The organism is Pantoea sp. SGAir0215 (assembly GCF_043543215.1).
Genome location: NZ_CP028031.1, coordinates 3,915,833 through 3,973,503 on the forward strand (window position 1 = coordinate 3,915,833; position 57,671 = coordinate 3,973,503).

Here is a 57,671-nt window from a genome sequence, read left to right on the forward strand (position 1 = left end):
TGATTTCAGAGCCGAATAGTCATTATATATTTCTACGCCTAATTCAAAGCGGCTCATATCTTTTATACCCCTGACAAAATCGGAGTTTACATAGTAAAAAAGTCGAAATGTTTCGGGTTTTCTTATGAGCCTGAACATGCCATAGGCCGAGAGAGCAAGATCCATACTGCTGTAAGCAATTTCACCTGTTTTTTGATCGAAGCCTAAGAACTTGGCTGCTCCAATGTAACCATCTTTCAAGAATCCTTGGGCATCATTTTTTCCTGTAATAACATTCATTACCCCCTCCTGTACGCCATTCACTCCATGTAGTGTGAGCATCGCACCAAATCCAACACCTATTATATTCCCGGTTGCAGCTGAAGCGGCCATGACTCCAAACCCTGCCACCACCTGTAACCCACTCAGCACAACCCCTACACCATTGATTACATATCCCCAGAAATCACCTTGCTGAACGAACTTCACTGAAGCATGCAATGCTGCCTGACCAGTCCGAAGAAGCTGATCTTGTCTCATCAGATTACGATGTTCTTCTTTCAGATTTTGTATACATTGCAGGCATTCTTCATCTGGGGCACCTGAACGGATAGTATCCATTTGTGCATTAACAAAAATCTTCACTTCATCCTGAAACTGAATCCTGTTGTAACCATCAGACAGGTGAATCAAAGAGACGTGATTTGTCGTACTAAGTAGCTGATTTGCCTCAGCATGAGCCATAGTAAGAAAGTAATCCTTGAATCGGTCTGGTTTCCAGTAGTCCATGACTGTGCCTTTATGTCATTATACGTATCATTAAGTTTATTTAATCAGATTACCCTTCTCAGGGAAAGAAAAAGGACCAGCCATGAGCACAGATCTCTTCTTGAAAATTGATGGCATTACCGGTGAATCACAGGACAGTAATCATAAAGGCTGGATTGCTATTGAATCTTTCACATGGGGCGCTAACCAGCCAGGCAACATGTTAGTTGGAGGCGGAGGTGGTGCAGGAAAAGTTCAGTACCGCGATCTCTCGGTTCAGGCCCACATAGACAAAGCAACTCCTGCAATCATGCGCTATGTCTCTAACGGCAAGCATGTAGGCAAGGTTGAGCTTTCGGTGTGTAAGGCCGGTGGCAGCCAAATCGAGTACTGCCGTATTACCCTTGAAGACGTTCTCATCACAAATGTGATTTTTAATGGCACTACAAGTCGTGACCTGATCGGTATCTCCTATCAGTTCCAAGCATCTAAAGTCAAAACACAGTATTGGGAACAATCAGCGAGCGGCGGTAAAGGCGCAGAAACACAGTCAGGCTGGGACATTAAATCTAACAAGGAACTTTAATAGTAGAGAATTTTGGTGAAAAATGAACTTAAGATGAACATTCGATACACTATAAAGTAATAGTTAACTTGTTATTTTAAAGCGAAAAAACGATTGCACTTTTATGCATTTTTGTTAAAGTTAACTTGGTTTATGGGCAGATTTTGGGTCGCGTTTCGCGATCAGTGAAAAGAATGTCCGAAAGGATTGCCTTACAGAATATCATATTACACGGTTATCATGATTTTCTTGTCAGTTTGCGTAAGAGTGCCCATAAACCACTCCAATATGGTAATTAATCATGTCAAGACTTCAATCCTTGAAGGCTGCAACAACAAAACCCGAGCTGGCTAAAATTTTAAATGTAAAAGCCAAATCTTTAACATATATCCTTTATATTCTTAAGCCTGAAAACCAATACACTCAATTTAAAATCCCTAAAAAAAATGGTGGGGAACGAATAATAAATGCCCCAGAGAAGGCATTAAAAAAAATCCAATCATCTTTATCGAAACTACTATTAGATTGTTTAGATGAAATTATTTCAGATAAATTTCCTGACTCCGAGATCGCCAGAGAAAAAGCCAAACATTCTAAAATATTAAAAGTGAAATGTAATTCAGCAAAAATTAAGCAACCATCTTTATCACACGGCTTTGAGAGAAACCGTTCGATTATTACTAATGCAATGATGCATTTAGGAAAGAAAAACGTATTCAATATTGATCTTGAAAATTTTTTTGGAAGTTTTAACTTTGGAAGAGTTCGAGGATTTTTTATCAAGAACCAAAACTTTCAACTGACTCCTGAAATCGCTACCGTAATAGCACAAATTGCTTGTTATAATAATCACCTCCCACAAGGCAGCCCTTGTTCACCAGTAATTTCAAATTTAATCACTCATGCTTTAGACATAAAGCTTGCAAATTTCGCAAAGAAAAACTCATCTTTTTATACTCGTTATGCTGACGACATAACCTTTTCAACAAGAACTAAAGAACTACCTTTATCTATCGCCAGAAAATGTCAAGATAACAGCTACTTAGTAAGCAATGAAATTAGAAAGGAAATAAATCGCTCTGGTTTCTTGATTAATGATAAAAAAACAAGAAATCAAATTAAGGATTTCAGACAAGATGTGACAGGTTTAATAGTTAATGACAAGCCAAACACAAAAAAAGAGTACTGGAGACTCGTAAGATCTCAATGTGATCATCTGTTTAAAAATGGTGAATTCACTGAAATAATTGATGGAGAAAAAACAAAAGGAAATATTAATCGTCTCGAAGGAAAGCTTAACTTCATTGATCAAGTCGATCATTATAACAGATTGCGACAAGGCGAGAGACTCAATCCAAAATACCAATTAAAAAAAGATGCATTAAAAAACGGTGGAGCTAAGCAAAGAAAACACTTGCATAGTTCAAGAGAAAAAACCTTTAGTAAATTTCTCTTTTATCGTTTTTTTTATAGTAATAATTTACCAACTATACTTACCGAGGGACAAACAGATAACATTTACTTGAAAGCAGCAATTTATAAATTAGCTGAAAAGCTACCAAAACTGGCAATAGCTAAGACTGAAAAGAAAACCTATAAACTCTTACTAAATTTCATTAATTATAATGAGAGAACTAAATATCTTTTAGAACTTCATGGAGGTACTGACTACCTCAAGGATTTCATAAAAAATTATAATTCCCACTTCAAAAATTACAGTGCTCCTAAGCCGTCAAATCCAGTCATTATTTTTGTAGATAATGACAGCGGCCCAAAAGACTTGATAAATTATGTCACAAAAATTGAAGGTATAGATATTCATCCCAAAAGTTGCACTGATATCCGGGATTCTGCCTTCGTACACATATTCCATAATTTATATTTGGTTCTTACACCTAAATCTAAAGATGGCTCTCAAACAGATATTGAATTCTTCTTTAAAAAGGAAGATAGGCTCAGACCTTATAAAGAAAAATATTTCAATACTGTATCTGACAGAGATCCTGTAAAAGACTTAAGCAAAGAAGCATTTGCTAAAAATATTATAAATGCTTATAAACATGAAATTAACTTTAACGGTTTCACAAGAATGTTAAGACGCATTGAAAAAGTAATAGAACATTTTCATAAGATTAATCAGTGAAGATAAGTAAACTGGGGTGACTTAAGCATATTTCACCCCAAAATAAAAACTGATTAATAATTTTATATTCTTCCACTTTGTCTTTTTTTGTTTTTTTTGAACTGATATAGTTTCGAAAGAAGTTCTTTTTCATACTTGACTCGTTCCTCACGATACACCCCCTCGGCTTCCTCTTCATTGTCTATTGCATAGTGGATCAAAAAACGGAAAAAAAAAGTGATTTCATGTTCATACCCCAGCGTATTAATGACCCGCTGTGAACTCCCCTTAAGCGCGTTTGAAAGCATTGAGATAATAGTGAAGCGATCAATCAAATGATCATTAGCTTGTGTGAGATAGTATTTAATGTAGTAGCCAACGCAGAAGAGCCAGATATAGCGCACAATCTTGTCTTGCTGAAACCCTGACTTCTTGAGTCGTTCAATAAAAAGTTGTAAAAGAAGAAGCAGTTTCTCTTCTTTCGACAGAACAGTAAAATTATTCATAGTTGCATCCTTGCAAAATTGTCTTCCTGACCTGTTAATAAATATCATAAAATCAAACCTAGTCAATAGGTGTAAGCTATCAGAATATTATTTTCTCAACCTCACCGGTAATTCTTCTTCAAGAAGAGAAATGGATATATTGTGACGATAGGCGTTCTCGAGCATTTTTCTTATTTTGAGTAATAAATTAGTGTTTTCATGGGCTAAAGACTTATTGTCGCTCTCAAGCCTCTTAATTCTTTCTGCTGCAAGAGTAAGACTACCAGGAACCTTGAGATCCTGCTTAGGCAAAGAGATAGACCTTTTTCTTTTCTTATAAGCTATAGCTATCTCAGTATGCTTACACAAAGCTTGGCGGGTTGGTATTTTTCCCAAATGTGGCTTACATGCTGTGCACAATAAATTCCAGGAAAACTCCTTCTTTTTCCAATTATCAATGATTGATACTATCTTTTTAATGTCGTGTTCATGAAACTTTTTTGTCATTTTTTATCACTCCTCTTAATTTTTGTTTAAGGTAACTACTCAATACTGTGATTTTTTTTCTAATTTCTTTTTGTTGGTCAGAGCTTAAAGATTCAATACCTTTCAAAAGGTAAGATACCTTACCCTTAATATCATTTTGTGTATTACTATTAGAAGGATCTTCGACCTTGGCTGACGAACTATGATTTATATTATTTAATAATTCACGTGATAGATCTGCTAACTCATCATGAGAAACATGATTATAATTATCGTTATGGTGAATATTTTTCCTACCTGACCATAAAGCAATTTCCACCTCAGAGAGAGTCGTTCTTTGAGCCATTGTATTAATCAGATGTCTGATTTGGTGGCTATTAAATTTGATCTCTCCTGGAAAAGAATTTAAAAATCTATTTCTATAGAAAATGTTCATTCGCGGGTTATTTCTTGTTAATGTTATATTAAACTCTGCAAAGAAGTAACTGCTTTTTACTTTTTCAACTGTGAATATATCGGTGTTTTTTAAAGAGTTTAGTTGGTATTTATTTACAATCATCAACTTGTTCCTCCATGAAGGCGATGCTTTTTTATTGCCGCCTTTTTCGGATCTATTTTTTCTATACAGATAATTCCAAAAGTGAGAGCAACTAATCACATTATTTTTAATTTCCTGAAGGAATGCTTTATTCTCTAAGTTCATTTTTGATTTTTTTATGTCAAAACCTAAATTATAAAGATCTTGATTAGTAATAATTTCGAACTTACTTTTATTGAGTTTTTTATAAAATGCTTTTTCACCTTTCTCAATAATGGAGCAGACAGCTCGAGCATTAGTACTAACTTCTTTAATGCGGTGGATTGCTTCTTTAGCAACCGGAAACATGCAGTCTGGGAGCCATTTCATATTAAACCCAAATCCTTTTTCTGAGTAGAACCTGAGACAAGGCCTTTCAATTTCCTCTGAATCATTCAATACAACAAGGCAGTCTTCATTAAGTTCCATGATTTCATTGATTCGTGAGGGGGCACACAATAACAAAGCAAAAATAGAGCTTGTATAAATATCACGAAGACCTTGTGGTTTAGATTTGAATAAACTCCCCATAAAACTAATGACTCTTGGGTCAGGAAGTTTATCGTTTAAACCATTTTCCTCTTCTGCAATTGTTTTATTCTGACTATTACTTTCAGTCAGAGGGTAAGTCCAATTCAATATATGATCTTCAATCATTTCATTTCTTACTAGAAAATTACAAACATGTTTAATATTGAAGTAGATCTCATTGACCTTTCCTAGTGAATATTGGTTATAAGCAAGCTCCATTGCCTTATCCAAAACCCTTGAGTTTAAATTGCTTATCTTATAGCCACTGCTTAAATTCGACATGGTTACTTCTAAAATTTTGAAAGCACGAAGAATTGAAATGCACTTATTGATGTTATTTAAACCCACTTTAACTAGATAAGCCTTAATAAAATCTGACATATATTCAGATAATGGTTGCTTCATGTTACGTGAATTCCAGCTATATTTGTAGAATGTCATTCCATTATCCCATTTAAGATCTTCCCATTTAACTCCATTACTCAGCGAAGCCTGACACTTAGATTCCTGAATGAATTTTTTTATTTGCAACTCGTATAAATCACTCATGACTTATTCTCCATAACTTTTGACTAGATTAAATATTTCTGACATTTTTTTTGAAATCATTCGTTCAATTTCGATTAGTTCATGTGTATCAGCAAAGTTTTTTTTAATTTCTCTTATGGTTTCTTCAAGTGCATATATCTCTGCAGAAATTGTTATTGGTTCAACAAACAAATTAGCTATCGGAATCATTACTGAATTCATAATGGCATTAATTTTCGCCCCAGTATTAGCATTATTATGAACATAAGAACGAACCGATTTCGAGGACGTATGATCTAAAGCTTTTGCAATTGCTGCGGCACAAAAGCCTTTCTCAGCAGCCTTTGTACCCAATGTGTATCTGAATCTTCTTGAATTTATGTAGCCAAAGTCTATTGAAGAATTAGTAATTGATTTATTGACAGTCCATTTGATTCTACTTGCAAACTGACGAGATGTTATTACCAGATCTCCATTTTTTAAGCTATCTACAGTGACCATTTTAGTTTTAAAAGGAGCAGTGCTTATAAAAACCGGTAATTCCTGAGTTTGATTGTAGCTCAACTTAATATTTAATGTGCTCTCTACTAGTTCAACCACCGCATTAGACAAAAATCTAAGATGACGATATAAACCTTCAGGAATTTCTAATTTAGTAAAAGTCTGTCGATAGGTGTTTTTTTGCTTGATTTGAGGAACATTTATAAAATATTTTCCATGTAGTGAAACAACATCTTGGATTTGTATTAAGTTGATTTGAAATGGCCTTCTTCCTGAGTATATCAGGAGGGTTAACATGATGTAGTTTGAAACAGTTATTTGTTGTTGCTGAAAAGCTAACGTACTCAGCCTGATTATTTCATTTAACTGCTTATCGCTAAATGGACCTTTATCATAATCGTGAGTATTTACGTTCTTCTTAGCGTCAGGTTTTTTTACTCTTACATTTTGTATTAGCTCTTTCACACTGTTGTCTAATAAATCGGGAAATTGGGAGTTTAACTTAAGAAGAAAATACTTCATGGTTTCTGAATGAGTATAGTTATCATATTCAAAACGATTAAAATAATTTGCAAATTCTCCGTAGCTAAATTCTACAACCCCCCCTTTAACTTCTTTCTGGTAATGCTTTATAGCGAAGAACATTTTTCTAACATAGCTTACGCTATGCTTTTTTAAGCAATACGCAAAAGTAGATTTTATAAGCATCAAGAATTTGTCTATGCCTATAAGCTGGTTGAAGTTAATCTTTATCCCGTAATCTAAGCTCCATATTGAATCAGAAAAACAAACTTTCTTTTTTCCGTTCACAGTTTCAAAATCCGAATATTGATTTTCTGTTTTTTGTATTATTTTGTGCATGTTTTTTCGGTTCCTTTTCAAGAAAGCTAGTAGCGTTCATAAATTGCATTATCTTATATGACTCATTTATGAGATAACGTTGTGTATATACTTCAGACGTTTTACTTCTCCTGCTCCAACCCATTAGATAATTTCTGACTTTTTCATACATTTCGTAGTTAGCTGGGTTAGCTAATTGGTATACATGCTCTGAGTAATTCACGTTCCAGGTATGCCGTAGCGAATGCGCAACAAAATTCTTTAACAAAGCTTCATTCATCCTAATAATATTGAATATTTTTTGGTAGCCAGAAATAGTTAATGGACTCCCCATAACAAAGTTAGAACTATGTGTTACCATCAGATAATTATGTCCTTTGGATAGTTTTTGATTACTCCTCTCCTTATCTATATAAATTTTTATTCTTTCACAAAGTGCCTTAGTCAAAGGTATCTTACGTTCAGCAGTTTTAACTAATGGTTGCCTTAACCTTGTGTCTTCTTTATCGTCGGGCCTTCTGATTATATGAAGTTCCTTTTTATTATATTTAAAGTCATCAGTTTTTAAATTAAGTAGCTCACCACCTCTTATGCCTGTCTCTAATAAAATACTTATTATCACTTCGTTTCTGAATTTTACACAGTCTTTAAAGGGATTGTACTCACTGTCAATTTTGATCAATTCCTTTAGTGCTTTAATCTGATCTTTATTTAATGACTTATTCTCAAGCTCTGAGTATGACTTTCTTACCTTAATGTTTGGCCTTACATATTCAAAGTTACGTGAAATTAGTTCTGCATCTTTATTGTTGCTCCCTATAACATTTAAGAAAAACCATACTAGGTATTTTTCTATGACGCTTAACTTATAGTGAAGAGAGCATTCTGATATGATTCGTTCTTCTTTAATTTTTGTTACTTTTGCTTCTTTATGTTTAGATGAAAAATGAATCATTGTGTCATATGCTAATCTACCCTCTAATAACCTTTCTTTATTAACTTTGCTATCAAGAGTTATACCTTTGTCATTTAGATATTTTGCATATGACATTAGCACTCCTGTAATTGATTCAATTGTTGAGTATGAATAGTTTTTGGTACGAGACAATACAGCCACATATAAATTCTCATATACTAACGGCAGGCCATTACTTGCATTTACTATCATACAAGTACGAACACCATTATCATTCCTTAGCCTTTTTAATTTTAATACACAGTCCATTTACACCCTCTATTTACATTTTATTATTGAGTGGTACTAAATAAATCATATAAAAAAGCTATTTACAAAAATATATTTTCTATAAGTGTAAGAATGTTTTGCCGCTGGGGTTTGCAGCCCGAAAATTTTAATAACCCTCTAGAGGGTTATTAAAATCCTTTAGTTTTACTTTAAAAATTTAACTCTTTAATAAATAAAGTTATTTACTAAGTTTGTAAATAAAACTGTTAACAGCAAGCTGTTAACTTGTAAACATGTTTACAAATCAATCAGGATTTATTAGATAGTTTAAATGTAATAAACTTAAGAATCAGATTTTCCATGTCGTCTCTTTCCTTAAGTAAACAAATCCAAGTTTCATATACTCTCAGTTTCTCCGAGTCATTAAATGTTTCAGCAATACGGAATGAAACATATGAATTCCCTAATAAGTACATATTTAAAAGATTAACTACTGCACGATTAAAATCGTCATCTGATAAATTTTCAATTATTGATAAATCAAACCTTCTTTCAATCTCTTCAAAGTCTAAATTTTCAAAATAACCATTCCCCATAATAAAATCTGAAATATTCATATTGTTACCCTTCTAATTTAGTGAATGAGCGTGATTTACTGATCATTTCCTGAAGAAAATCTTCGATTTCGCTTTCAATAAATGCCACCGCACGAGAGCCAATTTTGATAGGTTGAGGAAACTGCTTTTGATTAATCAACTCATAGATCCAGGAACGACTGAAGCCGGTTCTCTCAATCACAATAGGTAAACGGATTAGTTTCGTATTATGTCGGTTCATGGTGCTCTCCTCGATTGGTTTCAATGAGAGCAACTGTAACGAAGACAAGAAGGCACGAGTTAGTGTGGTCCCTGACAGCAGGACCACTGAAGACTGGGTCAGTTGGAATCCGAGAGTTTCATGACGTCCGAAACTCTCATATTTTTAAGGTGGGGGTTTCGATTTATGAAGAAGTTGAATTGGCGAACGAAATCAATCGTTGCTGCTTTCATAGCCAGTGGTCTATCAGCGTCTTTGATATGGTAGCTAAGACGGATAACTGCCTCATCGTCTTCATCTGTGTACAGCAGTCTGGAAAGCCGATCGTCTGAAACGCGCAAGTCATATACCTTTGTCCATAAAAGAACGTCGAGCATTGCTATGAGACGATAAGAGATAACCTTCTTGATTGTGCCGTAGCCGAAGCGCACTGCCCCCGACTCGTCAGCTTCAATCCCCTTCACGCGTCTCCATTGCGGTAGAGCTGATTTGATAGACTCTGCAATTTCATCATCTGTACCACTGGCAAGGTCGATTTCTAAAAGGATGGTGCTTTCACATATCGCTGACATTACCGTAGATACATATGCTTCATGGTGGGGAAGGTTTACGCAGTACTCGTCACTACCTTGCTCCCAGGAGAACAGATTTACCCGGAGACCAGTTACACTGAGTTGAGCAAGGCGGCTTATGTCTGTAATGAAGATATGTGGTGGGCTTTGAAGAGTTTGATCATCTTGCATGTAGTTAAGCTGTTCGGGCTCGAAGAGGAAAGGCTTCCCATTGAAGATCTGTCTCATATAACCACCGAGGCCGATCTTTTCTTCTTCACTAGGCCATGGCTTAAAAAGAAGGGCTCTTGCCCATAACTCATGATAGAGACAGTTAAGCGTGGTCTCTTCGAACTTTCTATAGTTTGAAATGTTCAGCCAAGCTTTGACTGCTCTTGTATCCTCAGTAGACCAATTTTTCACCACTTCGCTCCTAGCCATATTCTTGAACCATAATCATTACTGAGATTACGACCTCAGGCTATAGCCATATGCATAACTGCTTCATACGACATGTTCAATGCTGTACCCTTAACGACTATCTTATAAAAAGATGTAAAATATTTAATTCAGACTTATAAATAACATTCATTATATTTTTTGGTTCCTTTTTAGAGCCTTTATATAATTTTAAAATAAATAATCTTTATTCTTATTAAATAAATAACAGCTCAATTACAGAGACGCCAGCGCACAAGCCTGCGGGCTTTTTTGTTCCCTCCTGTGCCTTTGAAACCCGCATTCAAAACTTACCGGTTCCAGAAAAGCATGGTCATTTATTGCAGGTATCCGATATTGACTGACTTAATGGCCCATGCGTCATGGTAGACCTCAATGCATTACGGGAAAACCATTATTCATTTAAATAACGCTATTATGCTAAGCCAGCTTATTTCACAAAACAGAATCAAATATTTCACATAATCAGACTTATTATTGATCCAAGTCATTTTTCGCAACCTCTTAACAATTATATAAATTAACAAGAACATCTTTTACCTTTCGTAAATATCATCCCAAACGTAAAAAAAGCTAATATTAAAAAGAAACTTACAGGCAGGGAATTATTCAGAAATCCAATCAGCAAAAGAAGAAACTCTTCGTCTTAAATCTTTATATATCAAAGGCCTGTCTTACATAAAAAGCAACTACCCTTTCCCGCTTCCAGATCATTCCCGCCGATCCTGAATCATTAAAATTCCCACGCAATTACCCTGCGCATTTATTTCACCGCCAACTGATAATGATTATTGATTTGATTCCCATTTATATATCACCTTATGCTGTTTATCAGCCCGTAAATATCTTCAGGACAAACAACCGTTAAAGGATTAACCGTTATGACGTCGTTAACCCCTCTCGCCCGTCGTATCAAAACCAGTCTGTTCATTCCCGTTTTTGGCATAGCTTCACCTGCGTTTGCTGAGCCGGAGATCACTGATCCCAATGAAGAGGTGATGGTGGTGACGGCTTCAGCTGTCGAACAGCGTCTGAAAGATGCTCCGGCATCAATTTCCGTGATTACCGCACAGCAACTGGCACAGGACGTTGGTAAATCGGCCACGGATCTTGCGGATGTGCTGGAACGTGTCGCGGGCGTATCCAAAGCCATCGGAACAGATGTGGGCTCCGGTATTCAACTGCGCGGTATGCCAGCGGCGTATACGCTGTTGCTGGTTGATGGCAAACGCATGAGCTCCAGCAACGGCATCAAAAGCACGCAGCAAAACTATTTCGACGATATCAACTGGATCCCCGTTGATGCCATTGAACGTATCGAAGTGGTGCGGGGACCGATGTCCGCGCTCTATGGCTCGGATGCGATGGGCGGCGTGGTGAATATCATCACGAAGAAAAACAGTGATGTCTGGCACGGTACCTTAACCGCAGGCACGCGCCAGCCGCAGGACGATAAGCGGGGAAGTACCCAGACCTGGACAGGTAGCGTTGGCGGCCCACTGGGGAAAGGATTTGACCTGCGTCTGAATGGTTCGTGGAATAAGCGCCAGGCGGATAAAAGCGACACCGGCGCACTGCGCTGGGGAAGCGGTCAGGAGGGACGCAAGAATGAAAATTACGGTGCCGAACTGGGCTGGGATATTACCCGCCAGCATCGGCTGACGATCTCTACGCAGCAGGGAACCGAAGAAGGTCTTCCCGGCGTCGCCAGTAACGGCAGTGAAATTAATCTGCGCGGGGCCAGTAAGCTTGAGCGTGAAAACTATGCGCTGGATTACCGCGGCATTTTTGCATTTGGCACGGCGAAGCTAAGCGCTTATCAGAATAAATTTAAAAACTGGGTGTCGGACGTACCGGTTATCGCCAACGGCGCGGTGACGGGCAGCGAGGACAGCACGTTGTGGAATAAAGAATCCATTATTGAAGGCGATCTCAACCTGCCCTTCGAACTCGGTTTGCCCCAAAACCTGACCGTGGGCGCGCAATGGAAAAAAGAAGAGCTGCATAACCCGCGCTCGCTGGGCGTGACAGCCGACGCGGCCGATACCTTTGGTAAACATACTGGCGAAGCGAAAAGCACCGGCATCTTCATCGAAAACCAGATTGACCTGCGGGACGATCTGGCCCTGACGCTGGGCCTGCGCCGGGATAATACCGATTACGGCAACCGGACCACGCCGCGCGCCTATCTTGTCTGGCAAGCCACGGATGCTCTGACGTTGAAAGGCGGCTATTCCGAAGGCTTTAAGGCGCCCAGCGTTCGTCAGGCCAGCAAAGGCTTTATCGAAACCTCCCGCGGTGCCGGCTGTAACGGCTATGCCGATTACCAGGGCGGGAGCTGTTATACCCTGGGGAATGACGCGCTGAAGCCTGAATTGTCGCAGAACTGGGAAGTGGGCGCCCTGTACGATTATGCGGGATGGGGCGTGGGCTTAACCTTCTTTGACAGCCGCTTTCAGGACAAAATTGCTTCCGCGCCGGTGGGCTATATCCCGGGCGATGCGTCCGGTAGCTACTGGCTGAAGCGCGTCAATCTGGATACCGCCCGCACGCAGGGCGTGGAAGGCAGCCTGACGGTGCCTCTGATTACGGAAGAGAAAGGCCCCTGGCTGAAAAGCCTGACCCTGAATAACACTTTTACGCGCATGATCAAAGCGGAAGACACACTGGGCGTCATGTTGGTGACCACACCAAAACTCGCCACCTGGTCCTCGCTGGACTGGCAGGTCAATGAGGCGATCAGTCTGTCGATGACCGCCAAATACTACGGAAAAATGCTGGGGCTGAATAACCGCGCGGATCAGGCCGCACGCGGCAATACCGCAACTACACGTATTCGCCAGGCCTATATGATTTATGGCCTGTCCGGGCAGTACCGGGCGACCAGGCATCTGAAATTCAACATGGGCGTCGATAACCTTTTCGATAAAAATCCGGTGTCCGCGCAACCCTCAGCCGGTACCACCAGCGGCAATAACTATTACGTTCCCGGACGAACGCTGTACGCCTCCGTGACGGCTTCGTTCTGATAACACTGAGGGTCCGCTCGCCCTGCTGAACATACCACGTACCCAAGGCGGAAAGCGGATGGTCAGCCCGACAACCGGGCACACTTTTACGGACAATGACAACGTACAAGGAGAAGGTATGCGTTTTTCCCCTCTGGCAGGTTTACTGGCGCTCGCCTGTTTACTGAGCGCGCCGTTGGCGTCGGCCAGCGACGCGCCCACCGTCCAGCTGTCGCATTTTCAGGGCACAACGGCCATTCCTCTGCATCCCCAACGTGTGGTGATCTTAAACCCGGTAACGCTGGACAGTGCCGATGCGTTAGGAATTCATCCGCTGGGCGTGCCCCGGACCGCGATAAGCTATCCGGCCCATCTGGCGCGCTACAACAGTGATGAGTACCTCAATGCGGGCACGTTATTTGAGCCTGACTATGAGGCCCTGAGCCGCGCCAGGCCGGATCTGATTCTGGCCGGCGGCAGAGCCCTGGCGGCCTATAACAAACTCAGCGACCTTGCGCCGACCGTATCGCTGGATATCGATCCCAATGATGTTTTAAACAGCCTGCGTCAGCGAACCACGCAACTGGGTGAAATCATGGGTAAACAGGCGCAGGCGAGCACCGTTCTGGCGAGATTTGATGCGCAGGTTGCTGACCTTCGCCGCCAGGCGGCTCAGGCAGGCACGGCCATGATGCTGATGGTCAACGGCGGCAAACTCAGTGCTTACACACCGCATTCCCGCTTTGGTTTTATTTTTGATGTCCTGCAGTTCAGACCGGCCATCGCCCTGCCGACCGCCAGTAAACACGGAAACGCCATTTCGCCCGAACTCATCATGCAGGCCAATCCGGACTGGCTGTTCGTTCTGGATCGCGACAGCGCCATCGGCAGCAAGGCGGGCGTTTCTGCCCGGCAGGTACTGGATAATCCGCTGGTGCGCCGCACCACGGCATGGAAAAAACAGCAGATAATCTGGCTGGATTCGGCCTCGTTGTACCTCGCTGGCGGGATCCAGAGTTACAGCCTGATGATGGAGCAGATCAGGCAGGCACTCAGCACAGCCGGCGTCCGCCCAGAATGAAGTCTGTGGCCTTTAGCTTTAGCCTGATCCTGCTGGGGGCGCTGATGATGCTCAGTGTGATGACGGGCGTCACGCAGCTGTCACTGATGGACGTGTGGCGCGATGCCGACATGCGGGAGATGATGTGGGTGAGTCGCGTGCCGCGCACGGTCGCGCTGGTGCTGGCTGGCAGCGCCATGAGCGTTGCAGGGCAAATCATGCAAATACTGACGCAAAACCGTTTTGTCGAGCCCTCTGTCGTGGGCACGACACAGTCCGCCGGTCTGGGCTTACTGCTGGTCATGCTGTTTTATCCCGCCGCGCCCGTCATAGTCAAAATGGGCATTGCCGCCCTGTTCGCCCTGGCCGGTACCCTGCTGTTTATGCTGTTAATCGCCCCTGTTCGTCAGAAAAGCGCCCTTATTGTGCCGCTGACCGGCATCATGTTGGGGGCCGTTTTCAGTTCGGTCACCACCTTTCTGGCGATGCAGTTTGACCTGCTGCAGGCGCTGGGCAGTTGGGAATCGGGGGATTTTTCCAGCGTGATGCAGGGGCGCTATGAACTGCTGTGGCTAGTAGGGATGATCGCCCTGCTCGCTGGCCTGCTTGCCGACCGCTTCACGGTCGCCGGTTTAGGGCATGACTTTTCCGTAAACGTCGGGCTGAACTACCGTCGTGTTCAGCTCACGGGCATGGCGATGATTGCGCTCATCAGCGGCGTGGTTATCGTGGTCGTCGGGGTCCTGCCGTTCCTGGGGTTAATCGTGCCGAATATTGTCAGCCTGCTGGCTGGCGATAACCTGCGACGCACCGTGCACTGGGTCGCGCTGACGGGGGCTATGCTGGTAGTAAGCTGCGATATCCTGGGGCGGCTTATCGTGCAGCCGTTCGAGATCCCGGTCAGTACGTTGCTCGGTGTACTGGGCGCGGCGGTGTTTCTGCTGCTGATTATGAAGGGGAAACGCCATGGCCGTTGAGTGTTCGCTGCCGTCTCGCGTGCTGAACAGGATGCGCTCCCCTGCCGGACGGCTGTGTTTGCTGACCATCATCGCGATTGCGCTCTGCACGCTGTTTCTGACCCTTAACCTGCAGGGCAATATCGGCTATCTCCTGAAACACCGCGGGCAGATTTTACTGACTATGGTGCTGGTTGCGTTTGCCTCGGGCATCAGCACGCTGCTTTTCCAGACCATCACGCAAAACCGCATTCTTACGCCGTCGATCATGGGGCTGGAGTCGCTGTTTATTTTACTTCAGACGCTGATGGTCTTTTTTATTCACCTGTCGCCGTTGAGCCAGACCTACCCTGTGGTGCAGTTTCTGGGCGAAACGGCGCTTCTGATGCTGTTTGCCACGCTGCTTTACCGCTGGTTATTTAACCGCAGCGGGCTGGAACTCCAGCGCGTCTTACTGGCAGGCCTGGTGTTCGGCACGCTGTTTCGCAGTCTGTCCGGACTGATGCAGCGCCTGCTATCACCGGGAGAATTTGCCGTTTTACAGAGCCGGATGTTTGCCACCTTTACCCGCGCCGACAGCGACGTCCTGCTGTTCTCAGGCAGCGTCATTGCTGTTGTGACGGTAATCATCTGGCGCATGCGCCATCGCCTTGACGTGCTGGCGCTGGGCAGCGATACCGCCACCGCACTCGGCGTGCCCGTTCAGCGCTACGTGACCGGTCTGTTGCTGCTCATCTCCCTGCTGGTAGCGATCTCAACCGCGCTGGTGGGGCCAATGACGTTTCTGGGCTTGTTGATCGTGAATCTGGCCTGGCCCGCCATGGGCTCATGGCGTCATCGCGAGATGCTGCCTGCCGTGGTACTCATCGGCATGATTACGCTGACCGGCGGACAGCTCATTCTGGAGCGACTGCTGGACAGGGCAGGCACGCTGTCCGTCATCATTGAATGTGTTGGCGGTGGACTCTTTCTTTATCTGGTGCTTAAAAAGGTGGCAACGTGATTGAAGTGGTGAATGTGAATAAGCGCTACGGCACGCTTTCTGTTCTCAACAATATCAATGAAACCCTGCCCGCGTCGGGCATCACTGCCATCATTGGTCCTAACGGTGCCGGAAAATCCTCTCTGCTGTCGATGATGAGCCGACTGCTGACGCCGGACAGCGGTGAAATCAGAATCGATTCGCTGGTGGTGAACGAGGCGCACACTGAACAGCTGGCGAAAGTGCTGTCGGTGCTACGGCAGGAGAATCATTTTACCCATCGGCTGACGGTGTACGATCTGGTCAGTTTTGGCCGCTATCCCTGGTCAAAAGGACGGATAACGGAAGCGGACAGACACCATATTGAGCAGGCGCTGTATTTTCTGGATTTGTTGCCGCTGGCACAGCGTTATCTGGATGAGTTGTCCGGCGGGCAGCGGCAGCGGGCCTTTGTGGCGATGGTGCTGTGCCAGGATACGCAGTACGTTCTGTTAGATGAACCGCTAAATAATCTGGATATGAAACACAGCGTGACCATAATGCAGCAATTGCGACGAGCGGCGGATGAACTGCACAAATCCATCATTCTGGTCATTCATGATATCAATTTCGCCTCCGCCTATTCCGACTACATCATTGCCATGAAAAACGGCGCCGTTTTTATGCGCGGTACGCCAGCCGACATCATGCAGCCGGACGTGCTGACGCGGCTGTTTGAGATTCCGGTGGCGATTGAAACGGTGGCGGATCAGCGGATAGCGATCTATTACCGCTAACCTGACTCACGCTTTCGTGGCGCGGAAGCGGAGCCGTGGACGTCGCCGCACGGTCCACTTTATCGGTGGCCGATTGCAGGCAAACGGAGAAACGCGGATGCGCCCGGCTCAGCAGTAGAATACATGCCGGAGTTCTGCCTGCTTACCGGGCCGGAGGACGGCAGCATATGCCTGCCCTGCTCAGCCGCCGAAACGGTTTTCGACCCGACCGCGCGGCACTGCCCGCTATTTACCCCAGTAAACCTCATCGCAAAACGGCTTTCTGGCCCCTAACTGAGCCGACAATCTGGCGGCACTTTCCCGCATCAGGTCACCCAGCCCTGCCGCTTTGCGGTCCAGGGTTAAGCGTGATGACGGACCGGTCAGTGCCAGGGCGGCCGTTAATTTATCCCCTTCGCCAAACACCGGGATGGCAAAGGCGGCAGTGTGCGGATCGCGCGCGCCCGACGTATAGAGCGGTAAGTCCGGTGTCTCAGCAAACAGGGGTTCGCCCATTCCCCAGTAACGCAGCACCTGGCTAATCGCCGAGTTATCCAGAGGATAAAGCGAGCCCGGCAGTCGCGTATGGCGCAGGCCATCCGACGATTCCGCACGGAAGACGCAAAGACGCTGACCGTTATCAATCACATACCAGCTGGCGCTTTCATGGGTGGCCGAAGCCAGCGCCTGTAGCTCGGGCTGGACCACGCTGGCCAGATGAAACGACTGTTCGTAGAGCTTGCCCAGATACAGCAGTCTTGGTCCCAGGGTATAAATCCCGTTATCCCGTCTGACTACATAACTCATGCGTTCCAGCGAATTCATCAGGCGATAAACGGTGGTTTTGTGGTAGCCCGAGAGCTGCGACAGCGCCGTCAGGGACAGGCTTTCTTCGCCTGGCTTAAAACAATCCAGCAATGCCAGCGCCTTCTCTACCGCATTAACCCCTTCGTTTCCCATTTCGCTTCTCCTGATTTTTGCTGGCACTGAGTGTACCTGAAACTGTGAGTCACATCTTATTTACATCACAAACAAGCTCGCAACACTGGCGCGAGCGTCAGTGTCACCGATATAGTAATTTCATTATGTACAACACAGTTTTACTCTGTAAAACATCAAACCTGTGAGGTGACCCATGTCCGCGAACGAAAAACCGATGATCAACCGCGACGTTACGCGAGTCAGTCATGATTATGTCAGACGTGCCGCTGAATTTCAGGCCGCGATTATTGCGGATGTCGCGGGCAGACGCGGCACGCTCCATGGCCGCGTTAAGCCACTGGGTGCGCATATGAAAGTGGCCGGACCGGCGGTAACGGTGGAAGTGCGTTCAGGTGATAACCTGGCGATCCATGCTGCGCTGGCGGTGGCCAAACCCGGTGATGTCATCGTGGTAGACGGTAAAGGCGATATCAGTTGTGCGCTGCTAGGCGAAATCATGGCGACCCAGGCAGAAGCGTCCGGCATTGCCGGCATTATCATCGATGGCGCGGTCAGGGATGCGGATGCGCTGAGCAACCACACCTATCCGATTTTCGCCGCTGGCCTGAATCCATGTGGCCCGACCAAGCTGATTCCCGGTCGTGTGAATTACCCGGTTTCTGTGGCCGGTGCGACGATCAACGCGGGCGATCTGGTGGTCGGTGATATCGATGGTGTGGTGGTCGTCCCACGTGACGAGGTCGAATTGGTGCTGGAACTCGCGGCGAAAAAGCTGGATATGGAAACCCGCCGTATTGCGGCAATCAAAGCCGGGGACAAAAGACCGACCTGGCTGAACGGTGCCCTGCGTGCAGCAGGCATGTTAGCGGAAGGGGAGGAACTCTGATGCGCAAACAGGATACTGTCATTATTACCGGCGCTGACATCGCCCCCGCCGCGCTTGCGATGCTGAACGATTATGAAGTGGTGTTTGCGGGCACCAGGCCAACCGAAGACGATCTGGTCGCGCTGTGCCAGCAGTATAATCCCGTCGGAATCGTGGTGCGCTATGGAAAAATTAACGCCCGCATCATGGATGCCGCGCCTGCGCTGCGCGTGATCTCCAAACATGGCAGCGGCATTGACGTTATTGATCAAGCCGCGGCGGCCGAACGAAACATCAGCGTTCAGTCTGCGCCGGGTGCCAACGCGGCGGCGGTGGCTGAACATACATGGGCAATGATTCTGGCCTGCACCAAATCCCTGATTCCGCTGAATCGCCGGATGCGTGACGGTCACTGGGACAAATCCAGCCACAAGTCCCTTGAACTGGAAGGCCGGACGCTCGGGCTCGTGGGCCTCGGCGCGATTGGCGGCCGGGTGGCCGATATTGGCCGCGTGTTTGGTATGCAGGTTATTGCTTACGATCCCTGGGCGAAAACGCTGCCCGCGGGCTGTGAGCAGGTGGACGACTTAGCCACGCTGTATGCGCGCGCGGATATAGTGTCGCTGCACTGTCCGCTGACCGCGCAAAACAGCCAGATGATTAATGACCAGGCGCTGGCACAGTTCAAACCCGGCGCCGTGCTGGTGAATACCGCACGCGGTGGACTGATTGATGACGATGCTCTGGTGCGTGCGCTCAGGAGCGGCAGGCTCAGTTGGGCGGCGCTGGACAGCTTTACTGTGGAGCCGCTGACCGCGCCCAACCTCTGGCAGACGGTAGAAAACGTCATTATTACCCCGCACATCGGCGGCGTGAGCGATAACTCTTACGTGAAAATGGGGACGGCTTCCGTGACCAATCTGCTGAAGATCTTAGCGCAGAAGGAAGCGACGGTATGATGTGCCTGACTACACCGGAGATCAGGCAGACCACGGTATTTACCCGGCTGCCCGATCGTTTCCGCCAACCTGACAGCCACAATGCCTGGGCGGCCGCTAATCGCGGCGGCCAGCTGACCGATTCGTTTCTGGAAGGGCCGGTCTGGCATCCCTCGGGTTGCCTGTACCTGACCGATATTCCGTATGGCCGCATATTCCGTGTCGATATGGCGGGCAACTGGGAGCTCGTCGTGCAGTACGACGGCGAACCCAACGGCATGAAACTGACCGATCCCGATACGCTTCTGATCACGGATTACCGTCACGGCCTGATGAAGCTGTGCCTCAAGGAGAACACGATCGCGCCGTGGCTCTCGCGCCGTAACAGCGAAAGTTTTCGCGGCGTGAACGATCTTACCCCTGACAGCCGGGGCAATCTTTATTTCACCGATCAGGGGCAAACGGGGCTGCACGATCCGTCCGGACGCGTTTACCGGCTCAGCCAGGACGGGCAACTGTCCGTTCTGCTGGATAACTGCCCGAGCCCAAACGGCCTGGTGCTGTCACCCGACGAGAAGGTGCTGTATGTCGCCATGACGCGCGGCAATGCGATCTGGCGCGTACCGCTTCAGCGTGACGGATCGGTCAGCAAAGTCGGCCAGTTCTTTACCTCGCACGGGCCAAGCGGTCCTGATGGTATCGCCGTCAACGCGCAGGGCGAACTGCTGATTGCTAACCCGGGGCTGGGCCGCGTCTGGCTGTTAAACGATCTGGCAGAGCCGATTGAGATTCTGACCAGCCCGGTCGGACGATCCACCACCAACCTCTGTTTTGGCGGCGATCAGCGCCGGCAGTTATTTATCACCGAATCTGTCAGCGGCAGCATTCTTACCTGCTCAATGCAAACGCCAGGCCACCCGCTGCCCTTTCTTTCCACTGCTTTTCTCTGAGAATAACTCTGCGTTGACGCAACGCAGCGGAGACAACCATGAATCTGCACTCAACGCCTTCCCGCTCAATGACGGAGCAGGATGACGTGCCCGTGTCCCATGACGGCATGACTCAAACGGATTTTGAACAAAGTGAAGTCGCGGCAGGCAAAGCCTTTCGCCGTATCCTGCCTTTTATTTTTATCTGCTACGTGGTCAGTTATCTGGATCGCACGAATGTCAGCTTTGCCGCGCTGGGCATGAACGCGGATTTAGGGATTACAGCAGAGCAGTTTGGCTTTGGCGCGGGCATGTTCTTTATCGGGTATTTCCTTTTCGAAGTGCCCAGTAATCTGATCATGCAAAAAGTAGGTGCCCGCATCTGGATCGCCCGCATTATGATTTCGTGGGGGTTGATCTCCATGGCCACCGCCTTCGTCACCGGTCCCGTCAGCTTTGCCTTTGCCCGTTTCTGCCTGGGCGTGGCGGAAGCGGGCTTCACCCCGGGCATTTACCTGTTTTTTACCTACTGGTTCCCCGGCAGCTGGCGCGCCAAAATCACGGCCGCCTTTCTGGTCGGCATTCCCGTGGCGAATATTATCGGTGCGCCGTTATCCGGCATGTTGATGCAAATTACCGGACACGACACTATCCGCAACTGGCAGTGGCTGTTGCTGCTGGAAGGCTTTCCGGCGGTAATACTTGGTGTCATGTGCCTGTTCTTTTTACATGACCGTCCGACCAAAGCGGGCTGGCTAAGCGAGGCGGAAAAAGCGTTGCTGAGCAGGCGGCTGGCGAATGAACAGAAAAAGATCGAACAGGCACACGGTTCCAGCCTGCGGGATGCAATGCGTAATCCCCTGCTCTACCTTCTGGCTTTTATTAACTTTTGCGGCATTGTCGGCTCAATTGGCGTAGGTTTGTGGATGCCGCAGATTATCAAACAGCTTGGCGTCAGCCACACCGCGACGGGTTTTCTGACCGCGTTGCCCTATATCTGTGGCGCCTTCAGCATGCTGTTTTGGGCACAGCGCGCGAATGCTTCCCGCCACCGTATTCGCTGGATCAGCGCGGCGCTGGTGATCGCCGCCGTGGCGTTAGGCTGCAGCGCCCTCATTGATGAACCCGTCCTCAAAATGCTTGCGCTGTGTTTCACTGTGAGCGGCATCCTGGCATTTCAGGCATCATTCTGGGCGTTGCCTTCCGGTTTTTTGACAGGGAGCGCGGCGGCGGGCGGACTGGCGATGATTGTCTCGATTGGTAATCTGGGCGGATTCGTGGGTCCTTCGCTTATTGGCTATGTGCGCCAGACCAGCGGTGGCTTTATGTGGGCGCTGCTGGCGGTTTCGGCGGTGCTGCTGCTGGGAGCTTTCTGCGTAGCGTCCGTCAAGGACCCTTACCGTCACACCTGACCGGACAAAACGACCACGCCGCCGACATTCAGGGTGGCGTGATGTCGCCTCGGATTATGGCCTCAGTTAACTAATCCCGACGCACGATCTGAATGGACACAAAGCCACGCCAATATCAGAGGCGGCGTGGTTTTATCCCCCACGGCTTCATTTCTCCATTATCCTCCTTCCTGCCGCCGTTCCTGCGCATGCAGACTGTTTTTCCACGCCGTTGTCTTTCCCACCGCAACAACGTTCGCGTTCGTCTGCTGATCGCGGCCCGGTATTTCCGATAACCGATACCGGTTTCCGGGAAGTATCCCATCACGATGGCAGGCGAGCACATGGAGCAGAGCAGGCTGAAACGGTATACAGGCGTCCTTGCCGCATCAGAGCGCTCGGCCTGCCCGATAAGGATGGCAGAACCGAACACGGCACCGCTCCTTCCCGGCATTCCTGCGGTTCGCCTCACCTTCACTTTTCTCCGGTATAAAAAAAAGCGCCCGGAGGCGCTTCAGTGATTTCAGCGATGCGACTTATTTGCTGACGGTCGACAGGCTATGATCCGCTTCGATTCTGGTCGCGCTTTTGCGGCCCATGATCAGCACTGCGATACCGCCCGCCCCGCAGAGCACGGCCAGCGGAACCATGGCCAGCGCATGACTGCCCGTCTGCTCGTTGATGATCCCGTACACGTTAACCATCAGGCCGCCGCCAATCAGGTTCGCCATGGCACCGATAGCCGCCAGGCCCGCCGCTGCGGTGCTGGACGACAGCCAGCCGGAAGCCAGTGCCCAGAACGGCCCTTTCATGGAGTACGCACCAATCAGCACCAGCGACAAAATGACCACGCTGCCCGCCAGCGACTGCGTCAGGAAAGCCGACAGTAGCCCACCCGCAATAAGGAACAGCGTCAGCGCGGTGTGCCAGCGACGTTCGCCCGTACGGTCGGAACTGCGGCCCCAGACGATCATCAACACGGACGCCAGGCCGTAAGGAATGGCGTTCACCAGACCGGTCGTGAAGTTGTCGAGTCCGAACGACTTGAGTAATTGTGGCGACCAGACGCTGAGCGTGGAACCTGCCGCCGAGGCACCGGCATAGATTAAGGCCATCACCCAGATGTGCTTGTGTCGCAGTAACTGCCACAGCGAGATATGACCGATCACCTTACGTTTCGCATTCTCGTCCGCCAGCGTTGTGCTAAGCCAGTTGCGCTGTGCTTCCGTCAGCCAGGTCGCGTTTTCCGGGCGGTTGCTTAACAGGAAAAAGGCGGCTATTCCTAAAAGGATGGCCGGGAAGCCTTCTAAAATAAACAGCCAGTGCCAGCCACGTAAGCCAAACCAGCCATCCAGTGACAGGATGGCCCCGGAGATCGGTGAGCCGATAAAGTTTGCTGCCGGGATAGCCACCATAAAGGTCGCAATGACGCGGGCGCGGTATTTACCGGGGATCCAGTAGGTCAGGTAGAGGATCACGCCAGGGAAAAAGCCGGCCTCCGCCGCGCCCAGTAAAAAGCGCAGGAAATAAAGCATCCCGGCACTGGAGACAAAGGCCGTACAGACCGACACAATGCCCCACGTCACCATAATGCGCGATATCCAAATCTTCGCCCCGATCTTTTGCATCGCCAGATTGCTGGGCACTTCAAACAGAAAATACCCCACAAAAAACAGGCTGCTCGCCAGGCCGAACACCGCTTTGGTCAGCCCGAGATCTTCATTCATCTGCAGGGCCGCCATTCCGATATTGCCCCGGTCAATGATAGCGATCAGATAACAGACAATCAGAAACGGCAGAATGCGCCATATAACACGCTTTACCGTCTGCTGCTCTATATCGGAGGTTATGGCCACATTGGGTCTCTTTTCAGACATGGTGTTCCTCACAGAAGGTTCATGGTTTTACATCTGGGTAAACTTCATGTTTTACTCTGTAAAACTATGGTGTACAAAGTACACTCATTATCTGGCGAAACTTTTTCCTGTGCTGGCAAATGTTATGAGGTTGTGTGACTTGTCACAAAAAGGGATCAGTTTGCCGTGGGATATGTGACGCAGCCGGAGCTTTTCCCGCTTCCCCCGCGTCCCCGGGACATGGCGCATTGAGCAGAATCGCAGAAAGCCCGCAGGTACAAACGCCAGGAAAAGCGGAGCCGTGCGATAAAAGCAGCAGGGTGCCTTGCGGTGCTGACAATACTGAAAAGCAGTATGCCGTTTACCGGACTGCATATGTGATGCGGCTTCGTTGTTCCCCTCTTCGACAAAATTAGCGTCGCCGCAGGTTATTTTGAAAAAGTCATTTAAAAGCCATAATACTGAAATATATTTTTAGCGGTAACAAACGCGTGCAAAATGATAATAGATATTGCAGATATAATGTCGCACTGATAATTAAAGGGCAAAAAGGATGGAGTTAATATGAAATATATTTTCTGTGCGGCTGCCGTTTTTGTCCTGACCAGTTTTACCTCACAGGCGGCGATGAACAAAGTCGTTGACGAGAAGCGCCCACCCAACACCGTTAAAACAGTAAAAATTGCTTTCACTGGCGCGATAACGCAGAACAAAATTATGGCCCTGTCCGCCGCCATTGACGAGATTGCGCAAAACTACAAAGCCGCTACGGAGATACAGCTTTATCTCACCAGCCCCGGCGGTGATGTTGATGCCGGGAAAATGGGCTATCAGATAGTGAAGGACTCACCCATTCCGGTGACCACCGTGAATATGTCCTCCGTCGAATCCTCCGCAACCTTAATTTATTGTGGTGCAAAGAAACGGCTAACCATGGACGATTCGATTTTTTTATTACATGCGCCCACGATTCATGATGCTCAGGACAGAAATTTTTCAGAAAATATGCTGGTTGAAAAAAATGAATTTAGCAGCCGATTCCGCAATATTATTAAAAATATTTATCACACCTGTACCAACCTGACGGATGATCAAATCGACAAAATTACCTACAGCGAAGACAACCATATGCTGCTGGATAATCAACACGCACTGGCTGTCGGCATTGCGACAGGCGGGCTCAGCCATTTTATGCCCGCTGACGCGGCCTATTATATTCACGACAATAATTAATCCTGCGCAGGCCGCGATGCCTGATGAAGGTTCTGGTTTCAGCCCTCATCAGGCACCGTTTCTACGGACACACCAGCCTTACTGCGCGTGACTCACCATTCCACGCAGATCTTGCCGAAATGCGAACCGCTCTGCTGCCAGGCAAAGGCCTCGGCGAGGTCCTGATAACGGAAGAGGCGATCAACGACGGGCTTCTGATTCATCCCTTCCAGCGCGTTCACGTAATCGATCTGATCCTGTCGGCTGGCAACGATCACCCCTTTGATGGTGACCTGCTTCGCCAGGACAGACAAAATGGACAGCCGGGCTTCATCGCCGGAAATGATGCCGATTTGGGTAATGTGGCCGCCCACTTTGATCGCTTTCAGCGACTCACCCAGCGTGGCAGGTCCGCCCACTTCCACCACCTGATCCACGCCCACGCCGCCGGTCAGTTCCAGCACCTTCTTCCCCCACTCTGGCGTCGTGCGATAGTTAATGGTTTCGTCTGCGCCCAGCTGTCGGGCGCGCGCCAGTTTCTCATCCGAAGAGGAGGTGGCAATCACTTTCGCGCCCATGGCCTTAGCGATTTGTAAGGCAGCGATAGATACACCGCCGGTGCCCTGCACCAACACGGTATCATTAGCCTGAAGATTGCCTTCGGTCACCAGTGCTCGCCAGGCGGTCAGGCCAGCTGTCGTAATGGTGGCTGACTCAGCGTGCGCCCAGCCTTTTGGCGCATGGGTAAAGGCGCTCTGCGCCCGCACAACGTATTCACTGGCCATGCCATCAATGCCGTCGCCCGGCGTGTGGGCAAAGCCGCCGACGTCCGCGGTGGGTTTGCCGGACAGCCAGACGGGGAAGAATGTCGACACGACGTGATCACCTGCGCGAAAATCGGTCACGCCCTCGCCCACGGCTTCCACCACGCCCGCGCCGTCGGACAGCAGTATGCGGCCATCTTCGGTGGGAAATTGCCCGGTCGCGACGACCAGGTCATGGAAATTCAGTGAGCTGGCCTTGATGGCAACCCGGATTTCGCCTTTTCCCGGCTGTCCCGGATCGGCTCGGTCTGACAGGTGGATGTTCTGCAGTCCGCCAGGGGCTTTCAGGGTCATTGCTTTCATTACGTTCTCCGTTGCCTGATGTGTTTTCTTAAGACATGTTGCTTAACATAGTCCACAGGGAGATTTTGTAAAATGTCGTCATCAGGAAGCGGATCGCGGCAAACAGAATACGCTCAGGCCTGCGCGATGGTACGGTGACCGGGCTAAAGGCGTGACCATCATCACCGTGGTTAACGTAGCAGCGCTGTCAACGCGCGCCTCCGTTTCCCGCTAAACGGCAGTAAAGGGCACGCTCGCGCCTTGTAAAACGAGCACTGCGAAGCAGAGCACCCCGCGCGTCGTTCATTGTACGGGTGAGCATGTTAAAGGGCGCCTGTTGGCGCCCTGCTTTGCGTTAAACCGTGCTGTCTACCACCGCATACATTTGCTCAAAGAGTTGTGCATAGTGGCTGGAGTCATCCTCAATGGCCTCCTCAACCCCTAACGTGTTGTAGAGGAAATGGACGTCCACATCGCGGATCGCCAGATAAGCCGAAACGCCCAAAAGATGATCGGTGATGTTTTTCTCCCAGCCATATTTAATAAATGACCGATGGGAGCCGCCCGCCAGCGCCAGCCAGCGCACCGTTTTTGCCGTTAACCGGTTTTGCTCACCATAGGCCAGGCCATAATTCCATACGCGCTCAAGATAGCCTTTCAACATGGCCGGAAAGCTGTACCACCACACCGGGAAGACAAAGAAGATAATGTCCTGATTGTCCAGTTCAGCAAACAGGCGGTGGACCTCTGGCGAATAGCGCTTATCCGGGTTGTCCCACTCCGGTTCATCCTCGACACGTAACACCGGATCAAAATCGCTGCGATACAAATCCAGTTCAGTAACATGGGCGCCGCGCGCCTCTGCGCGCTGGCGCAGGCTGTGGACCATCTGCGCGGTTAACGAATTCCTGCGCGGATGCGACCAGACGATATAGACATGTTGTTTCATCGTTCACCTCATTTTTGTGCTGACGAAAGCACCTTACGCTCGCGACATTACTGTGGGAATCGTATGATTTGAGACGGGTTAATGAGGGATTTTCATCAATGAAACTGAACGTCTATGACTTCGCGACTTTTATTGCCGTTGCCCGGCACAACAGTTTTCGCGCCGCGGGAGATGAACTCGGACTGTCGCCATCGGCAGTCAGCCACGCGATTAAGCAACTGGAGCAGCGGCTGAAAATTCGCCTGTTTAACCGTACCACGCGCAGCGTGTCACTCACCGAAGCCGGCGCCCGTATGTTTGAACGTTTACGCCCCGCTTTCGATGAAATCAACATGGTGCTGGATGAAGCCAACTGCTATCGCCAGACGCCGATGGGCGTGCTGAAAATCAATGCCTCGCGCCTTGCCTCACGTCTGGTGCTGATTCCGCTGGTCACCGGGTTTAGCCAGCGCTATCCGGATATTCGTGTGGAAATCACGACAGAAGACAGGCTGGTCGATATTGTGAAAGAGGGTTTTGATGCGGGCATTCGCCTGAGCAGTACGCTGGAAAAAGACATGATTGCCCTGCCGGTAGGGCCAAAAGTCAAACTGGTGGTCGCGGCCAGTCCCGATTATTTTGCCCGTCATCCTCGTCCCACGCATCCACGCGAAATCGACGTGCACCCGTGCGTCATGTTTCGTCATCGCAGTGGCCGGATTTATCAGTGGGAATTCAACGGACCGGACGGCCAGTTTGCGCTTCTTCCCGGCGGAAACATTATCCTTGACGACATGGATTCACAGTTGGATGCCGTACTGCAGGGTGCGGGGCTCGGCTATCTCTATTACGAGCAGGTGAAAGATCATCTGGCAAACGGCAGTCTGATCTCGGTACTGGAGGACTGGTTACCGGAACGGCCCAGCCTGCAATTTTATTATCCTAATCGCCAGTATATGTCTTCGGCATTGCGGACGTTTATTGACTATATCAAAGCGGCACCGTTGTCGACGTTCAGCCGCTGATCTGATACGCTTTTAGCTTACGCCACAAGGTGGTCGCACTGATCCCCAGCATTGCCGCCGCCTGGGTTTTATCACCCTGGCATTTTGCCATCACGTCAATAATTAGCCGGCGCTCCTGTTTTTTCAGAAGATCGGTTTCAGCGTCTGTGCACGCCAAAGAGGATGATTCATACACCACGTTATTGAGTACCTGCTCATCCTCAAGCAACGAGATCACGGTCGATTTATCGACCGTACCGCCCTGATGAAATACTGCCAGTCTGCACACGACCGATTGCAGTTCTCGTATATTCCCCGGCCAGTGATAACGGTTTAAATACGCCAGCGCATCCGGCGAAAAGACCCTGTCTTTTCCCTGCTGGTGAAGTAAATGCCGGATAAGAGGTTCAACGTCACCTTTACGCTCAGTCAGCGCGGGAAGCCGGAGTGTGAGGATATTGATACGGTAATAAAGATCCTGACGAAAAGCGCCCATGGTTATCTGCGCCTTCAAATCTTTATTACTTGCTGTTATGAGTCGAAAATCCGCCGCAATCAGCCCATCACCGCCCACGCGAACAAACTGTTTTTCCTGTAGCACACGCAGTAATTTGACCTGTACGTTGAGTGGGGCCTCGCTGATTTCATCAATAAATACGGTGCCCTTCATCGCCATCTCAAAGATACCGGGCTTGCCCCCTTTCCGGGCCTGGGTAAATGCCCCGTCAGCATAACCAAACAGTTCACTTTCAAGCAGACTTTCAGGAATCGCCGCGCAGTTAATCGCAATAAACGGGCTGTGGCTTCGGGTGCTGTGCTGGTGAATGCTTTGAGCGAACAATTCTTTACCCGTACCGGTATCACCTAAAATGTGGACAGGTGCATCATGGCTGGCACAACGCTTTGCTTTTTCGATCGCTGACTTAATACTGGCTGACTCACCAACAATGTCATCAAAGGTGTAACGGGTATAAAATGCACGCTGTTTTCGCTTTTTACTGACCATGTTTCGCCACGGGGCTTGCGATTGCAGACAGCCGGTCACGATTGAATAGCTCTCCTGCCGCTTACAGTAATGCTTTATCGCGACAGAAATGCGTTCACCGTCAAGTTCAAGGGTCATATCGCTGACGTCAGACTCGTCAATAATGGCATTGTATACGTCTTTGAATCCTTCTTTTTTGTATATTTTCTCCCCGACGCGGCACTGAAAAAGCGCTTTTCCTTTGCTGTTTATTGTGACAACAGTCCCCATCGGGTCGAGACACATAATGCCTTCCCGTGACTGATTTATCGCGGACTGACTTATCTCCAGCTTCAGATTTTCCTGGTTAATATATTTTAACAGGCTGAAGGCCTCGTTGATGGCCTGTTCAATAGAGATATTATCGGTATCCCCCATTACAACCTTCAGACCATATTTTTTGGCCATTTCAGCAACGGTCAGACCGCCAATCACGACCTGATAATTATTTTCCGCAAGGCTTTTGACGACATTATCGATATCGTAATGATTATAGACCTGACAGATCTTGAAATTATCATGAGTCATATGTTGATAATGCTTAAGCGCGTGGCAAAACTGGGGAAAGCCGACCGCAGCAATCTTCTGTGACTTGATTTTTGCTTCTTGCAGAATACGGTTCACGCCTTGAAAATCATGTGCAATTTCGACCACCGGGATGGCCAGGCTGCTGCGCAGTAAGGCAGCGGTACCGCCACGACTGATGATGATTCTGGTGCCGGCGCGAATCATTTCATTCGCTTTATCCAGCACATCTGAATAACCTATTTCGTAGACGGGTAATTCTAGCTGTTTTTCAAACAGCACATTAGAGATACGCTGAGTAATGGTTTTTGAAACAGAGAAAATGACAATTTCATTGAACTTCATTAACAGTCCGATTATATCGATAACGCGCTGAACAAGTATAAAGATAACGTCTGCCCCTATATTGACAGACGTCATGTGCAGGCACGTAAAAGCCACCTGGCGTTAATATTCCAGGACTGAGCGAACGGATAAGGCGTGATTAAACATGCAGACGGCGATAGCAGATCTGCCCACGACTGATGGTTAAGCAGTTATCAATATAGCGATCGCCTTGTAACTGATTGCCCCTCGTGTCTTCGAAAATGGTTTTTGCCTGACGTATTTTAACCACGGCGATGTCGGCAAATGCCCCCGGTGTGAGCGTTCCGATCTGGCCCTGCATTTTCATTAGCCTGGCAGGGGTGCTGGTGACCGCTTTTACGATATCAAACAGTGACATACCCATATTCAGGTATTTTGACATGACATGAAGCAGACTGTAGACCTTATTCGTACGCAGGCTGTTACGCTGCGTTAAGTCCGTGCTGATAATATCGGGGTAAAATCCCTGCGCCATCGCATGACGGGCAATATTAAAATCAAAATGCGCCACGCCATTTGAACAGTCAAAGATGACGCCTTTCCGCTGGGCTGCCTGAATCGACGGGTATACTTCGCCCTGCTCATTAAGGATGGTGTGACCCGTTCCGTGAAAGCAGTGCGCGTATATATCACCCGGGTTGAAATGCGGGATGAGTTCGTCCGCCTGGCGTTGGGAATCCGTGACGTGCACGCATAACGAGGTATTCAGCTCACGTGCCAGCGCAACGGTCGTCAGAAAAGGATCGCTGCTGTAGGGTTTGCCTTTCGCAATATCCTGACTGTAGCGCAGCTTCAGGCCCAGAATATTGTCTGCATTTTTGCTGACAACCTGCTTTATTTTTTCCCGATTAAAATTGGCCGGGTTCGTGTTTTCCAGATATCCCGTCGGCCCACCACCCAGCGTAGACAGGCCTACATTTACTACATTTAAGTAACTTTTTATCCTTACCGTAGCCGTGTTGATCACACTGTTACGGAACAATCCATAATTGACCCAACCGCTACTGCCAGCGTCAACCACGCTGGTTACGCCATTGGGCAAACAAATGATGTCTGGATTCACGCTGATAGCCGTTCCGCCATGAAAAACATGAGTATGAAAGTCAATTAAACCGGGAAGGACAATACAGCCTGCGGCATCAATTTCAGTTTCAGCTTCAATGCCGTCAACCTGGGTAAGATCAACGATAACATCCCCCATAATGCCCACGTCCCGCTGAATATAATTCTGGCCGTGGCCGTCTATCGTCAGGCCATTTTTGATACGAAGATCCAGTTTCATGTTTATCCTCCGATCAGATACCGATGAATTTCCAGTAAGGAATGCCGAGCAGGAAATAAACAATGACGTTAAACAGCACCATCATTGTGCCCAACAGCCAGAAGGTTTTTTGCGGCACATAGCCACTGGAGAAGGTAAAAACCCCCGCTCCGTTACCGTAATGCGTGAGGAGAGCACCGTAGCCTGCTGAAAACGCCAACGACAATGCAACGTACATTGGATTGGCCTGCGTCGTCATGCCGAGGGTAAACAACACGGGATAAAAAGAGACGACAAACGCACTGTTTGAGACAAAGAAATAACGTACGGCAAGACTGATAAAAATCAGCACACCAATTGCGCTAAATTCATTGAGATGAGAAAGATCCAGGTAGTTTTTAATCACCCCCACCAGGAAAACGTAGAACCCGCCTTTTGACAGCGCGACAGCACATCCATAGAACGCGCCGTACCAGACAAACGTTTGCCAGGCCGCTTTTTCACTGACCACATGTTCCCAGCTCAGCACTTTAAATAACAACAAGCAGGCAAGGAATGCAAAGCCAACCGGAATAAAAGGAATACCCGTTACTGAGCCGGTCATCCATCCCAAAACGCCCAGAATAAAAAACACGATCAGCAGTTTCTCTTCGCGCTTCACCGGCCCGAGTTCACGCAGTCCCTGTTCAGCGATCTCATTGACGTTATCAATTTTTTTCAGTTCAGGCGCGTAAACTTTATAAAGTATCCAGGGACACAGCAGCAGAACTAATCCGGCCGGAATAATGGCCGCCTTAAACCAGGTCATCCAGTCCAGATCGACCTTCATAATTTCGTTAGCCAGTGACACGGTGATAGCGTTGGTGGCCATACCGGTTAAAAACAAGCTGGATGTTCCCATTGATACGACATACATCAGAATCGTCAGGTAGGAACCAATCCGGCGGCTACCCTCGTCAGGTTTTGAGCCCAACGCTTCAGCAATGTTGCGGAAAATGGGATAGACGATACCGCCAGAGCGCGACATATTCGAGCCGGTGGCCGGAGCCAGCACGGTGTCCGTAACCATCATCAGATAACCCAGTGTCAGAGTATTTCTGCCGTAGCGTTTCAGTAAGATGTAGGCGATACGTTTACCCAGTCCGGTAATAACGAATGCCTTACAAATAATAAAGGCGCTGATAATAAACCAGACCATGGCCGTGCCATAACCTGCAAACAGAATATGGGGATCGATAAAAACAGATGCGATGCCGAGGATAATGAGCATAATAATCGCATCCGTAAAAGGCCGAAATACCAGCCCGCATAACATCGCCAGATAAATACCGACCATATGCCAGGTCGTGGCGGAAATCTCGTCAGGGTTAGGCAAGATCCAGAATAAAACCGGGAAAAACACGATCAATAAGATTTTTAAAGAGAACATATATTTTTACCTTTGCTTATCACCACGAGAGCATGACTCCCGTGGTTTGAGCGAATGGATATTATATTGGTCGACTAACGAAATACGTCGTTAATAAATTCAACGCCCTTTTCTTCCAGTGATTTGGTGACCCATTCACGATTTGCCGTGCCGTTTTTTGCGGCTTCAACTTTGCTCGCATCGAATGCTGCATACGCTTTAGCTTTTTCGAGTAAGGGTTCTGCATCATGCAAAGGAACAACAATTACGCCATCCGCATCACCAATAATGAGATCGCCAGGGCACACGGCTACGCCACCCACCGCAACAGGTGTATTCACTTCGCCAGGACCTTCTTTAAACGGACCGGCCGGGTTTGACCCTGTGGCAAAAAGGGGAAAATCCAACTGTGACAAAGCATCAATGTCGCGGATGGGGCCATCCAGCACGATGCCAGCGATCTTCTTGCAGTGATGCGCGTAAGCCACCATGATTTCGCCCATCAGGGCTCGCGAACGGTCACCTTCATTAGATACGACAATAACGTCATTCTCCGTCGCCATATCCAGTGCGGCATGCAACATCAGGTTGTCGCCCGCGCGCGCTTTCACCGTAATGGCATAACCCGACATAACCGGTTTTTGAGGGGAAGAAATCCGCCTGATACCGTTGCCCAACACCGCAATACGATTCATGGTATCGGCGATATTCGCAGCGGGAAGTTGCGCGTATTCCTTGAGTAAATCAGGCTTACCTGCAGGACGTTTTAAATAAATACGATTTCCAATAGTCATTTTATTATTCTCCAAAGCCAGGAACGGGCCAGGTTGGTTTTTTACCCGACAGCACCTCATCAATCCCTATGGCGGTATGAAGTGAGGCTCTGTCGGTGGCTTCTTTCGTTGCGGCGCCGATATGAGGGCCAATAACGACATTGCTGAGTGAAAAAATCGGATCGCTGGCGTCGAAGGGCTCTTTCTTTAAAACGTCCAGACCTGCGCCGGCAATAAGGTGGTGACTGAGGGCGTGATACAGCGCTTTTTCATCGACGAGTTTGCCGCGCGCAGTATTAATGAAGTAAGACGTCGGTTTCATCATGGCAAATTGCTTTTCTCCGACGAAATTCTGGGTCTCTGTCGTTGTCGGGCAATGCAAAGAGACAACGTCGCTTTCGCTGAAAATGCGGTCAATATCATCTGTACGTTCAACACCGTCTGGCATTTGTTCCTGCGTCTTATAGGGATCGTATGCAATCACTTTCATATTAAAACCCCGTAAGGCTTTAACAGCGACGCGCGAGCCAATATTGCCTACACCAATTAATCCCAGCGTTTTGCCATCCAGTTCCACTTTGGGCGTGCGCAATTTTGCCCAGTAGTAATCCTCAAGCATTTTCTCTTCAACCAACCTGAAATTGCGGGAACAGTGCAGCATGTAGAAAATAGCCAGTTCGGCCACGGACATGCTGTTCGCTACCGGCGCATTCAGCACCACAACACCGTGACGTTTCGCGGCCTCAAGATCGACAGTATCGTAGCCCGCGCCGTGTCGTGCGACGACTTTGAGTTTTTTCGCGGCGTTGAATACACGTTCAGACATTTTTGAAAGCCGAACGATGATGCCATCACAGTCGGGAATATCACGAATAATGTCTTCCTCTTCCATGCCAGAGCCCGTAATTAATTCATAGCCCCGACTCTCCAGATACGCTCTCCCTTCCGCCATAATTTCCTGTGGGAGTAAAATTTTATAAGCCATGCCATTATCTCCAGTGTTATACGCGACAATGTTATTGTTTGCAGACGCCGTGCCAGACCCGATAAAAAAACAGAAGAAATAATGCAATCGCCTGAGAAGAAAGGATTTAATTTATTTGGCCGTAAAAGAAGGTGAAGGGGTAAAAGTGAAATCCGTCACGAAATAAAAAAATGATAATTTCAAAAAGAAAACCCATTTCGGATAGTGAGTTCATTTTGAAATGCGAGATGTGAATACGTTAACAGCAAATTAAACATCAACACCGCATCATCTATGAACACCTGATGCATCGACGCAGACTTATTATTACTGCAATCCGTACAGGTATGATAAAAACGCGCTTTAATTACGCGTGCCTTTCTAAGGCGTCACCTAAAAAAATGAATACGCTTAGCAACCTGCTCCATTTTTGTGCTGGCAGGCTAATACAGAAAACGATCAGGCCCGATGTTTTAACCGATGCTGCAGCAGCGTCAGGAGGCTTGATGGGCATTTTTTTAAGGAATCTTTATTACAGCGTTAGTGTCATCTGCAAAATACCTCTCTCTTGACACTATTCACGCTGCCTTTCACTCGAAGTTTAATAATATAATTCGATACAGCTTTAACTATTACTTAAGATGTGCCTCTGTAATTAACATGCTAGTTACGACTTCTGATCGATACAAAAAATGACATAAACCATCACAGCGACACCCATAAAAATTCAAACAAAAAGTAAAAATAAGAAGCAGTAACAACAAACACCGCCAAGGTAAAAATATATACAAAAACATTCAAAATAAATATCACAATAAAATCAAACAGCATAATAAAGTGATAACAAATAATCACTGATTACTGGATCGGGATCATATAAACAAAAACAAACAAGATCTTACGGAAACTTATTATTGAATTTACACTGCATTCTATTTTAAAAATAACGCGCCATTTAAGCGAACCATACTTTCCAATTGCTCTGGTCGAGATAAAACATAATTAAAAGGATTTCTTTAATGAAACTTAACTTAGTTGCAGTGGCCGTTACCACCTTATTCGCCGCAGGCGTAACAAATGCTGCGGAAGTTTATAACAAAGACGGTAATAAAATTGATCTCTACGGTAAAATGCAGGGGCTGCACTATTTCACCAGTGATAACGACGGACGTGGGGATAACTCCTATGCCCGTCTCGGTGTAAAAGGTGAAACACAGATTACTAACCAACTGACTGGATTTGGTCAGTGGGAATACAATATGCAGGCGAACCGTGATGAAAGGTCTGAAAACCAGTCCTGGACACGTTTAGGCTTCGCCGGGCTCAAATTCGGTGAGTATGGTTCGGTCAACTATGGCCGCAACTACGGCGTCGTTTACGATGTCACCTCCTGGACCGACGTCCTGCCAGAGTTCGGCGGTGACAGCTACGGCTCGGATAACTTTATGCAGCAGCGTGCCAATGGCCTGGCAACCTATCGTAACACCGATTTCTTTGGCCTGGTCTCCGGCCTTAATTTTGCCTTGCAGTACCAGGGCAGAAATGGGGGCTCCAACGCTGAAGGCGGCAGTCTCACCAATAACAACCGAAATGCAGTGAAACAGAATGGCGATGGCTATGGCGCGGCTGTAACGTATGCTCTGCCAGAAGGTGTGAATTTCGGTGTCGCCTATTCGCATTCCAAACGTACGCTGGACCAGAACGGCCTGGCATTGGGCGAAGGCGATAATGCTGAAACGTATTCAGGCGCCCTGAAATACGATGCCAATGCTATTTACCTGGCAGCCCAATATACACAGACATACAATGCTACCCGCATTGGTAATGGCAATCCAGGCTACGCCAATAAAGCCCAGAACGTTGAACTCGTTGCACAATACCAGTTTGACTTCGGTCTGCGCCCCAGCATCGCGTATCTGCAGTCAAAAGGGAAAGATCTTGAAAGCTATGGCGATCGGGATTTAGTGAAATACATCGACGTAGGCGCGGCTTATTACTTCAATAAAAACATGTCAGCCATCATCGATTACAAGATCAACCTGCTTGATGAAACCGACTTTACTCAGGCAGCCGGTATTTCAACCGACAATATCCTGGCCGTGGGTCTGACTTACCAGTTCTGATTCCGGTGTACTTGTATCAAGCCAGCGCTTTCTGCGCTGGCTTTTTTTATGGTGCGGCTTTTATCGCTCTGCGGTTTCACAAGTGGCGCTCACGGCACTGACCGGACAGCATCTTTGGTGGGGCGGCCCGTTCACAATCCAGATCCACGAACGAAACAGGCACGTCCGTTATTTACGCTCTGTCCGCCTCCCGACGACAATGCAGAAGGCGTTGGTCTTCTCCACTGTGCTTTTCACGCTAAGAGGCGGCCTTTTGCCCACGCGGCCCTGCACACTGTTAAGACCGCTTGCGCGTCAGTTTCTCCACGACCTTCATGACCGAGAAATAGAACAGCGGAACAAAGAAGATGGCCAGTAACGTGCCGCTGATCATGCCACCAAACACGCCCGTTCCAATCGCCTTTTGCGTTGTCGCGCTGGCCCCTGTGGCCAGCATCAGCGGTACAACACCCAAGGTAAACGCCAGCGATGTCATCAGAACAGGCCGTAAACGCATACGTGAAGCCGCTAAGGTGGCGTCGACCAGCCCCTTACCACCTTCGTGAATCTGTTTCGCAAACTCGACGATCAAAATGGCATTTTTTGCCGACAGCCCGATGAGAGTGATCATCCCGACTTTAAAAAAGACGTCGTTTTGCATATCCAGCATGCTGACCATCAGTACCGCTCCCAGCAGTCCCAGCGGGACGACCAGCATGACCGATATCGGAACTGACCAGCTTTCATACAGCGCCGCGAGCACCAGAAAGACCACCAGCATCGACAGCACCATGAGCGCGGGCGCTTCTGATGCAGATTGCTGCTCCTGTAACGATCCGCCGCTCCACTCAAGGGCAAACCCTTCAGGCAACTGCTTTACCAGACGTTCCATCTCGTTAAGCGCATCGCCACTTGAATAGCCTGGTGCAGGGTTACCGGTGATTTTTATTGACGGGTAGCCCTGATAACGCACCCGTTGCAAGGGGGCAGTTTCCCACTGAGCCTGCACAAACTCAGCGAGCTGCACCATGCCGCCTGTCGCGTTGCGCACATATAACGCCAGGACGTCGTCCGGTTGCATGCGATATCTCGCATCCGCCTGAATAATGACCTGCTGCATACGATCGCGGTTCGGGAAGTCATTGACGTACAGCGAACCGATCGCTCCCGAGAGCGTCTGGCTGATCTCCTCAAAAGAGACGCCCAACGCGAAGGCTTTCTGGCGATCAATATTCAGTCGGATCATCTGTCCGTCAGGCAGGCCATCGACATAAACGTTGCGGACCACCGGGCTTTTTGCCGCCAGCGCGAGCAACTGCGCTTCAGCCTTCTTCAGTTCAGCAAGGCCTTTACCACCGCGATCCTGCAGACGCAGGGTAAAGCCCGAGGAGTTTCCCAGCTCATCAATGGCGGGCGGGATCAAACTGAAGGTTTCCGCTTCAGGATTCATCGCCATCTGTTCCTGCGCATGCGCCGCTTCAGAAAAGGCGGTCGCGCCGTTTCGTTCGTCCCAGCCTTTTAAAGTCGTAAACGCCATCGCCGAGTTGGGCCCGGATCCGGCAAAGCTGAAACCGAGAATGGCGATGGTCGATTGCGTCGCGGGGCGTGAAAGCACCGCCTGTTCAAAAGCCTTAACCACGTTTAACGTGCGCGCTGCCGTGGCTTCCGAGGGTAGCTGAATGGACGTCATAAAGTAGCCCTGATCCTCTTCAGGCAAAAAGGACGAAGGCAGATTTTTCATCGCCAGGAAAAGCAGCAGACACAGCGCCGCGTAAACCCCCAGCGCACTGCCGACGCGTTTCAGTAAGCGACTGACGCCGCGACCATACAGCGCCGTAATGGCGGCAAACTGGCGGTTAAATCCGCCAAAAAATCCTGTTTTCTGCTGCGCGTGTTGGTTGACAGGCCTGAGCAATGTCGCACAAAGGGCGGGGGTCAGGCTCAGCGCCAGAAATGCCGAGATCAAGACAGAGACAGCCATTGTCAGCGTAAACTGGCGATAAATCGCGCCGACCGACCCGCTTGCCATCGCCATCGGGATAAACACGGCACTCAGCACTAACGTAATGCCGATGACCGCGCCGGTAATCTCTTTCATCGCTTTCCGGGTCGCTTCTTTCGGGCCCAGCCCCTCTTCCGCCATGATACGTTCGACGTTTTCCACCACGACGATGGCATCATCAACAATGATCCCTATGGCCAGTACCATACCGAACATCGTAAGTACGTTGACCGAGAAGCCAGACAGCAGCATAACGGTAAATGTGCCCAGCAGAGCAATCGGAGCCACAATAGCCGGGATAAAGGTATAACGAATGTTTTGCAAAAACAGGTACATGACGAGAAAGACCAGCACCATGGCTTCAATAAAGGTATGAACCACTTTCTCGATGGAGATTTTTACAAACGGCGTGGTATCAAACGGAATGCTGTAGGTCATGCCTTCGGGCATGGCGTTACTCAGTTCATTCAGGCGATGTCTGATCCTGTCTGCGGTTTTAACGGCGTTTGCTCCCGGCGTCAGCTGAATGGCCGCCGCCGTCGACACGTGACCGTTTTCACGCGTAGCAAAACCATAGGATTGGGAACCCAGTTCGACGCGGGCCACATCCGACAGAATGACGCGCGAACCATCGGGATTGGCACGTAAGGTAATATGACCAAACGTCTCAGGTGAGCCGAGCTGCCCGGTGACCAGCAGCGGATAGCTGACCTGCTGACCGGGGATAGCGGGTGAATCACCGGTCCGGCCGGGCGCAATCTGTGCGTTTTCGATGCTGACCGCCCGGTTAATATCGCTGACGGACAGACGATACTGACTCAGCCTGACGGGATCGATCCAAATCCGCATCGCTTTCTCGGCACCAAACAGCTGAACGCGGCCCACGCCTTCCACCCGGCGCAGTTCTTCGGAGAGGTTACGGGAAAAGTAATCGCTCAGATCGGCGTCAGTCAGCTTACCGTCTTTCGATGTCAGCCCGACAATCATCAAAAAATTTGCGCCTGAGGCTTCAACGCTCAGGCCATTCTGTCTCACAACCTGCGGCAGGCGAGGCTCCACCACTTTTATACGGTTTTGCACGTCAACCTGCGCCAGCTCGGGATCGGTTCCCGGCGCGAAGGTCACGATAATGGAAGCCATGCCGCTGGTATCGCTGGATGATTCGTAATACAGCACGTGCTTCGCCGAAGAAAGCTCACGCTCAATCAGGGCAATTACGCTGTTGTTCATCGTTTCCGGCGTTGAGCCCGGATAAGAGGCATTAATGGTAATGGTAGGCGGCGCGACAGACGGATACAGGGCCACCGGTAATTTTGGAATCGCGAGCAGGCCAGACACGATAATAAAGATGGCAATTACCCAGGCAAAAACGGGGCGGTTAATAAAAAACTGAGGCATGTTCTACCCTGAGAAAATAAGTAAGGTGTGTTCCTGCTGCATCTGATCAGGTGTTATTCAGCGCATGACGCCCTTTTGTGCGCATCTGTGGGATGCATTTCACCCGACGCGCTCCACCGTCAGTTTTCAGTCAGCCGATGGACAACGGACTTATATAACAGCCGGGTAACCCGACCGCCGCGCCAGGCTGTGGCGTTTGTCGCGACGGCCTGCCAAAAATGCCGGTTCCACGCGTGAACGGTGAGCGTTTTTTTTGGATAATAAAGCGCAATAACCGTCGGCTTTGCGTGGGGAACACGATAAATTTTTTGAGACAGGCCTGATGCGGGACTTATTCCTGTCGCGAGTAATGACCAAAATAAACAGCAATAACTTAACCTGATTAAAATACCTGGCCTCATCACGAACGGTCTCATAATAATGCGCATAGTTACAGCTTAACGCGCGAACAATGAGCCATGATGTCATTTTTATGGAGGGAATATGGAGAAGAAAATCATTAAATAAAAACGGGGGGAATGGCTTATATACGATGGACAACATCAAACCATCAACAGTAATATAGCGCCAGTTTTCACACAGTGCAGCCTTTTAAAAATGCTTCATCTGTCCTTATTATCGCTTCTATTTCCTCACGTAAAGGTGCGTTATGCAAATAGCAGAGTCAGAACGATTAATCTTGCGGCGTTTTATGCCGGACGACGCCGAAGCGCTGTTTGCTTATTTGTCTGATCCCCAGCCCGCATGCTTTTACGATGAAAAACTGGAAGACATGGCCGCCGCCAGAGAGGAAGCCGCAAAAAGGCGCGATGATGACACGCAATATGCCATCTGTTTAAAAGAAACGGGTGCCGTGATCGGCCATCTGTTTGCTTCTGGTGAGGCCGAGCCCGATGACAATACGTTAAGCGTTGGCTGGTATGTCAATCCACACTATCAGGGACAGGGTTTTGCACTGGAAGCCACGACCTGTCTGTTTACTTATCTCTTTAACGTCAGGGACGTCCGCCGCCTCTATGCGTATGTTGCAAGCGATAATGCAGGCTCACAAGCGCTATGCCGCCGTCTGGGGATGCGCCTGGAAGGCTGCTTCAAAGAGTACGTCTGTTTTACGCAGGAAGACGGTGTGCCTGTGTATGAGGACACGTTGGTTTTTGCCCTGCTGCAAAAAGAGTGGTGAGTGAACTGTTGCGAGCCTCCTGCGGTCTCATCATGCTGTATGCGTCAAGGGCCTGATGTCTGTTATGTCGCACTGTGCTTTGCTGTTCTGCCGCGACTGACATACTGTGCCGATTGCGAGGCGACGCATTCTGGTGTGGATGTAACATTGACCGGCAACCGTTTCTGACTTTGATGTTGAGGGCGTCATGAATAACGACAAATTAATCCTGGTGGCGGAGGATGATGTTGAAATCTCCGATATCCTGATGAGTTACATCAAGCGAGCCGGGATGAGAACCGTCCATGCGGCCGACGGTGAGCAAGCCCTCACATTGATCACCCGCCTGCAGCCTGATTTAGTGCTGCTTGATATCCAGTTGCCCCGCGTTGATGGCTGGAATGTCCTTTCAACATTGCGCAAAGAGAGCAATACGCCGGTCATCATGGTCACAGCCCTGGATCAGGATATCGATAAACTCATGGGGCTTCGGCTGGGTGCGGACGATTATATCGTTAAACCGTTTAATCCTTCTGAGGTCGTGGCTCGTATCGAGGCGGTGTTGCGCCGCGCCAACCCTCAGGCGGCACCGCAAAACCTGATTAAAACCCGTTTCATGACGCTTTATCCCGATGAGTTTTATGTGGAGATCCACAGCAACGGTCAGACACTGACGCCTGTCCTGACCACGACAGAATTTAAACTGCTGACGCACATGGCAAAATACCCACGTAGAGTTTTTAGTCGGGAAGAGTTGCTGAACGCCTGCTTACCTGAAAGCGATACGCTGGACAGAACGGTCGACAGCCACATGAGTAAATTACGCAAAAAATTCGAAAACTGTGGCATATCAGGCGTACCGGAAAGTATTCGCGGCATGGGCTATCGGCTGGGTGAACAGAAGTGAATAAAGACAAAGCGCTCAGTCGGCAAATTCTTTTGTTTATGCTAACTCTGGCCTTAGCCATTATTTTTGTTGCGGTGGTGGGCTCCTATCTGTTCTACAGCTTTGTCATTGATCATATCCCTGGTGGCTTATCCGCCAGCAACAGCGAAAATATGACGGTCTTCGACTGGGTCTGGATCGCCATCAGTTCCTCTCTCTGCATCCTGATTGCCTTGCTGTTTGCGTTTAAACTCACCGCGAAAATCCTTCACCCCTTAAGTTCCGTCGCCGCCAGCCTGCGACGTATTTCTCAGGGTGATTTAAGCGCGCGCGCCGCCAGCAGCCAGAGCCGCCTGGGCGAGGTCAATCTGTTAGTCTGGGACTTTAACGACATGGCGGAAAAACTGCAGACCCTGGACAACGAAAGGAAGTCCTGGAACGCGGCCATTGCCCACGAACTTCGCACACCGGTGACTATTCTGCGCGGCAGGTTGCAGGGGCTGGTCGACGGCGTTTTTGAGCCTGAACCCCACTTATTTATCAGCCTCTTGCGGCAGACTGAGGGATTATCTCGTCTGATCGACGACCTTCGCGTTGTCGGCGCGGCGGAAGGGGGTTCGTTTACGCTGGATATCCAGTCTGTCCCGTTTAGCGATATCCTGGAGAACGTCAGTACTGCGTTTTGCCATCCGTTCCGTGAACGTGGATTCACTCTGGTCATGGAGAAAACGCAGGCGATAACGCAATGTGATCCCCTCAGAATTATTCAATGCCTGACGATTTTATTTGATAATGCACGCAATTACGCCACGCCAGGCCCGATCGCTGTGCGAAGCGGTGTCCGGGACAGCGCCTACTTTATTGAGGTGGAAGATGCGGGGCCGGGCGTAGCCGAAGAGTTCCAGCGTCATATGTTCGAGCCGTTTCAACGTGGTATCGCAGGTCGTGCGGCCAATCCGACAGGCTGCGGGCTGGGCCTGTCGGTCGCCAAAGCAATTATGCAGGCTCACGGTGGCGATATCGGCTATAAAACGTCTTCTCAGGGCGGGTCGCTGTTTTTATTGCGCTGGCCCGTTGCGCGCCAGGGCAGATCGGCAGGATAAGGTGGGTTGATACGGCTTCTGTTGCCACATCGCGCCGAGTTTAGCGTCCCATTCCAGAGGCATTATTTTGAGCTTGCCGCGCTGAGGCGTTAAGGTGATTTCACTAAAATACAGGCTGTCATCTTTCAGCATTAAATCGACCCGACAGTAGTCGATATCTTTTGCCAGCGCCTGCGCGGCACAGAGGGCGCGATAAAACAACGCGGGCTCGGCTATCGGCGCGGGATGATGAGGATAGGCAATCTGGAAAGGCTGCAGTTCCCACTTTCTGTTGTAGACATTGACATATTCCCTGCCCTGCTCATCCGTAAAATCCGCCTCAATAATGCTGGCATTACCGTTGAAACAATGGATACGCAACATCTCAGGCGTTGTACTTCTTTCACGGCCTGCAAACAATTCAATATATTCTTCACAGAGAATCATCGGCGAGATGTTTTTATATTGCCATTCCCGAGTGGTGTAATACATATTCTTTTTCATCGCTAAATCCAGCTTCAGTAAAGCGGCTTTGATATTGAACGTCGCTTTGTCTTTACAGATTATCGTACTGCCGCTGTCGTGATTGCATTTCAAAACGAAAGTCGCGGGTAAACGGTTTAACGCAATCTCTTTGGTGCTTTTATACGTGTTAATGAGTGGCACAATCATCACATCATCGGTCCGGCTGGCCACGTAATCGCGCACCGCTAATTTATCCGCCAACTGCGTATAATGCGGATTCCTGTCATATATCAACCGATGACACATTTTTTCATTCAGGGTGACCGGATGAATCAGGTCAGGCTCTCTGCCCAGTAAAATACGCAATCGCTGCGTATGAAAACGTGCATCATTAATAATAAAACACCTTGCAACCTTGAGGCCGTATTCACAGTATTTAGCAATAAACGTAAGGGTATTCATGACATCCTCCACAACGGTGGCAGGATGATAAGCACCCCAGGTTGCCTGAGTTTGTCTGAACTGTGGAGCGCAAATGGAGGCTATCTGTTTCACTCTGCTCTCTCACCCAGGCCCGTTTTAATCGTGCGTTCGGTCAAAGTGCAAAGCGGTTTTTGGGTTTATTCTCTGATATCGATGCCGCTCAATGGTTCGTGATCTTTTTATCACGTGGAAAACGATTAACCCGTTCTTATGCAAGAGCGGCGTCAGTGCCTCCTCAGCAAGGGCTTATCACGCTGTTTTGACTCGGCGTGATTTATCTTTATTGCTGCGCTGATATTTCTTTCCCGGCTAATAACTGAAGTAAATTTTATGCGTTTTTGTTAAATATCAACTCATATAATAATGATTTCTATTTACATTTTTTGTCTGATAAAATTCGCCGCGCCAGAATCGTTACGGCATGCCGTCTCATTTAATGATGGAAAACACCAATGAAAAAAATGCTTAGCCTGTTAAGTTTTATTTTCCTCACGACGAGTTCCGCCTGGGCCACCACCTATCCGCTGACCATCGAAAACTGTGGTCAGAAGGAAACCTTTACTAAAGCGCCAGCGCGCGTCGTAGCGCTTGGGCAAAATACGGCGGAAATCATGCTGCTGCTGGGGCTGCAGGATAAAATGGTGGCGAGCGCATTCTGGCCGACCAAAGTGTTACCTGAGCTTGCTGAAAAGAATGCGAAAGTGCCGGTACTGACGGTGGAAATTCCTACGCTGGAATCCATCCTGGCGAAAAACCCCGATTTTGTGGCTGCCCAGATTCAGCTACTGATGGGGCCGAGCAGTAAAGTTGCCAAACGTGAAGACTTTGAGTCCGTTGGCATAAACACCTACCTGTCACCAGGCATGTGTGCCACAAAGCAGAATACCGGCGATATTTATGGCAGCCGTTCGACGCTGTGGAATATGGCCTATGTTTACGAAGAAATCGCCGATTTTGCCAAAATCTTTAACGTTGAAGATCGCGGACAGCAGGTGATCAACGACTTTAAAAAGCGTGAAAGCGCCCTGAGAAAAGCCTTTCCTAAAGGCAAGAAAGACCTGTCTTTCGTGTTTTGGTTCTCCAGCTCCTCACCCACCGCGGATGCCTACGTGGGCGGTAAAAATGGTGCCTCCGGCTTTATCGCCGATCTGCTGGGCGGCCATAATGCCATTACCACCGAAACCGAGTGGCCCACTGTCAGTTGGGAAAGTATCATTGCCGCCAATCCGGATGTCATCGTGGTCACCAGCCTTGATCGTAATCGCTGGAAGCTGGATAGCGCCGAAGAAAAGATTAAGTTCCTGAAAAGCGATCCGGCCGTGAGCCAGCTCGATGCCGTGAAAAAAGGCCATATTGTCGTGATGGACGGTCAGGCGATGAACCCGACGATTCGTACGATTTATGGTGCAGAACAGGTTGCAGAGCAGTTACGTAAGATGGGCCTGAATTAATGAGTGAAGGGGTTGTTCAGGCACGACGAGTGGGGTTTATCGCCATTGCGATCCTCGCCCTTGTCGTGCTGGTTGTGGTGATTGCACTGGGCGTCAGCGTAGGCGAGTTATCAATACCGCTAAAATCCGTCTTTTATACCGTCACCAATAAACTGGGAATGACGGCGGTGCCCGTTAACCGTATCCATGAAAGCGTGATCTGGGATTTCCGTTTAAGCCGGGCGCTGGTTGCCGCATTCAGTGGGGCAGGTCTGGCGATCTGCGGGGCGGTGTTACAGAGCCTGCTGAAGAATGCTCTGGCCGAACCCTACGTGTTAGGGGTTTCGGCTGGCGCATCAACCGGGGCGGTGTTGATTGTGGTCTCGGGCGTCGGCGCGGGTGCCATCTCCCTTTCGCTGGGTGCCTTTACCGGTGCCTTTGCGGCCTTTGCGTTTGTTGCCCTGCTGACCAATGGCGCACGTGGCGGGACGGAGCGCACGATTCTGGCGGGCGTTGCGGCATCGCAACTCTTTAATGCGATAACCGCTTACACCATCAGTACCTCGGCGAATGCGCAGCAGGCGCGCGACGTCATGTTCTGGCTGCTGGGCAGCTTTAGCGGCGTACGCTGGCCGGAGTTTCAGTTGGTGGTCGTGGTCGTGCTGGTCGGTTTAGCGGTCTGTCTTTATTATGCGCGCGCGCTGGATGCCTTCACCTTTGGCGACGATGCCGCGGCTTCATTAGGTATTCCGGTTGGCGTGGTTCGTCTGGTGCTGTTCACGGCAACCGCCTTGATGACCGCCACGATTGTCAGCATGGCCGGCTCTATTGGCTTTGTCGGGCTGGTGGTGCCGCATGTGATGCGCTTCTTCTTCGGTCCTCTGCACAGCCGCCTGCTGGTGGCCTGTGCTATCGCGGGTGCGATTTTGATGGTGCTGGCGGATATTGCCTCTCGCATGCTGATTGCCCCCCAAAGCCTGCCGGTGGGCGTGGTTACCGCGCTGGTGGGTGTGCCATTCTTTGCCGTTATTATTTATCGCTCCAGGAATCAATAATGAGCATTAGCGCCGAACACCTCACCTGGCAGGTGGGGAAAAAAATCATCGTTAATGACGTTTCCCTGGCGGTATCGCCGGGCGAAACGGTGGGATTACTGGGGCCAAATGGCTCAGGCAAATCCTCCCTGCTTCGTCTTCTGGCTGGCCTGCGTAAGCAACAAAAGGGCAAAGTGCTGCTGGATGGCAAGGACCTGTCGTCCATTGCCCGCAAACAGCTTGCCCGCCGTGTCGCCTTCGTTGAACAACATGCGTTAACCAGTGCCAATATGCGTGTGCGCGATATCGTCAAACTGGGCCGCATTCCGCATCACTCGCCGTTTTCCAGCTGGACCCATCAGGACGACGACATCGTCGATGCCGCACTGAAACGTGTGGATATGGCCTCACGTTGCGATCAGGGCTGGCAGAGCCTGTCTGGCGGAGAACGGCAACGCGTGCATATCGCCCGGGCCCTTGCTCAGGCACCGAATGAAATTCTGCTTGATGAGCCCACCAACCATCTGGATATTCACCACCAGATTCAGCTGATGAAGCTGATCAGCGAGCTACCAGTCACCAGCATTGTGGCAATTCACGATCTGAACCATGCCGCGCTGTTTTGCGATCGTCTTATCATTATGCTGCACGGGGGCGTGGTGGCGCAGGGCACGCCGGATGAGATTCTCACGGAGTCACTGCTGTGGGACGTGTTCAGGGTCAAAACACAGATCGAGACGTCCCCGGTACATGGTAAAAAACATATTCATTTCTATGTGTGAATCCCCGCGGCGCGCCGTCAGGACGGCCGGTTACCGGCCATCAGTCTGACGCGCGCGGGGGCGCGTCCGTTGCCGCGTTATGACGGGCTTCTTTCCCTGCGGCACATCCCGCCTGTGCAGTCACGCACGGTTGCCGGTGAGCGTCAGGTCATCGGGAGCACGCACGGGAAACACTAAAGAATAAACCATTTACAGGATTTGGTTCCGGCCTCTCTTTTTAGCAGTCCACTGTTTTCCAGTTTTAACAGCCAGTTTCTTGCAGCGTAAATAGACATATCGCACTCATCGGCGACGTCCCGGGTTAATATGCCTTCCGACTGTTTTTTAATAAGACACATAATGACGTCTTTCATCTGTGGATTTTTCTCAGTGTCCTGAAGCTGATTCCATTTCGCGTCACATTGAATTTTATAAGCAAGCTCTTTCATGGCCGTTTCCCCGTAAAGTGTTAACACCTCAAAAATTAAATTTTCCGGCTATGTCTGTTATTTCGTTACAGCTCCAGGCTGTAACGAACCCGGGCATGCTGCCGATATGAGGATTTAACAATTACGGGGCTCAAATAGCTACAAACACCTTGTAATGGTTAACTTTAGAAAGGAAAAACTGTTTTTATAAATTTATATAAAATTAAATTCCAAGCAAGAGACGCTCGCTGTGCAGGGTAGCCACCAGAAGGAGGCGTAAACCCGCACACATTCCGCAGGGCAAGGACGTGCGAAACGGCGCTACCCGCGTCTGCGGACAACGCCATTAGCGGGTATGACAAACGATAAGAGGTAATACCCGACTGCCTACCAATATCGCATCGTCCATTCCTTTAATTTTCGAAATATAGAGATAGGCAAAGTGGCTGTTTAATATATTTTCCGGTACGTTGTCGCGCAGACCGCGACTCACACTATAGTGGTCGAGCTTATAAAGTGACTGAATATAGGGTGAATACTGAAATTCGACATTACGTCTTAAGATATACGTATTTCCCGCTTGATAGACCGTTCCATCAACGGACACCATGCCTTCTCCGGAATGACGCAGCGTCAGCACAAAGCTGGCATCCAGATGATAATTCCGGGTGAGATCGCGCTGTTGAAAATTCGCTGCGCAGGTAAATTCGAACATGGCGCGTTGCGATTTTACAGAGTACAGGCCCCCCGCAATAAGCAGGATGGCACAGAGCAAAACCAGACTGAGCGACACGACGTTCTTCTTATTCATTCTCTGCCCGCCATCCGAGTTCAGAATAGTTTGAGCAGTAGGCCTGGCCGCCCGTTACGTGGCGGCAGTAAGCGACGTAGACATTGCCCCAGTGGCCGGCCGTCACGTTTCTGTCCGCGTAAAACAGATATTTGCCGCCCTTCTGACAGGGCATGCCGCTGCTGGCGATGATTTTGCGCCACACGGGTTCCGGCGGGAAAGCCGATTCCCCCGGATGCACCGGCAGATAGAGTACCTCGCAGCCGTTGACGTCTGCCACGCTGACAGGCGCGATCGATTTTTCAGGCCGGAGGGAAGACAGCACCAGCACAGTCATGCCTGCCAGCAGGAGCACCGCAATACCTGCAGCGTAATAACGACGGTCGCGTCGCGGCAGAGCCGCCGTCGGAGAGACCGGATCCGCAGTGGGAGCCGCCAGTTCCGGCTCAAGGTGCGTCGTTTGAATCGCCAGCGTGGGATTGAAAACAAAGCCCACTTTATAAACGGTGGTGATAACGTCCTGGCTGATGCCCAGCGAGGCAAAACCGCGTCGAATAGACGATACATAGGCATTCAGGCTGTTGAACGAAGGCGTTGCGCCCGTTTCCTGCCAGAAATTATCAAGAATATGTTCCCGGGCCAGCACCACGCCGGGGCTTTTCAGAAACATTTCCAGTAAATGATTGCAGGCAGGCGATAAGGGCACGCTGGTTTCACTGGACTCGACCAGGCACAGTCGTCCCTGAGCGGGTGAAAACCGAACCAGACCTTCAATTACATATTCTGTCTGCTGCATTTCAGGCTCCGGCAACACACAGGCAAGGCAGTAAACAACAACGCATGCGGGATAACGATCCTCAATCATCGGGCAAAAAAGTCCGCGCATCATCAGCGCCGGCCGGGTGTGGTATGCATGGCCACTGAGCAAAATCTTCTGACGTGGCGGGCAGTGTGCATTACCGGCCGGGGAAACGGGCGGCGTTCAGATACGTGTCCGTTCGCTGAGCTAACACGCATGATGACGGCAGATCCCTCCAACCCGGATATTGTCAGGTCAGGTTAAATAATTTCGCTGTAATTGTATCAGAGAACGCCACGGCAAGAGCGGGAATGGCAGAAAGGTTCGTCTACGTTATCGACATCACGTTTTTTGCAATGATGTAGCACAAGTTCACGAAGACGGGCCGTGCAGATGCGCACAGAGAGAAAACCGGTCAATGCCCCCTCACCTTGCGGCATTGACCGGCGATGTTTTTACGGCTGAAGCATTTAATACCAGCGGCCAAAGCGTTTGATGTACGCCATCTTCATTCCCTGCGCCACCAGACAGTAGCTAAACAGGGTGAGCACCAGCCAGGGGAAATAGTGCCAGGGCAGCGGAACTAATCCCACCAGCGTACCCAGCGAAGAGAACGGCAGCAGGATACCCGCCGCACAGATACCCATCGTGGTCAGCAGCACCGGCAGCCGGGCGCAGCTTTGAATAAAGGGAATTTTCTGCGTCCGCAACATATGCACCACCAGCGTTTGAGACAATAACCCTTCCACAAACCAGCCAGACTGGAAAAGCGACTGGGCGCTTTCATGATTTGCCCCGAAGACGTACCACATCAGCGCAAAGGTCGTGACATCGAAAATAGACGATGTTGGCCCCATCCACAGCATAAAGCGCTTGATGTTACCAGCATCCCACTTACGCGGTTTACGTAAAAACTCGCGATCCATCTTGTCCCAGGGCAGAGCCAGTTGAGAGATGTCATACATCAGGTTCTGAATCAGCAACTGGATAGACAGCATGGGCAGAAAAGGAATAAATGCGCTGGCAATCAGTACGGAGAACACGTTGCCGAAATTCGAGCTGGCCGTCATGTTCAGATACTTGATGATATTGCCGAAGGTTTCGCGCCCTTTGAGGACACCTTCGCCCAGCACAGCCAAATCTTTTTCCAGCAAGATAATGTCCGATGACTCTTTGGCAATGTCCGTCGCCGTATCGACAGAGATCCCCACATCAGCCTCGCGCAGCGCAGGCGCATCGTTGATGCCATCGCCGAGGAAACCGACGGTATGACCATTCTGCTGCAGCAGTTTAAGCACGCGTGACTTTTGCTGCGGCGTCAGCCGGGTGAAAATCATGCAGCGCTCCACTTCCGTGCGCAGCACCGCGTCGCTCATGTCATCAATCTCATTGCCGGTCAGCATGGCTTCAGAAGCCAGCCCCACTTCCTGACAGACGCGCAACGTCACCAGCGGATTGTCGCCTGTCAGCACTTTGACCTTCACGCCACTGTCTTTCAGCGCCTGAATCGCTTTGCCCGCGCTCTCCTTAGGCGGATCCAGAAAGGTCAGCATCCCTTCAATGGTCAGCTCGCACTCATCATTGCTGCTGAGTGGCAGCGCTATGCCGTGCTCACGGGTTGCCACCAGGAGGACGCGAAAGCCTTGCTGATTATAATGCTGCGTCAGGTTCAACAGTTCGACGCGTTTCTGTTCGCACAGCGGAATGACCGACTCGCCCTGACGTAGTGTGGTCGCAGCAGCCAGCATTTCCTCGACCGCCCCTTTGCAGATTAACAGTGGACGGTGCGTTTGCAGATCTTCCACCACCACAGAGACACGACGGCGGACGAAGTCAAAAGGCAGCTCATCCACCTTCTGAAACTGGCTGCACTGGGCCGCAGACAGGGTTTGCTCTCCAAATTTAAGTACCGCGCGGTCCATCAAATTTTTTGCCCCGCTCTGGCTGCTGCTGTTGAGCCAGGCCAGCAGCAATACGCGCGCATCCTCTACGCCTTCCCCGTTCAGATGCGCCGACAAAAAAATGTTGTCCTGCGTCAGCGTGCCGGTTTTATCGGTACACAGCACATCCATTGCACCGAGGTTTTGAATCGCGTTCAGCCGTTTAACGATGACTTTGCGCCGTGACATCGCAATCGCGCCTTTGGCCAGATTGGCACTGACGATCATCGGCAGCATTTCGGGGGTCAGACCGACGGCAACCGCCAACGCGAACAAGGTGGCGTCCATCCAGTCGCCTTTAGTAAAGCCGTTGATCAGTAAGACAACCGGCACCATCACCAGCATGAAGCGGATCAGCAGTCTGGACACGCTGTTTACGCCACGGTCAAACGCGGTCTGCGGACGACGACCTGAGAGCGAGGCCGCCAGCGAACCAAACCAGGTTTCACTGCCGGTGGCGACGACCAGTGCGCGAGCCGTGCCGCTGGCGACATTGGTCCCCATCAGACAGCTGTTTCTGAGCTCCAGTACGCTGCGACCGGGCTGCTCTGCGATCTCTTCACCTGCGCTGAGATCGTTTTTCTCAACGGGCAGCGATTCACCGGTCAGGATCGCCTGGCTGATAAACAGATCGCGCGAGGCCAGCAAGCGCACGTCGGCCGGCACCAGATCGCCCGCACTCAATAAAATCACATCGCCGGGCACCAGTTCACGCATATCGATATCGTGACGGCGGCCAGTCGTGCTGCCTTCTTCACGACGCAGTACGGTAACCTGCGTGCGAACCAGCGACTTTAAAGCCTGCGCGGCGCGGTTGGTACGGAACTCCTGCCAGAAACGCAGCAGTCCACTGAGCGTTACCATGGTAAGTATGATGATCACGCCAGACAGATCGGTGTCCTGACCGGCCCGCAGCGGTAGCCAGTAATCGGTTACCCAGCTGACCAGTGCCAGCACCATCAGCACATAGATGAACGGATTGTTAAAGGCCAGGATCAGCTGGACAAACGCGGAAGGCGCTTTTTCATGCACCACCTCATTGCGACCATAATCACCCAATCGCGCCCGGGCTTCCGTGTGCGTCAGGCCCTCATAGCTGCTGTGGAGGTTGCTCAGCGTGACATCGGTGCGATTGCGTGCTTCGCGTTCAATGGCAAAGGGCGTTTTGGTTTTTTTAAGTGCACGCTGGCGGTTGTGAATCATCGCGGCGTGTTCGAGTTTCATGTCGCTCATGTCGACATCTCCCTGATTTAAAGCAACAGATATCCTGCATGCGAAATAAAGCATGCCTGTATGTCCGGTTATTTCCGGTAAAGAGGTTCAGTCAGTTTTTAATAAATAAGCGCGCACGTCCGCCGCGCAGAAAAATAAAAATACCGCGCAATACCGTACCTGGCGAAATAAACGCACAAAAAATGACTGTATGAGAAAGGGTGCGCAGCCAGCGGCTACGCCTGTCGAGGCGGAGGAAAAAGGGCCTGAATATACATAAACATAATGCGCTCTCGCAGTGACTACAGCGTTTATTTCAGGGAGAGCAATCGGATCGTACAGGGAAGATTGCTGCCCGCCAGGTGGCAAGCAGCGAAATGCAGTTAGCTTGCCGGAGTAATAACGTATTTAGGGTGACTGTCCAAAGTATGACTCCTGCGACTATTTTCGCTTAGTATAATCCCAGCCCCGTTCGGGTAAAGAAAATAACGGTTCAATCCCGGTTTCGTTTATTAACCGTTGTGACTTCAGCATGACCGCCTGATCAGCCTTATAACTGTGCTGCATTTTTTATAACTTTTTTGCATATCATTAGCCCATAATCGACTATTCTTTGCATGAGCCCTTTCGTACACTCGCGTTACTTTCTCAGGCAAGGATTTTCCATGAAAAAAATAATTCCATCATTACTGGCCTTGTCACTGGCCACCGCATTCAGCGTTAACGCCGCCACACCAAAAGATACCCTGGTCGTCGTACAGTCAACAGACGATGCAGACAGCTTTGATCCGGCGAAAGGGTTTGAACTGACCAGCGTGCAAGCGTTTACCAACATTTATCAGCGCCTGGTGCAGTCGGATCCACAAAACCCCACAGATTTAAAACCGACCCTGGCGACATCCTGGCAGCCAGGTAGCGATAACCGCAGCCTGACGTTTGCATTGCGTAAAGACGCCAAATTCGCCAGCGGCAATCCCCTGCGCCCGGAAGATGTGATCTTCTCGCTGGGGCGCGTGGTGAAACTGAATCTGGATCCTTCCTTTATTCTGACCCAGCTCGGCTGGAACAAAGATAATGTGGATGGCTTCCTGAAAAAGGTTGATGACAACCATGTGCAGATTAGCTGGACGGCGAACGTCAGCCCGGCTTACGTTCTTAGCCTGCTGTCCGCACCGGTTTCCTCCATCGTCGATGAAAAAACTGTCAGCGCGCACGCCGAAAAAGGCGATTTCGGTAACGGCTGGCTGGCCACCAACTCTGCCGGTAGCGGCCCTTACCAGATTCGTAAAGTGGTGATGCATCAGGCCGTCATCCTGACCGCCAACCCGACGTCACCGGCCGGCGCGCCGAAGATTAAAAATATTCTGATCAAAAATGTGCCGGAACCGGCGGCCCGCCGGTTGCTGCTTGAGCAAGGCGACGCCGACATCGCCCGTAACCTGGGGGCAGACCAGATTGCCTCGCTGCAGGGCAAAAGCGGTGTGAAAACCGACGCGATTCCGATGGCCTCGCTGTATTACATCCAGTTCAACATCGGCAACAAAAACAACCCGGCGTTAAAAAACCCGGCCTTCTGGGAAGCGGCACGCTACCTGTTCGACTATAAAGGCATTGCCGGACAGCTGCTGAAAGGGCAGTTCGATGTGCACCAGACGTTTCTGCCGAAAGGTTTTCTGGGTGCCTTAAACGACAACCCGTACAGTTACGATCCGGAAAAAGCGAAAGCGATCCTGAAAAAAGCCGGCCTGACGAATGTCAGCTTTACCCTGTCCACCAGCAATCAGCCCCCGTATCTGGATATTGCCCAGGCACTGCAGGGCAGCTTTGCTAAAGGCGGCGTAAAAGTGGAAGTGTTGCCGGGACTGAGCTCTGAAGTTTCTACCCGCGTCAAAGCGCATAACTACGAAGGCACGATCAACGCCTGGGGCGCAGACTACTTTGATCCGAATACCAACGCCTCGTCGTTCGCCTACAACCCGGAAGATGGCAGCAAGACGATTGCTTACCGTTCTGACTGGCATATTCCAGAGCTGAATAAGCAGGTGCTGGCTGCAACCGCGGAAAGCGATCCGAAAAAACGCGTTGAACTTTACCAGGCGATGCAACGTGAAGTGCTGAAAAGCTCGCCTTATGTTATTGGACTGCAGGCGAAAAACCTTATCGCCCTGCGCGATAACCTTAAAGGCTACGTTCAGGGCATTAACCCGGACATGGTTTACTATTCGCAGGTTACTAAGTAATGGCACACTCTGCCTCTTCTGCCGGGTCCGCCCGGCATTTTTGGCGGCGCGCTGGCCGCCTTTCATCAGGCTTACTGTCACTGGTAATCACCCTGTCAGGATTGCTGGCGTTTACCTTTATGCTGTCGCATCTCTCGCCGATCGATCCGGTACAGCAAATCGCGGGCGATCATGCCAGTGAAGCGACCTATGCGCAGGTTCGTCACGATCTCGGGCTGGATCAGCCGGTACTGATGCAGTTCTGGCACTACATTGCGCATCTGATGCGCGGCGATCTCGGCGTTTCCCGTCTGACGAATCAGCCCGTCAGCAGTGACCTGTTGCAGACGTTTCCGGCCACCATTGAGCTGGCCACCTGCGCAATGATTTTTGCCGTGATTTTTGGCGTTTCTCTGGCGTTGCTGGCCGCCTGGAAACCCGGCAGCGTGATCGATAACGTGGCACGCTTTATCTCCCTGTTGGGTTACTCTGTGCCGGTCTTCTGGCTGGGCCTGCTGGGCTTATTGCTGTTTTATGCGGTGCTGCACTGGTCTGCCGGACCGGGACGGCTGGATGATATCTGGGCCTATACGCTGGAGCCGAAAACCGGCTTTGTGCTGGTTGACAGCTGGCTGTCGGGCGACCGGGAAATTTTCTGGAACGCGGTGGCCCATCTCTGGTTGCCGATGGTGATTTTGGGCCTGCTGGCGATGGCGGGCATTACCCGTTTGCTGCGCGCGGCGCTGCTGGAAGAGAGCAGCAAAGAGTATGTGGTGCTGGCGCGGGCAAAAGGCGCGGGCCGGGTACGGATTCTGCTGCGCCATATCTTCCCGAACGTGCTGGGTACGCTCATTACCGTGATTGCGCTGTCCTACGCCACGCTGCTGGAAGGCTCGGTGCTGACAGAAACCGTGTTCGCCTGGCCTGGCGTAGGGCGCTATATGACCAATGCGCTCTTCTCTGGCGATGTGCCAGCCATTCTGGGGGCCACTCTGTTGATTGGAAGCTGTTTTATTCTGATCAATGCGCTGGCGGACGCCCTCACCTGGTTAACCGATCCGAGAACACGATGACGCAACAACTTACTGAACTTGAAACGGTGCGACCACGACGCAGCCGCCGACGCATCACCTCGTTAACCATCGGGTTAACGCTGGTGGCGATTGTCATTCTGATGGCAGTGCTGGCACCGTTCATCGCGCCTTACGATCCCAATCTGCAAACCATCTCCAGCCGCCTGCTGCCGCCTTCGGCTGCACACTGGTTTGGCACCGATGGCTTTGGCCGCGACCTGCTCTCACGGGTGATCTATGGCGCACGTCCGACGCTGCTGCTGGTATCACTGATTCTGATCCTCACTATCCCGGTGGGCCTGCTGGTGGGCATTACCGCCGGCTATACGGGCGGCTGGACCGAGCGCGTCTTAATGCGCATCACTGATATTTTTCTTTCACTGCCAAACCTGGTGATTGCCCTGGCGCTGGTTTCCATTATGGGACCGGGCCTGATGAACGGTGCGCTGGCGCTGGCGCTGACCAGTTGGCCGCCGTTTGCCCGTCAGGCGCGCGCCGAAACCCTGGCGCTGCGGCGCAGTGACTATCTGGCCGCCGCCCGTATGCAAGGCATTACCGGCTTTCGCCTGATGTTCGGCCATATTCTGCCGCTGTGCCTGCCCACCGCCGTGGTGCGCGCGGCGCTGAGCCTGGGCGGGATTATCCTGGCCGCTGCCGGACTGGGCTTTCTGGGCATGGGCGTGCAACCGCCTACCGCCGAGTGGGGCTCAATGGTTGCGGAAGGCAGTAAGGTGATCTTTGACCAGTGGTGGGTGGCGGCGGCTCCCGGCGCGGCCATTCTGTTTGCCAGCCTGGCGTTTAACCTGACAGGCGATGGCCTGCGTGACCGACTGGATACCCGACATGCAAAATAACATTCTTGTGGAGTCACTCAGCATCCGCAGCGAGGCGGCGACGCTGGTCGACAATATCAGTTTCTCCATCGGGCGGGAGCGCGTGGCGCTGGTTGGTGAATCCGGTTCGGGTAAATCGCTGACCGCCCGGACGTTAATGGGCTTACTGTCCCCTGCCCTGCATCTGCAGGCCAGCCAGCTTCAGGTCGCGGGTGAAAATGCCCTGGCCCTGAACGAGCGCGGCTGGAGTAAGCTGCGGGGCGAGCGCGTGGCCATGGTCATGCAGGACCCCAAATATGCGCTGAATCCATCACGGACGATCGGCTGGCAGGTGGAAGAGCCGCTGATTCTGCACCGTCGCCTGAGCCGCGCAGCGCGCAAAGAAAAGGTGTGCGACATGCTGGATGCCGTCGGCCTGCCTAATCCGCGCCAGTTGATGCAGGTTTATCCGCATCAGCTGTCCGGCGGGATGGGACAACGCGTGATGCTGGCCATCGCCCTGATTACCGATCCGGCCTTTTTGATTGCCGACGAGCCGACATCCGCACTGGATCACGCCATGCGCGATCAGGTGCTGTCGCTGATTCGTGAGCTGGTGGAGTCCCGCAACATGGGCCTGCTGCTAATTAGCCATGATCTGCAACAGGTCTCAGAGCACTGCGAGCGCGTGATGGTAATGTACAAAGGTCGCGTGCTGGATACGCTGCCTGCGGCGGATTTGCCGCGCGCAACCCATCCCTACACTCGCACGCTGTGGTCCTGCCGCCCCAGTAAAGCCACGCACGGACAACCACTACCGGTGCTGGACCGCGCAGCGCTGGAGGCTCACCATGATTAATCTGCAACACCTGAGCGTGTCACACAAACAGGGTTACGATCTGCGCACCGTCGTACACGACGTTAACCTGCAGGTTAACGCGGGCGAGTG

Annotated in this window: 49 protein-coding genes (2 of these 49 running past the window's edge); 25 read left to right on the plus strand and 24 right to left on the minus strand. The window is 50.0% G+C overall.

Features of this window, described 5'->3' with window-relative positions:
• Nucleotides 1–768, minus strand: the 5' portion of a protein-coding gene (locus C1N64_RS18275) for a DUF4225 domain-containing protein (protein WP_394515070.1). The gene continues 21 nt to the left of window position 1, outside the view; the window shows 768 of its 789 coding nt (coding positions 1–768); it begins with the start codon at nt 766–768; its stop codon lies off the left edge, out of view.
• Between the two features lie 82 nt (nt 769–850).
• Here C1N64_RS18275 and C1N64_RS18280 point away from each other — a divergent pair, with 82 nt between their 5' ends.
• Together C1N64_RS18280 and C1N64_RS18285 are read left to right on the plus strand one after the other, a co-directional pair.
• Nucleotides 851–1,333 (plus strand): Hcp family type VI secretion system effector, encoded by a 483-nt coding sequence (locus tag C1N64_RS18280; RefSeq protein ID WP_394515071.1) that lies wholly within the window; start codon nt 851–853, stop codon nt 1,331–1,333.
• A gap of 280 nt (nt 1,334–1,613) precedes the next feature.
• On the plus strand, nt 1,614–3,455 hold the full coding sequence (locus C1N64_RS18285) for a retron Ec67 family RNA-directed DNA polymerase/endonuclease (RefSeq protein WP_394515072.1): 1,842 nt from the start codon (nt 1,614–1,616) through the stop codon (nt 3,453–3,455).
• Between the two features lie 62 nt (nt 3,456–3,517).
• Here the strand turns inward: C1N64_RS18285 and C1N64_RS18290 are convergent, their stop codons facing one another.
• The 8 genes from C1N64_RS18290 to C1N64_RS18325 all read right to left on the minus strand — a co-directional run bounded on the left by C1N64_RS18290 (nt 3,518) and on the right by C1N64_RS18325 (nt 10,358).
• Nucleotides 3,518–3,940 (minus strand): hypothetical protein, encoded by a 423-nt coding sequence (locus tag C1N64_RS18290; protein ID WP_394515073.1) that lies wholly within the window; start codon nt 3,938–3,940, stop codon nt 3,518–3,520.
• An 87-nt stretch (nt 3,941–4,027) separates the two neighbouring features.
• The gene (locus C1N64_RS18295; protein ID WP_394515074.1) at nt 4,028–4,426 is read right to left on the minus strand and encodes a hypothetical protein; all 399 of its coding nucleotides are present in this window, start codon (nt 4,424–4,426) and stop codon (nt 4,028–4,030) included.
• Nucleotides 4,407–6,062, minus strand: coding sequence for a hypothetical protein (locus C1N64_RS18300; protein ID WP_394515075.1), 1,656 nt, complete (start codon nt 6,060–6,062; stop codon nt 4,407–4,409). The genes C1N64_RS18295 and C1N64_RS18300 overlap by 20 nt, the downstream gene beginning before the upstream one ends.
• Nucleotides 6,063–6,065: 3 nt before the next feature.
• Complete coding sequence (locus C1N64_RS18305; RefSeq protein ID WP_394515076.1) at nt 6,066–7,403, minus strand: tyrosine-type recombinase/integrase; 1,338 nt, start codon at nt 7,401–7,403, stop codon at nt 6,066–6,068.
• Nucleotides 7,357–8,433: a tyrosine-type recombinase/integrase gene (locus tag C1N64_RS18310; protein ID WP_394515077.1), complete on the minus strand. Its 1,077-nt coding sequence runs from the start codon at nt 8,431–8,433 to the stop codon at nt 7,357–7,359. Before C1N64_RS18310 ends, C1N64_RS18305 begins: the two co-directional genes overlap by 47 nt.
• Before the next feature lie 443 nt (nt 8,434–8,876).
• Entirely contained in the window at nt 8,877–9,185 is a 309-nt protein-coding gene (locus C1N64_RS18315; RefSeq protein ID WP_394515078.1) for a hypothetical protein, read from the minus strand.
• 4 nt (nt 9,186–9,189) lie between these two features.
• On the minus strand, nt 9,190–9,405 hold the full coding sequence (locus tag C1N64_RS18320; RefSeq protein ID WP_054687238.1) for a helix-turn-helix transcriptional regulator: 216 nt from the start codon (nt 9,403–9,405) through the stop codon (nt 9,190–9,192).
• A gap of 98 nt (nt 9,406–9,503) precedes the next feature.
• Complete coding sequence (locus C1N64_RS18325) at nt 9,504–10,358, minus strand: DUF6387 family protein (RefSeq protein WP_394515518.1); 855 nt, start codon at nt 10,356–10,358, stop codon at nt 9,504–9,506.
• Nucleotides 10,359–11,275: 917 nt separating this feature from the next.
• Here C1N64_RS18325 and C1N64_RS18330 point away from each other — a divergent pair.
• The 5 genes from C1N64_RS18330 to C1N64_RS18350 all read left to right on the plus strand — a co-directional run bounded on the left by C1N64_RS18330 (nt 11,276) and on the right by C1N64_RS18350 (nt 17,176).
• Entirely contained in the window at nt 11,276–13,423 is a 2,148-nt protein-coding gene (locus tag C1N64_RS18330) for a TonB-dependent receptor domain-containing protein (RefSeq protein ID WP_394515079.1), read from the plus strand.
• 118 nt (nt 13,424–13,541) lie between these two features.
• On the plus strand, nt 13,542–14,483 hold the full coding sequence (locus C1N64_RS18335; protein WP_185200598.1) for a siderophore ABC transporter substrate-binding protein: 942 nt from the start codon (nt 13,542–13,544) through the stop codon (nt 14,481–14,483).
• Nucleotides 14,480–15,439 (plus strand): ABC transporter permease, encoded by a 960-nt coding sequence (locus tag C1N64_RS18340; RefSeq protein ID WP_394515080.1) that lies wholly within the window; start codon nt 14,480–14,482, stop codon nt 15,437–15,439. Before C1N64_RS18335 ends, C1N64_RS18340 begins: the two co-directional genes overlap by 4 nt.
• Nucleotides 15,429–16,421 carry an iron chelate uptake ABC transporter family permease subunit gene (locus tag C1N64_RS18345; RefSeq protein ID WP_050504840.1) on the plus strand — a complete coding sequence of 331 codons (993 nt, stop codon included), beginning with the start codon at nt 15,429–15,431 and terminating at the stop codon, nt 16,419–16,421. The genes C1N64_RS18340 and C1N64_RS18345 overlap by 11 nt, the downstream gene beginning before the upstream one ends.
• Nucleotides 16,418–17,176, plus strand: a complete 759-nt coding sequence (locus C1N64_RS18350) for an iron ABC transporter ATP-binding protein (RefSeq protein ID WP_054633281.1) — start codon at nt 16,418–16,420, stop codon at nt 17,174–17,176. Before C1N64_RS18345 ends, C1N64_RS18350 begins: the two co-directional genes overlap by 4 nt.
• 225 nt (nt 17,177–17,401) lie before the next feature.
• Here the strand turns inward: C1N64_RS18350 and C1N64_RS18355 are convergent, their stop codons facing one another.
• Complete coding sequence (locus C1N64_RS18355; RefSeq protein ID WP_058709022.1) at nt 17,402–18,115, minus strand: IclR family transcriptional regulator; 714 nt, start codon at nt 18,113–18,115, stop codon at nt 17,402–17,404.
• Between the two features lie 175 nt (nt 18,116–18,290).
• Between C1N64_RS18355 and C1N64_RS18360 the strand changes: the two genes are divergently transcribed.
• From C1N64_RS18360 to C1N64_RS18375, 4 genes are read left to right on the plus strand one after another with little or no spacing between them, the layout of a single operon-like run.
• Nucleotides 18,291–18,983 carry an RraA family protein gene (locus C1N64_RS18360; RefSeq protein WP_054633280.1) on the plus strand — a complete coding sequence of 231 codons (693 nt, stop codon included), beginning with the start codon at nt 18,291–18,293 and terminating at the stop codon, nt 18,981–18,983.
• Nucleotides 18,983–19,921 carry a hydroxyacid dehydrogenase gene (locus tag C1N64_RS18365; RefSeq protein ID WP_394515081.1) on the plus strand — a complete coding sequence of 313 codons (939 nt, stop codon included), beginning with the start codon at nt 18,983–18,985 and terminating at the stop codon, nt 19,919–19,921. The genes C1N64_RS18360 and C1N64_RS18365 overlap by 1 nt, the downstream gene beginning before the upstream one ends.
• Nucleotides 19,918–20,850 carry an SMP-30/gluconolactonase/LRE family protein gene (locus C1N64_RS18370; RefSeq protein WP_058702312.1) on the plus strand — a complete coding sequence of 311 codons (933 nt, stop codon included), beginning with the start codon at nt 19,918–19,920 and terminating at the stop codon, nt 20,848–20,850. Before C1N64_RS18365 ends, C1N64_RS18370 begins: the two co-directional genes overlap by 4 nt.
• A gap of 38 nt (nt 20,851–20,888) precedes the next feature.
• The gene (locus tag C1N64_RS18375; RefSeq protein WP_110268876.1) at nt 20,889–22,241 is read left to right on the plus strand and encodes an MFS transporter; all 1,353 of its coding nucleotides are present in this window, start codon (nt 20,889–20,891) and stop codon (nt 22,239–22,241) included.
• Nucleotides 22,242–22,756: 515 nt separating this feature from the next.
• Here C1N64_RS18375 and C1N64_RS18380 read toward each other — a convergent pair.
• The gene (locus tag C1N64_RS18380) at nt 22,757–24,097 is read right to left on the minus strand and encodes an MFS transporter (RefSeq protein WP_033739396.1); all 1,341 of its coding nucleotides are present in this window, start codon (nt 24,095–24,097) and stop codon (nt 22,757–22,759) included.
• Nucleotides 24,098–24,640: 543 nt separating this feature from the next.
• On the opposite strand from C1N64_RS18380, the gene C1N64_RS18385 reads away from it, so the two are divergent.
• Nucleotides 24,641–25,309 (plus strand): ATP-dependent Clp protease proteolytic subunit, encoded by a 669-nt coding sequence (locus tag C1N64_RS18385; RefSeq protein ID WP_054687222.1) that lies wholly within the window; start codon nt 24,641–24,643, stop codon nt 25,307–25,309.
• 92 nt (nt 25,310–25,401) lie between these two features.
• Here C1N64_RS18385 and C1N64_RS18390 read toward each other — a convergent pair whose 3' ends face one another.
• Together C1N64_RS18390 and C1N64_RS18395 are read right to left on the minus strand one after the other, a co-directional pair.
• Entirely contained in the window at nt 25,402–26,415 is a 1,014-nt protein-coding gene (locus C1N64_RS18390) for a zinc-dependent alcohol dehydrogenase family protein (RefSeq protein WP_033739399.1), read from the minus strand.
• 334 nt (nt 26,416–26,749) lie between these two features.
• Nucleotides 26,750–27,343 carry an NAD(P)H oxidoreductase gene (locus tag C1N64_RS18395; protein ID WP_394515082.1) on the minus strand — a complete coding sequence of 198 codons (594 nt, stop codon included), beginning with the start codon at nt 27,341–27,343 and terminating at the stop codon, nt 26,750–26,752.
• Nucleotides 27,344–27,441: 98 nt separating this feature from the next.
• On the opposite strand from C1N64_RS18395, the gene C1N64_RS18400 reads away from it, so the two are divergent.
• Nucleotides 27,442–28,347, plus strand: a complete 906-nt coding sequence (locus C1N64_RS18400; RefSeq protein WP_033739403.1) for a LysR family transcriptional regulator — start codon at nt 27,442–27,444, stop codon at nt 28,345–28,347.
• Here C1N64_RS18400 and C1N64_RS18405 read toward each other — a convergent pair.
• The 5 genes from C1N64_RS18405 to C1N64_RS18425 form a co-directional block, all read right to left on the minus strand.
• Nucleotides 28,337–30,220, minus strand: coding sequence for a sigma 54-interacting transcriptional regulator (locus tag C1N64_RS18405; RefSeq protein ID WP_394515083.1), 1,884 nt, complete (start codon nt 30,218–30,220; stop codon nt 28,337–28,339). The two genes, C1N64_RS18400 and C1N64_RS18405, sit on opposite strands and share 11 nt — an antisense overlap.
• Before the next feature lie 139 nt (nt 30,221–30,359).
• Nucleotides 30,360–31,523, minus strand: coding sequence for a metallo-dependent hydrolase (locus C1N64_RS18410; RefSeq protein ID WP_033739405.1), 1,164 nt, complete (start codon nt 31,521–31,523; stop codon nt 30,360–30,362).
• A 13-nt stretch (nt 31,524–31,536) separates the two neighbouring features.
• On the minus strand, nt 31,537–32,931 hold the full coding sequence (locus C1N64_RS18415) for a DASS family sodium-coupled anion symporter (protein ID WP_033739407.1): 1,395 nt from the start codon (nt 32,929–32,931) through the stop codon (nt 31,537–31,539).
• A 74-nt stretch (nt 32,932–33,005) separates the two neighbouring features.
• Entirely contained in the window at nt 33,006–33,704 is a 699-nt protein-coding gene (locus C1N64_RS18420; RefSeq protein ID WP_394515084.1) for an RraA family protein, read from the minus strand.
• 4 nt (nt 33,705–33,708) lie between these two features.
• A complete protein-coding gene (locus C1N64_RS18425) occupies nt 33,709–34,668 on the minus strand; it encodes a hydroxyacid dehydrogenase (RefSeq protein WP_394515085.1) in 960 nt (319 codons plus the stop codon).
• Nucleotides 34,669–35,666: 998 nt separating this feature from the next.
• Here C1N64_RS18425 and ompC point away from each other — a divergent pair.
• The gene (gene ompC, locus C1N64_RS18430) at nt 35,667–36,770 is read left to right on the plus strand and encodes a porin OmpC (protein WP_033739413.1); all 1,104 of its coding nucleotides are present in this window, start codon (nt 35,667–35,669) and stop codon (nt 36,768–36,770) included.
• 277 nt (nt 36,771–37,047) lie between these two features.
• On the opposite strand, the gene C1N64_RS18435 is transcribed toward ompC, so the two are convergent.
• The gene (locus C1N64_RS18435) at nt 37,048–40,149 is read right to left on the minus strand and encodes a multidrug efflux RND transporter permease subunit (protein WP_283785985.1); all 3,102 of its coding nucleotides are present in this window, start codon (nt 40,147–40,149) and stop codon (nt 37,048–37,050) included.
• Between the two features lie 649 nt (nt 40,150–40,798).
• Here C1N64_RS18435 and C1N64_RS18440 point away from each other — a divergent pair.
• The 3 genes from C1N64_RS18440 to C1N64_RS18450 all read left to right on the plus strand — a co-directional run bounded on the left by C1N64_RS18440 (nt 40,799) and on the right by C1N64_RS18450 (nt 43,297).
• Nucleotides 40,799–41,329: a GNAT family N-acetyltransferase gene (locus C1N64_RS18440; protein ID WP_033739417.1), complete on the plus strand. Its 531-nt coding sequence runs from the start codon at nt 40,799–40,801 to the stop codon at nt 41,327–41,329.
• 187 nt (nt 41,330–41,516) lie between these two features.
• On the plus strand, nt 41,517–42,215 hold the full coding sequence (locus tag C1N64_RS18445) for a response regulator (protein ID WP_058709012.1): 699 nt from the start codon (nt 41,517–41,519) through the stop codon (nt 42,213–42,215).
• Nucleotides 42,212–43,297: an ATP-binding protein gene (locus C1N64_RS18450; RefSeq protein ID WP_394515086.1), complete on the plus strand. Its 1,086-nt coding sequence runs from the start codon at nt 42,212–42,214 to the stop codon at nt 43,295–43,297. The genes C1N64_RS18445 and C1N64_RS18450 overlap by 4 nt, the downstream gene beginning before the upstream one ends.
• On the opposite strand, the gene C1N64_RS18455 is transcribed toward C1N64_RS18450, so the two are convergent.
• Nucleotides 43,253–44,203 carry an ATP-grasp fold amidoligase family protein gene (locus tag C1N64_RS18455; RefSeq protein ID WP_375093620.1) on the minus strand — a complete coding sequence of 317 codons (951 nt, stop codon included), beginning with the start codon at nt 44,201–44,203 and terminating at the stop codon, nt 43,253–43,255. The genes C1N64_RS18450 and C1N64_RS18455 overlap by 45 nt on opposite strands.
• Before the next feature lie 473 nt (nt 44,204–44,676).
• Here C1N64_RS18455 and C1N64_RS18460 point away from each other — a divergent pair, with 473 nt between their 5' ends.
• The 3 genes from C1N64_RS18460 to C1N64_RS18470 are packed head-to-tail and all read left to right on the plus strand — an operon-like array spanning nt 44,677 to nt 47,470.
• Nucleotides 44,677–45,675 (plus strand): siderophore ABC transporter substrate-binding protein EitA, encoded by a 999-nt coding sequence (locus tag C1N64_RS18460; protein ID WP_006120487.1) that lies wholly within the window; start codon nt 44,677–44,679, stop codon nt 45,673–45,675.
• Nucleotides 45,675–46,709, plus strand: a complete 1,035-nt coding sequence (locus tag C1N64_RS18465; RefSeq protein ID WP_033739425.1) for a FecCD family ABC transporter permease — start codon at nt 45,675–45,677, stop codon at nt 46,707–46,709. The genes C1N64_RS18460 and C1N64_RS18465 overlap by 1 nt, the downstream gene beginning before the upstream one ends.
• A complete protein-coding gene (locus C1N64_RS18470; protein ID WP_164482505.1) occupies nt 46,709–47,470 on the plus strand; it encodes a siderophore ABC transporter ATP-binding protein EitC in 762 nt (253 codons plus the stop codon). The genes C1N64_RS18465 and C1N64_RS18470 overlap by 1 nt, the downstream gene beginning before the upstream one ends.
• Nucleotides 47,471–47,643: 173 nt before the next feature.
• Here the strand turns inward: C1N64_RS18470 and C1N64_RS18475 are convergent, their stop codons facing one another.
• The 4 genes from C1N64_RS18475 to mgtA all read right to left on the minus strand — a co-directional run bounded on the left by C1N64_RS18475 (nt 47,644) and on the right by mgtA (nt 52,639).
• A complete protein-coding gene (locus C1N64_RS18475) occupies nt 47,644–47,898 on the minus strand; it encodes a FaeA/PapI family transcriptional regulator (protein ID WP_394515087.1) in 255 nt (84 codons plus the stop codon).
• A gap of 325 nt (nt 47,899–48,223) precedes the next feature.
• Nucleotides 48,224–48,688: a hypothetical protein gene (locus C1N64_RS18480; protein WP_033739427.1), complete on the minus strand. Its 465-nt coding sequence runs from the start codon at nt 48,686–48,688 to the stop codon at nt 48,224–48,226.
• Entirely contained in the window at nt 48,681–49,463 is a 783-nt protein-coding gene (locus C1N64_RS18485; protein ID WP_039340102.1) for a winged helix-turn-helix domain-containing protein, read from the minus strand. The genes C1N64_RS18480 and C1N64_RS18485 overlap by 8 nt, the downstream gene beginning before the upstream one ends.
• 473 nt (nt 49,464–49,936) lie before the next feature.
• Nucleotides 49,937–52,639 (minus strand): magnesium-translocating P-type ATPase, encoded by a 2,703-nt coding sequence (gene mgtA / locus C1N64_RS18490; RefSeq protein ID WP_058702300.1) that lies wholly within the window; start codon nt 52,637–52,639, stop codon nt 49,937–49,939.
• A 644-nt stretch (nt 52,640–53,283) separates the two neighbouring features.
• Between mgtA and C1N64_RS18495 the strand changes: the two genes are divergently transcribed.
• The 5 genes in view from C1N64_RS18495 to C1N64_RS18515 are tightly spaced (each overlapping or abutting the next) and all read left to right on the plus strand, a layout consistent with a single transcriptional unit that may run on beyond the window.
• Nucleotides 53,284–54,858, plus strand: coding sequence for an ABC transporter substrate-binding protein (locus C1N64_RS18495; RefSeq protein ID WP_033739429.1), 1,575 nt, complete (start codon nt 53,284–53,286; stop codon nt 54,856–54,858).
• Nucleotides 54,858–55,910: an ABC transporter permease gene (locus C1N64_RS18500; RefSeq protein ID WP_394515088.1), complete on the plus strand. Its 1,053-nt coding sequence runs from the start codon at nt 54,858–54,860 to the stop codon at nt 55,908–55,910. Before C1N64_RS18495 ends, C1N64_RS18500 begins: the two co-directional genes overlap by 1 nt.
• Nucleotides 55,907–56,764 (plus strand): ABC transporter permease, encoded by an 858-nt coding sequence (locus C1N64_RS18505; RefSeq protein ID WP_262959391.1) that lies wholly within the window; start codon nt 55,907–55,909, stop codon nt 56,762–56,764. Before C1N64_RS18500 ends, C1N64_RS18505 begins: the two co-directional genes overlap by 4 nt.
• The gene (locus C1N64_RS18510; RefSeq protein ID WP_033739435.1) at nt 56,754–57,581 is read left to right on the plus strand and encodes an ABC transporter ATP-binding protein; all 828 of its coding nucleotides are present in this window, start codon (nt 56,754–56,756) and stop codon (nt 57,579–57,581) included. Before C1N64_RS18505 ends, C1N64_RS18510 begins: the two co-directional genes overlap by 11 nt.
• On the plus strand, nt 57,574–57,671 hold the start of the coding sequence (locus C1N64_RS18515; RefSeq protein ID WP_394515089.1) for an ABC transporter ATP-binding protein. The gene runs 586 nt beyond the window's last position; the window shows 98 of its 684 coding nt (coding positions 1–98); its start codon is at nt 57,574–57,576; its stop codon lies off the right edge, out of view. Before C1N64_RS18510 ends, C1N64_RS18515 begins: the two co-directional genes overlap by 8 nt.

Bases quoted from the DNA above. Each gene is read 5' to 3' on its own strand.
- C1N64_RS18440 (WP_033739417.1), top strand. From the start codon at position 40,799: ATGCAAATAGCAGAGTCAGAACGATTAATCTTGCGGCGTTTTATGCCG.
- C1N64_RS18360 (WP_054633280.1), top strand. From the start codon at position 18,291: ATGTCCGCGAACGAAAAACCGATGATCAACCGCGACGTTACGCGAGTC.
- C1N64_RS18480 (WP_033739427.1), bottom strand. From the start codon at position 48,688: ATGAATAAGAAGAACGTCGTGTCGCTCAGTCTGGTTTTGCTCTGTGCC.
- C1N64_RS18410 (WP_033739405.1), bottom strand. From the start codon at position 31,523: ATGAAACTGGATCTTCGTATCAAAAATGGCCTGACGATAGACGGCCAC.
- C1N64_RS18510 (WP_033739435.1), top strand. From the start codon at position 56,754: ATGCAAAATAACATTCTTGTGGAGTCACTCAGCATCCGCAGCGAGGCG.
- C1N64_RS18355 (WP_058709022.1), bottom strand. From the start codon at position 18,115: ATGGGAAACGAAGGGGTTAATGCGGTAGAGAAGGCGCTGGCATTGCTG.
- C1N64_RS18425 (WP_394515085.1), bottom strand. From the start codon at position 34,668: ATGGCTTATAAAATTTTACTCCCACAGGAAATTATGGCGGAAGGGAGA.
- C1N64_RS18305 (WP_394515076.1), bottom strand. From the start codon at position 7,403: ATGCACAAAATAATACAAAAAACAGAAAATCAATATTCGGATTTTGAA.
- C1N64_RS18345 (WP_050504840.1), top strand. From the start codon at position 15,429: ATGGCCGTTGAGTGTTCGCTGCCGTCTCGCGTGCTGAACAGGATGCGC.
- C1N64_RS18475 (WP_394515087.1), bottom strand. From the start codon at position 47,898: ATGAAAGAGCTTGCTTATAAAATTCAATGTGACGCGAAATGGAATCAG.
- C1N64_RS18290 (WP_394515073.1), bottom strand. From the start codon at position 3,940: ATGAATAATTTTACTGTTCTGTCGAAAGAAGAGAAACTGCTTCTTCTT.
- C1N64_RS18460 (WP_006120487.1), top strand. From the start codon at position 44,677: ATGAAAAAAATGCTTAGCCTGTTAAGTTTTATTTTCCTCACGACGAGT.
- C1N64_RS18505 (WP_262959391.1), top strand. From the start codon at position 55,907: ATGACGCAACAACTTACTGAACTTGAAACGGTGCGACCACGACGCAGC.
- C1N64_RS18385 (WP_054687222.1), top strand. From the start codon at position 24,641: ATGAAATATATTTTCTGTGCGGCTGCCGTTTTTGTCCTGACCAGTTTT.
- C1N64_RS18375 (WP_110268876.1), top strand. From the start codon at position 20,889: ATGAATCTGCACTCAACGCCTTCCCGCTCAATGACGGAGCAGGATGAC.
- C1N64_RS18380 (WP_033739396.1), bottom strand. From the start codon at position 24,097: ATGTCTGAAAAGAGACCCAATGTGGCCATAACCTCCGATATAGAGCAG.
- C1N64_RS18495 (WP_033739429.1), top strand. From the start codon at position 53,284: ATGAAAAAAATAATTCCATCATTACTGGCCTTGTCACTGGCCACCGCA.
- C1N64_RS18335 (WP_185200598.1), top strand. From the start codon at position 13,542: ATGCGTTTTTCCCCTCTGGCAGGTTTACTGGCGCTCGCCTGTTTACTG.
- C1N64_RS18285 (WP_394515072.1), top strand. From the start codon at position 1,614: ATGTCAAGACTTCAATCCTTGAAGGCTGCAACAACAAAACCCGAGCTG.
- C1N64_RS18395 (WP_394515082.1), bottom strand. From the start codon at position 27,343: ATGAAACAACATGTCTATATCGTCTGGTCGCATCCGCGCAGGAATTCG.
- C1N64_RS18485 (WP_039340102.1), bottom strand. From the start codon at position 49,463: ATGCAGCAGACAGAATATGTAATTGAAGGTCTGGTTCGGTTTTCACCC.
- C1N64_RS18300 (WP_394515075.1), bottom strand. From the start codon at position 6,062: ATGAGTGATTTATACGAGTTGCAAATAAAAAAATTCATTCAGGAATCT.
- C1N64_RS18405 (WP_394515083.1), bottom strand. From the start codon at position 30,220: ATGAAGTTCAATGAAATTGTCATTTTCTCTGTTTCAAAAACCATTACT.
- C1N64_RS18390 (WP_033739399.1), bottom strand. From the start codon at position 26,415: ATGAAAGCAATGACCCTGAAAGCCCCTGGCGGACTGCAGAACATCCAC.
- C1N64_RS18295 (WP_394515074.1), bottom strand. From the start codon at position 4,426: ATGACAAAAAAGTTTCATGAACACGACATTAAAAAGATAGTATCAATC.
- C1N64_RS18465 (WP_033739425.1), top strand. From the start codon at position 45,675: ATGAGTGAAGGGGTTGTTCAGGCACGACGAGTGGGGTTTATCGCCATT.
- C1N64_RS18470 (WP_164482505.1), top strand. From the start codon at position 46,709: ATGAGCATTAGCGCCGAACACCTCACCTGGCAGGTGGGGAAAAAAATC.
- C1N64_RS18280 (WP_394515071.1), top strand. From the start codon at position 851: ATGAGCACAGATCTCTTCTTGAAAATTGATGGCATTACCGGTGAATCA.
- C1N64_RS18420 (WP_394515084.1), bottom strand. From the start codon at position 33,704: ATGACTATTGGAAATCGTATTTATTTAAAACGTCCTGCAGGTAAGCCT.
- mgtA (WP_058702300.1), bottom strand. From the start codon at position 52,639: ATGAGCGACATGAAACTCGAACACGCCGCGATGATTCACAACCGCCAG.
- C1N64_RS18320 (WP_054687238.1), bottom strand. From the start codon at position 9,405: ATGAACCGACATAATACGAAACTAATCCGTTTACCTATTGTGATTGAG.
- C1N64_RS18455 (WP_375093620.1), bottom strand. From the start codon at position 44,203: ATGAATACCCTTACGTTTATTGCTAAATACTGTGAATACGGCCTCAAG.
- ompC (WP_033739413.1), top strand. From the start codon at position 35,667: ATGAAACTTAACTTAGTTGCAGTGGCCGTTACCACCTTATTCGCCGCA.
- C1N64_RS18330 (WP_394515079.1), top strand. From the start codon at position 11,276: ATGACGTCGTTAACCCCTCTCGCCCGTCGTATCAAAACCAGTCTGTTC.
- C1N64_RS18340 (WP_394515080.1), top strand. From the start codon at position 14,480: ATGAAGTCTGTGGCCTTTAGCTTTAGCCTGATCCTGCTGGGGGCGCTG.
- C1N64_RS18400 (WP_033739403.1), top strand. From the start codon at position 27,442: ATGAAACTGAACGTCTATGACTTCGCGACTTTTATTGCCGTTGCCCGG.
- C1N64_RS18445 (WP_058709012.1), top strand. From the start codon at position 41,517: ATGAATAACGACAAATTAATCCTGGTGGCGGAGGATGATGTTGAAATC.
- C1N64_RS18315 (WP_394515078.1), bottom strand. From the start codon at position 9,185: ATGAATATTTCAGATTTTATTATGGGGAATGGTTATTTTGAAAATTTA.
- C1N64_RS18415 (WP_033739407.1), bottom strand. From the start codon at position 32,931: ATGTTCTCTTTAAAAATCTTATTGATCGTGTTTTTCCCGGTTTTATTC.
- C1N64_RS18370 (WP_058702312.1), top strand. From the start codon at position 19,918: ATGATGTGCCTGACTACACCGGAGATCAGGCAGACCACGGTATTTACC.
- C1N64_RS18435 (WP_283785985.1), bottom strand. From the start codon at position 40,149: ATGCCTCAGTTTTTTATTAACCGCCCCGTTTTTGCCTGGGTAATTGCC.
- C1N64_RS18310 (WP_394515077.1), bottom strand. From the start codon at position 8,433: ATGTCATATGCAAAATATCTAAATGACAAAGGTATAACTCTTGATAGC.
- C1N64_RS18365 (WP_394515081.1), top strand. From the start codon at position 18,983: ATGCGCAAACAGGATACTGTCATTATTACCGGCGCTGACATCGCCCCC.
- C1N64_RS18500 (WP_394515088.1), top strand. From the start codon at position 54,858: ATGGCACACTCTGCCTCTTCTGCCGGGTCCGCCCGGCATTTTTGGCGG.